50 protein-coding genes (2 of these 50 cut by a window edge) are annotated in these 57,330 nt (G+C 71.3%); 15 read left to right on the top strand and 35 right to left on the bottom strand.

What is annotated here, in order from left to right:
* On the top strand, positions 1-42 hold the final stretch of the coding sequence (locus ACZ7NC_RS14930; protein WP_471488268.1) for a hypothetical protein. 2,274 nt of this gene lie to the left of the window's left edge; the window shows 42 of its 2,316 coding nt (coding positions 2,275-2,316); the start codon falls outside the window, past its left edge; its stop codon occupies positions 40-42.
* A gap of 107 nt (positions 43-149) precedes the next feature.
* Positions 150-761: a flavin reductase family protein gene (locus tag ACZ7NC_RS14925; RefSeq protein ID WP_471488266.1), complete on the top strand. Its 612-nt coding sequence runs from the start codon at positions 150-152 to the stop codon at positions 759-761.
* Between the two features lie 50 nt (positions 762-811).
* On the opposite strand, the gene ACZ7NC_RS14920 is transcribed toward ACZ7NC_RS14925, so the two are convergent.
* A complete protein-coding gene (locus ACZ7NC_RS14920; RefSeq protein WP_471488264.1) occupies positions 812-2,119 on the bottom strand; it encodes an MFS transporter in 1,308 nt (435 codons plus the stop codon).
* Positions 2,120-2,250: 131 nt separating this feature from the next.
* Here ACZ7NC_RS14920 and ACZ7NC_RS14915 point away from each other — a divergent pair, with 131 nt between their 5' ends.
* A complete protein-coding gene (locus ACZ7NC_RS14915; RefSeq protein ID WP_471488304.1) occupies positions 2,251-3,264 on the top strand; it encodes a GlxA family transcriptional regulator in 1,014 nt (337 codons plus the stop codon).
* Between the two features lie 39 nt (positions 3,265-3,303).
* Here the strand turns inward: ACZ7NC_RS14915 and ACZ7NC_RS14910 are convergent, their stop codons facing one another.
* The 3 genes from ACZ7NC_RS14910 to ACZ7NC_RS14900 are packed head-to-tail and all read right to left on the bottom strand — an operon-like array spanning position 3,304 to position 6,430.
* Complete coding sequence (locus ACZ7NC_RS14910) at positions 3,304-4,353, bottom strand: Zn-dependent alcohol dehydrogenase (RefSeq protein WP_471488262.1); 1,050 nt, start codon at positions 4,351-4,353, stop codon at positions 3,304-3,306.
* Positions 4,353-5,504, bottom strand: a complete 1,152-nt coding sequence (locus ACZ7NC_RS14905; RefSeq protein ID WP_471488260.1) for an acyl-CoA dehydrogenase family protein — start codon at positions 5,502-5,504, stop codon at positions 4,353-4,355. The genes ACZ7NC_RS14910 and ACZ7NC_RS14905 overlap by 1 nt, the downstream gene beginning before the upstream one ends.
* Before the next feature lie 14 nt (positions 5,505-5,518).
* Positions 5,519-6,430 carry an SDR family oxidoreductase gene (locus ACZ7NC_RS14900; RefSeq protein ID WP_471488258.1) on the bottom strand — a complete coding sequence of 304 codons (912 nt, stop codon included), beginning with the start codon at positions 6,428-6,430 and terminating at the stop codon, positions 5,519-5,521.
* Between the two features lie 97 nt (positions 6,431-6,527).
* Here ACZ7NC_RS14900 and ACZ7NC_RS14895 point away from each other — a divergent pair, with 97 nt between their 5' ends.
* The gene (locus tag ACZ7NC_RS14895; protein ID WP_471488256.1) at positions 6,528-7,454 is read left to right on the top strand and encodes a cyclase family protein; all 927 of its coding nucleotides are present in this window, start codon (positions 6,528-6,530) and stop codon (positions 7,452-7,454) included.
* 448 nt (positions 7,455-7,902) lie between these two features.
* On the opposite strand, the gene ACZ7NC_RS14890 is transcribed toward ACZ7NC_RS14895, so the two are convergent.
* From ACZ7NC_RS14890 to ACZ7NC_RS14880, 3 genes are all read right to left on the bottom strand, one after another.
* Positions 7,903-8,364: an ATP-binding protein gene (locus tag ACZ7NC_RS14890; protein ID WP_471488303.1), complete on the bottom strand. Its 462-nt coding sequence runs from the start codon at positions 8,362-8,364 to the stop codon at positions 7,903-7,905.
* A 508-nt stretch (positions 8,365-8,872) separates the two neighbouring features.
* Positions 8,873-9,748, bottom strand: coding sequence for an acyl-CoA dehydrogenase family protein (locus ACZ7NC_RS14885; RefSeq protein ID WP_471488254.1), 876 nt, complete (start codon positions 9,746-9,748; stop codon positions 8,873-8,875).
* A gap of 3 nt (positions 9,749-9,751) precedes the next feature.
* Positions 9,752-10,885, bottom strand: a complete 1,134-nt coding sequence (locus tag ACZ7NC_RS14880; protein ID WP_471488252.1) for an acyl-CoA dehydrogenase — start codon at positions 10,883-10,885, stop codon at positions 9,752-9,754.
* 124 nt (positions 10,886-11,009) lie between these two features.
* Here ACZ7NC_RS14880 and ACZ7NC_RS14875 point away from each other — a divergent pair, with 124 nt between their 5' ends.
* Positions 11,010-12,515, top strand: coding sequence for a class I adenylate-forming enzyme family protein (locus ACZ7NC_RS14875; protein ID WP_471488250.1), 1,506 nt, complete (start codon positions 11,010-11,012; stop codon positions 12,513-12,515).
* A gap of 18 nt (positions 12,516-12,533) precedes the next feature.
* Here the strand turns inward: ACZ7NC_RS14875 and ACZ7NC_RS14870 are convergent, their stop codons facing one another.
* Positions 12,534-13,046, bottom strand: a complete 513-nt coding sequence (locus ACZ7NC_RS14870; RefSeq protein WP_471488248.1) for an EF-hand domain-containing protein — start codon at positions 13,044-13,046, stop codon at positions 12,534-12,536.
* Positions 13,047-13,214: 168 nt separating this feature from the next.
* Positions 13,215-13,595: an STAS domain-containing protein gene (locus ACZ7NC_RS14865; protein WP_471488247.1), complete on the bottom strand. Its 381-nt coding sequence runs from the start codon at positions 13,593-13,595 to the stop codon at positions 13,215-13,217.
* A 357-nt stretch (positions 13,596-13,952) separates the two neighbouring features.
* On the opposite strand from ACZ7NC_RS14865, the gene ACZ7NC_RS14860 reads away from it, so the two are divergent.
* Positions 13,953-14,537 (top strand): sigma-70 family RNA polymerase sigma factor, encoded by a 585-nt coding sequence (locus tag ACZ7NC_RS14860; protein ID WP_471488245.1) that lies wholly within the window; start codon positions 13,953-13,955, stop codon positions 14,535-14,537.
* Positions 14,534-15,925, top strand: coding sequence for a maleylpyruvate isomerase N-terminal domain-containing protein (locus tag ACZ7NC_RS14855; RefSeq protein WP_471488243.1), 1,392 nt, complete (start codon positions 14,534-14,536; stop codon positions 15,923-15,925). The genes ACZ7NC_RS14860 and ACZ7NC_RS14855 overlap by 4 nt, the downstream gene beginning before the upstream one ends.
* A gap of 166 nt (positions 15,926-16,091) precedes the next feature.
* Here ACZ7NC_RS14855 and purU read toward each other — a convergent pair whose 3' ends face one another.
* Positions 16,092-16,973 carry a formyltetrahydrofolate deformylase gene (purU, locus tag ACZ7NC_RS14850; protein ID WP_471488242.1) on the bottom strand — a complete coding sequence of 294 codons (882 nt, stop codon included), beginning with the start codon at positions 16,971-16,973 and terminating at the stop codon, positions 16,092-16,094.
* A gap of 81 nt (positions 16,974-17,054) precedes the next feature.
* Positions 17,055-17,555: an SCO4402 family protein gene (locus tag ACZ7NC_RS14845; RefSeq protein WP_471488241.1), complete on the bottom strand. Its 501-nt coding sequence runs from the start codon at positions 17,553-17,555 to the stop codon at positions 17,055-17,057.
* Positions 17,556-17,672: 117 nt separating this feature from the next.
* On the opposite strand from ACZ7NC_RS14845, the gene ACZ7NC_RS14840 reads away from it, so the two are divergent.
* Positions 17,673-18,980, top strand: coding sequence for an ABC transporter substrate-binding protein (locus ACZ7NC_RS14840; protein WP_471488240.1), 1,308 nt, complete (start codon positions 17,673-17,675; stop codon positions 18,978-18,980).
* Between the two features lie 27 nt (positions 18,981-19,007).
* On the opposite strand, the gene ACZ7NC_RS14835 is transcribed toward ACZ7NC_RS14840, so the two are convergent.
* The gene (locus ACZ7NC_RS14835; RefSeq protein ID WP_471488238.1) at positions 19,008-20,738 is read right to left on the bottom strand and encodes a hypothetical protein; all 1,731 of its coding nucleotides are present in this window, start codon (positions 20,736-20,738) and stop codon (positions 19,008-19,010) included.
* A gap of 202 nt (positions 20,739-20,940) precedes the next feature.
* A complete protein-coding gene (locus ACZ7NC_RS14830; protein WP_471488236.1) occupies positions 20,941-22,326 on the bottom strand; it encodes a transcriptional regulator in 1,386 nt (461 codons plus the stop codon).
* A 316-nt stretch (positions 22,327-22,642) separates the two neighbouring features.
* Between ACZ7NC_RS14830 and ACZ7NC_RS14825 the strand changes: the two genes are divergently transcribed.
* The 3 genes from ACZ7NC_RS14825 (at position 22,643) to ACZ7NC_RS14815 (ending at position 25,749) form a co-directional block, all read left to right on the top strand.
* Positions 22,643-23,305, top strand: coding sequence for a bifunctional DNA primase/polymerase (locus ACZ7NC_RS14825; protein WP_471488235.1), 663 nt, complete (start codon positions 22,643-22,645; stop codon positions 23,303-23,305).
* Between the two features lie 81 nt (positions 23,306-23,386).
* Complete coding sequence (locus ACZ7NC_RS14820; protein WP_471488234.1) at positions 23,387-24,160, top strand: ABC transporter ATP-binding protein; 774 nt, start codon at positions 23,387-23,389, stop codon at positions 24,158-24,160.
* On the top strand, positions 24,157-25,749 hold the full coding sequence (locus tag ACZ7NC_RS14815) for a transporter (RefSeq protein ID WP_471488232.1): 1,593 nt from the start codon (positions 24,157-24,159) through the stop codon (positions 25,747-25,749). The genes ACZ7NC_RS14820 and ACZ7NC_RS14815 overlap by 4 nt, the downstream gene beginning before the upstream one ends.
* Positions 25,750-25,805: 56 nt before the next feature.
* Here the strand turns inward: ACZ7NC_RS14815 and ACZ7NC_RS14810 are convergent, their stop codons facing one another.
* Positions 25,806-26,693: an alpha/beta fold hydrolase gene (locus tag ACZ7NC_RS14810; protein ID WP_471488230.1), complete on the bottom strand. Its 888-nt coding sequence runs from the start codon at positions 26,691-26,693 to the stop codon at positions 25,806-25,808.
* Positions 26,694-27,368: 675 nt separating this feature from the next.
* Positions 27,369-28,061: a metal-dependent transcriptional regulator gene (locus ACZ7NC_RS14805; RefSeq protein ID WP_062703554.1), complete on the bottom strand. Its 693-nt coding sequence runs from the start codon at positions 28,059-28,061 to the stop codon at positions 27,369-27,371.
* 239 nt (positions 28,062-28,300) lie between these two features.
* On the opposite strand from ACZ7NC_RS14805, the gene ACZ7NC_RS14800 reads away from it, so the two are divergent.
* Entirely contained in the window at positions 28,301-29,056 is a 756-nt protein-coding gene (locus ACZ7NC_RS14800; RefSeq protein ID WP_471488227.1) for an SIS domain-containing protein, read from the top strand.
* A 276-nt stretch (positions 29,057-29,332) separates the two neighbouring features.
* Here ACZ7NC_RS14800 and ACZ7NC_RS14795 read toward each other — a convergent pair whose 3' ends face one another.
* The 5 genes from ACZ7NC_RS14795 to ACZ7NC_RS14775 all read right to left on the bottom strand — a co-directional run bounded on the left by ACZ7NC_RS14795 (position 29,333) and on the right by ACZ7NC_RS14775 (position 34,613).
* Positions 29,333-30,778 carry a PAS domain-containing protein gene (locus ACZ7NC_RS14795; RefSeq protein WP_471488225.1) on the bottom strand — a complete coding sequence of 482 codons (1,446 nt, stop codon included), beginning with the start codon at positions 30,776-30,778 and terminating at the stop codon, positions 29,333-29,335.
* Positions 30,779-30,914: 136 nt separating this feature from the next.
* Positions 30,915-31,328, bottom strand: coding sequence for a GNAT family N-acetyltransferase (locus tag ACZ7NC_RS14790; RefSeq protein ID WP_471488302.1), 414 nt, complete (start codon positions 31,326-31,328; stop codon positions 30,915-30,917).
* A 31-nt stretch (positions 31,329-31,359) separates the two neighbouring features.
* Positions 31,360-31,701 (bottom strand): Rid family hydrolase, encoded by a 342-nt coding sequence (locus ACZ7NC_RS14785; protein WP_471488224.1) that lies wholly within the window; start codon positions 31,699-31,701, stop codon positions 31,360-31,362.
* Positions 31,702-32,046: 345 nt separating this feature from the next.
* Positions 32,047-33,255 (bottom strand): serine/threonine-protein kinase, encoded by a 1,209-nt coding sequence (locus ACZ7NC_RS14780; RefSeq protein WP_471488300.1) that lies wholly within the window; start codon positions 33,253-33,255, stop codon positions 32,047-32,049.
* A 257-nt stretch (positions 33,256-33,512) separates the two neighbouring features.
* Positions 33,513-34,613, bottom strand: a complete 1,101-nt coding sequence (locus tag ACZ7NC_RS14775; protein WP_471488222.1) for a citrate synthase 2 — start codon at positions 34,611-34,613, stop codon at positions 33,513-33,515.
* 314 nt (positions 34,614-34,927) lie between these two features.
* On the opposite strand from ACZ7NC_RS14775, the gene pdxH reads away from it, so the two are divergent.
* The gene (gene pdxH / locus ACZ7NC_RS14770) at positions 34,928-35,617 is read left to right on the top strand and encodes a pyridoxamine 5'-phosphate oxidase (RefSeq protein WP_471488220.1); all 690 of its coding nucleotides are present in this window, start codon (positions 34,928-34,930) and stop codon (positions 35,615-35,617) included.
* A 110-nt stretch (positions 35,618-35,727) separates the two neighbouring features.
* Here pdxH and ACZ7NC_RS14765 read toward each other — a convergent pair whose 3' ends face one another.
* Genes ACZ7NC_RS14765 through ACZ7NC_RS14730 form a run of 8 tightly spaced genes read right to left on the bottom strand, consistent with a single transcriptional unit; the run spans position 35,728 to position 45,763 of the window.
* On the bottom strand, positions 35,728-36,369 hold the full coding sequence (locus ACZ7NC_RS14765; protein WP_471488219.1) for a TetR/AcrR family transcriptional regulator: 642 nt from the start codon (positions 36,367-36,369) through the stop codon (positions 35,728-35,730).
* On the bottom strand, positions 36,357-37,091 hold the full coding sequence (locus tag ACZ7NC_RS14760; protein WP_471488217.1) for an enoyl-CoA hydratase family protein: 735 nt from the start codon (positions 37,089-37,091) through the stop codon (positions 36,357-36,359). The genes ACZ7NC_RS14765 and ACZ7NC_RS14760 overlap by 13 nt, the downstream gene beginning before the upstream one ends.
* Positions 37,088-38,665, bottom strand: coding sequence for a 4-coumarate--CoA ligase family protein (locus ACZ7NC_RS14755; protein WP_471488215.1), 1,578 nt, complete (start codon positions 38,663-38,665; stop codon positions 37,088-37,090). Before ACZ7NC_RS14755 ends, ACZ7NC_RS14760 begins: the two co-directional genes overlap by 4 nt.
* Before the next feature lie 17 nt (positions 38,666-38,682).
* Positions 38,683-39,816, bottom strand: coding sequence for an acyl-CoA dehydrogenase family protein (locus ACZ7NC_RS14750; RefSeq protein ID WP_471488214.1), 1,134 nt, complete (start codon positions 39,814-39,816; stop codon positions 38,683-38,685).
* Positions 39,765-41,669, bottom strand: coding sequence for an acetyl/propionyl/methylcrotonyl-CoA carboxylase subunit alpha (locus ACZ7NC_RS14745; protein ID WP_471488212.1), 1,905 nt, complete (start codon positions 41,667-41,669; stop codon positions 39,765-39,767). Before ACZ7NC_RS14745 ends, ACZ7NC_RS14750 begins: the two co-directional genes overlap by 52 nt.
* 4 nt (positions 41,670-41,673) lie before the next feature.
* Positions 41,674-43,272, bottom strand: coding sequence for an acyl-CoA carboxylase subunit beta (locus ACZ7NC_RS14740; RefSeq protein WP_471488211.1), 1,599 nt, complete (start codon positions 43,270-43,272; stop codon positions 41,674-41,676).
* Entirely contained in the window at positions 43,269-44,972 is a 1,704-nt protein-coding gene (locus ACZ7NC_RS14735) for an acyclic terpene utilization AtuA family protein (protein WP_471488209.1), read from the bottom strand. Before ACZ7NC_RS14735 ends, ACZ7NC_RS14740 begins: the two co-directional genes overlap by 4 nt.
* Complete coding sequence (locus tag ACZ7NC_RS14730) at positions 44,969-45,763, bottom strand: TIGR03084 family metal-binding protein (RefSeq protein WP_471488207.1); 795 nt, start codon at positions 45,761-45,763, stop codon at positions 44,969-44,971. Before ACZ7NC_RS14730 ends, ACZ7NC_RS14735 begins: the two co-directional genes overlap by 4 nt.
* 242 nt (positions 45,764-46,005) lie before the next feature.
* Here ACZ7NC_RS14730 and ACZ7NC_RS14725 point away from each other — a divergent pair, with 242 nt between their 5' ends.
* Entirely contained in the window at positions 46,006-46,947 is a 942-nt protein-coding gene (locus tag ACZ7NC_RS14725; protein WP_471488206.1) for a hypothetical protein, read from the top strand.
* Positions 46,948-46,966: 19 nt separating this feature from the next.
* On the opposite strand, the gene ACZ7NC_RS14720 is transcribed toward ACZ7NC_RS14725, so the two are convergent.
* The 3 genes from ACZ7NC_RS14720 to ACZ7NC_RS14710 all read right to left on the bottom strand — a co-directional run bounded on the left by ACZ7NC_RS14720 (position 46,967) and on the right by ACZ7NC_RS14710 (position 52,360).
* Positions 46,967-47,938, bottom strand: a complete 972-nt coding sequence (locus ACZ7NC_RS14720; protein ID WP_471488204.1) for an EamA family transporter — start codon at positions 47,936-47,938, stop codon at positions 46,967-46,969.
* Between the two features lie 127 nt (positions 47,939-48,065).
* Positions 48,066-49,199 carry a lipid II:glycine glycyltransferase FemX gene (locus tag ACZ7NC_RS14715; protein WP_471488202.1) on the bottom strand — a complete coding sequence of 378 codons (1,134 nt, stop codon included), beginning with the start codon at positions 49,197-49,199 and terminating at the stop codon, positions 48,066-48,068.
* A gap of 191 nt (positions 49,200-49,390) precedes the next feature.
* Entirely contained in the window at positions 49,391-52,360 is a 2,970-nt protein-coding gene (locus ACZ7NC_RS14710) for an FAD-binding and (Fe-S)-binding domain-containing protein (RefSeq protein WP_471488200.1), read from the bottom strand.
* Between the two features lie 103 nt (positions 52,361-52,463).
* Between ACZ7NC_RS14710 and serC the strand changes: the two genes are divergently transcribed.
* A complete protein-coding gene (gene serC, locus ACZ7NC_RS14705) occupies positions 52,464-53,582 on the top strand; it encodes a phosphoserine transaminase (protein ID WP_471488198.1) in 1,119 nt (372 codons plus the stop codon).
* A 63-nt stretch (positions 53,583-53,645) separates the two neighbouring features.
* Here the strand turns inward: serC and ACZ7NC_RS14700 are convergent, their stop codons facing one another.
* From ACZ7NC_RS14700 to ACZ7NC_RS14685, 4 genes are all read right to left on the bottom strand, one after another.
* Complete coding sequence (locus ACZ7NC_RS14700) at positions 53,646-54,578, bottom strand: RpnC/YadD family protein (RefSeq protein WP_471488196.1); 933 nt, start codon at positions 54,576-54,578, stop codon at positions 53,646-53,648.
* Between the two features lie 126 nt (positions 54,579-54,704).
* Positions 54,705-56,228, bottom strand: a complete 1,524-nt coding sequence (locus ACZ7NC_RS14695) for a cellulase family glycosylhydrolase (RefSeq protein WP_471488194.1) — start codon at positions 56,226-56,228, stop codon at positions 54,705-54,707.
* 107 nt (positions 56,229-56,335) lie between these two features.
* The gene (locus ACZ7NC_RS14690; protein ID WP_471488192.1) at positions 56,336-57,157 is read right to left on the bottom strand and encodes an ABC transporter permease; all 822 of its coding nucleotides are present in this window, start codon (positions 57,155-57,157) and stop codon (positions 56,336-56,338) included.
* Positions 57,154-57,330, bottom strand: the 3' end of a protein-coding gene (locus ACZ7NC_RS14685) for an ATP-binding cassette domain-containing protein (protein ID WP_471488190.1). It continues 930 nt past the right edge of the window; only the last 177 of its 1,107 coding nucleotides appear in the window; the start codon falls outside the window, past its right edge; the stop codon is at positions 57,154-57,156. Before ACZ7NC_RS14685 ends, ACZ7NC_RS14690 begins: the two co-directional genes overlap by 4 nt.

Below are 57,330 nucleotides of genomic sequence, written 5' to 3'. Positions count from 1 at the left end.
CTCCTTGTGAGGAGCCGCGGCAGAAGGGCACGGCGGCGGTGACGGTCGCGGGGCGATGACGGTCGCGGGGGCGGCCGGTGCGCGGGTACCGGTATCGGCCGTCCCGGGTCTTCACTTCTGACGATGCGTCAGTTTCAATGGTTTTCGTGATGGGACACGCAGGAATGGCGGCCGCCGCCGTCCGCTACCTCAGGTCGGCCGACGCGCCGCCCGTAGCAGCCCTCCCGCGCCCACGACTGCGGTGTGTCGGCGAGGACGAGCGGGCGCCGATCCCGCCGGCCGAATTCCGGCGGGTGCTGGGGAACTTCGCCACGGGCGTGGTCGTTGTCACGGCACCGGCAACCCCCGACGCCCCCTCCACCCCCTCCACCCCCTCCCCCGCCGGCTTCGCCTGCCAGTCCTTCTCCTCCCTCTCCCTCGACCCGCCCCTGGTCGCCTTCATGGTCGGCCGCACATCGACGACATGGCCGCGCATCGCCCGCGCGGGCGTCTTCTGTGTGAACGTCCTGAGCGCCGGCCAGGGCGAGCTGTGCCGCGGTTTCGCGGTGAGCGGCGCGGACAAGTTCGCGGGGGTGACGTACGACAGGGCACCCGTGTCGGGCTCCCCGCGCCTCGCCGGCACGCTCGCGTGGATCGACTGCACGATCCACGCCGTGCACACGGGGGGCGACCACCTCATCGTCGTAGGACGCGTGGACGCGCTGGGGGCGGCCGACGGGGACGCGGCGCCGCTGCTGTTCCACAAGGGGCGGTTCCTGTAGGGCCACGGCCGCCACGGGGCCGTCAGGGCCGCCCACCCAGCAGTAGGGGTTCAGGCCGCCATCGCCGTCACCGGCGCGGTCCGCCGCCGGATCACCAGCGCCATCAGCGCCGCGGCCGCGCACAGCGCCCCGGAGGCGTACCAGACCATGTCGTACGTCCCGAAGACGTCCCGCGCGACTCCGCCGAGGAAGGCCACCAGCGCCGCGCCCACCTGGTGGGAGGCGAGGACCCAGCCGAAGACGATCGCGCTGTCGTCGCCGTACTGCTCACGGCACAGGGCGACGGTGGGCGGGACGGTGGCGACCCAGTCGAGGCCGTAGAAGACGATGAAGAAGATCATCGGCGGGTGGACCGAAGGGGCCAGCAGCATCGGCAGGAAGAGGAGCGAGATGCCGCGCAGGGCGTAGTAGACAGCGAGGAGGCGGCGCGGCTCGAAGCGGTCGGTGAGCCAGCCGGACGCGATCGTGCCGACGACGTCGAAGACGCCGATGACCGCGAGCAGCGAGGCGGCGGCCGGGACGGCCATGCCGTGGTCGTGGGCGGCGGGCACGAAGTGGGTCTGGATGAGGCCGTTGGTGGAGGCCCCGCAGATCGCGAAGGTGCCGGCCAGCAGCCAGAAGGGACCGGTGCGGGCCGCCGAGAAGAGCACCGTCACGGCCCGGCGGGCGGCGCCCCGGGCGGGGGGCGGCTTGGGCACGAACTCCTTCGCGCCGTACGGCTTCTGGTTCACGTCGGCCGGGTGGTCGCGCAGCAGCAGCCAGACGAAGGGGACGACCGCGAGGGCGGCGAGGGCGACCGTGACGGCGGCCGGGCGCCAGTGGCCGGCCTCGACCATCAGGGACAGCACGGGCAGGAAGATCAACTGGCCGGAGGCCGAGGCGGCGGTGAGGATGCCGGTGACCAGACCGCGCCGCTCGGTGAACCAGCGGTTGGTGACCGTCGCCGCGAAGGCCAGCGCCATCGAACCCGTGCCGAGGCCCACCAACAGGCCCCAGCACAGCAGCAGCTGCCAGGCAGCCGTCATCCACACCGTCAGACCCGAGCCGAGCGCGATCACGATCAGGGCGATCGCGACGACCCGCCGGATGCCGAAGCGGTCCATCAGGGCGGCGGCGAAGGGGGCGGTCAGACCGTACAGCGCGAGGTTGATGGATACGGCGGCCGCGATCGTGCCGCGCGACCAGCCGAACTTCTGGTGCAGCGGGTCGATGAGCAGCCCCGGCAGGGAGCGGAAGGCGGCCGCGCCGAGGATCGTCACGAAGGCGACGGCGGCGACGAACCAGGCACGGTGGATACGAGTACGGCGTGGCCCCGGCGAGGACTGGTCGACGGCGGCGGCTTCGGTTGTCTGCGTCACGACAACGAGCTTCGGGCCTCCGGTGCCACAGATCCACTGGCCCGGAAGACAGCATTCGCTAGGATCGGGCCATGAGCGATGAACCGGAGCGCCCTATGTCCAGTGAGCCGGAGCGCCATGAATCCGAGCCCATGCCGATGCCCGAGCCCGAGCCCGGGTTCCGACCGCACCGCGTGGTCGTCCTCGCCCTCGACGGCCTCCTCCCCTTCGAGCTCGGCATCCCGCACCGGATCTTCGGCCGCCCCAAGGACGCGCTGGGGCGGCATCTGTACGAGGTCGTCACCTGCTCGGTGCGGCCGCCGGGCCCCGTCCAGACCGACGCCGACTTCGCCATCCAGGTCGAGCACGGCCCGCGGACCCTGGCCACCGCCGACACCGTGATCATCCCGGCGTCGTACGAGCTCGGCCCGGTCTACGAGGAGGGCGTGCTGACCGAGGAGCTGGCCGCCGCGCTCGCCCACATCCGCCCCGGCACCCGCGTGGCCTCCATCTGCACCGGTGTCTACGTCCTCGCCGCGGCCGGCCGGCTCGACGGGCGCCCGGCGACCACGCACTGGGCCGACGCCGAGCGCTTTCAGCGGCTGTTCCCGCGGATCGAGGTCGACGCGGACGTGCTGTTCATCGACGACGGGGACGTGCTGACCTCGGCCGGGGTCGCGGCCGGCATCGACCTGTGCCTGCACATGGTGCGCCGCGACCACGGCACGGCGATCGCCAACGAGGTGGCCCGCCGCACCGTCGTACCGCCGCACCGGGACGGCGGCCAGGCCCAGTACATCCATCGCCCGGTCCCCGACCCGCAGCAGTCGTCCACGACATCGGCCCGCGCGTGGGCCCTGGGCCGCCTCCACGAGCCGATCCAGCTGCGGGACATGGCCGACCAGGAGGCCATGTCGGTGCGCACCTTCACCCGCCGCTTCCGCGAGGAGGTCGGCATCAGCCCCGGCCAGTGGCTCACCCAGCAACGCGTCGAACGCGCCCGCCACCTCCTGGAGTCCACCGACCTCTCGGTCGACCAGGTGGCCGGCGAAGCGGGCTTCGGCACGGCCCAGTCGATGCGCCAGCACCTCCAGGCGGCCCTGGGGGTGACGCCTACGGCGTACCGGCGCGCGTTCCGCCGGACGGCGAGCGTGCGCGTGTCCTGACCCGGGAGCCCGCCGCCGGGCACCCCCGTCGCGCCGCCCTCAGAACGTCAGAACGCCCCGCGCCACCCGCCCCGCCTCCGCGTCAGCCCGCGCCTTCTCGAAGTCCTCCACCGGATACGTCGCCGTCACCAACTCGTCCAGCAGCAACCGTCCGGCCCGATACAGCTCGGCATACAGCGCGATGTCCCGCTGCGGCCTCGACGACCCGTACCGGCAGCCCAGGATCGACTTGTCCAGGTACATCGAGGAGACCAGGAAGGACGCCTCGGCCGTGGCGGCGGGGACCCCGAGGAGTACGGCCTGACCGTGGCGGTCGAGCAGATCGACGGCCGCCCGGATCAGCTCGACACGCCCCACGCACTCGAAGGCGTGGTCGGCCCCCGTCGGCAGCAGTTCGCGCACCTCCTCCACCGAGGTCAGGAAGTCCGTCGCACCGAACTGCCGCGCCACCGCCTCCTTCGCCGGGTTGGCGTCCACCGCCACGATCCGCAGCGCCCCCGCGATCCGGGCCCCCTGGATGACATTGAGCCCGATCCCTCCGGCCCCGATCACGACCACCCGGTCCCCGCGGTCGACCCGCGCCCGGTTCAGCACGGCGCCCACACCCGTCAGCACCCCGCACCCGATCAGCGCGGCGGACGGCAGGGGAATGTCCTTCGGGATCCGGACCGCCTGCACCGCCTTCACCACGGTCCGCTCCGCGAAGGCGGAGTTGGACGCGAACTGGAACACCGCCTGCTCACCACGCCGGAACGGCCGCCCCGGCCGCCCTATGGCCGACCGGCACATGGTCGGCCGCCCCCGGTCGCATTCGGGGCACACACCACAGTTGGCGAGCGTGGACAGGGCCACATGGTCCCCGGGCTCCACATGGGTGACGCCCACACCGACCGCTTCCACGACCCCGGCCCCCTCATGGCCCAGCACCACAGGAACCGGGAAGGGTATGGTCCCGTCCACCACAGACAGATCGCTGTGGCACAACCCCGCGGCAGAGATGGCCACCAGCACCTCACCCGGCCCCGGTTCCCGCACCTCCAGATCGTCCACGACCTCGACCCGCTTGCCGTCGTACATCACACCGCGCATCAGACGACCCCCTTGGGCTCCCTGGGCAGACCGAGCACCCGCTCGGCGATGATCGTGCGCTGAACCTGGTCCGAGCCCCCGTAGATCGTGTCGGCGCGGGAAAACAGGAACAGCTGCTGCGCGGCGTCGAGTTCGTACGGCGAAGAGGGCGCCCACTCCCGCGGCCCCACGCTCGCCTCGGCACCCCGCACCTGCATCGCCAGCTCCCCCAGCCGCTGATGCCAGCCACCCCACAGCAGCTTGGCCGCACTCGGCGCCCCCGCGTCCCCCGAACCTCCCAGCGTCCGCAGGGCGTTCCACCGCATCACCCGCAACTCGGCCCACTGCCGCACCAACCGCTCCCGTACCACGGGATCCACCACGGCCCCGGACCGCACGGCCGCCCGCACGACCTGCCCCAACTCCCCCGCGAACCCGATCTGCTGGGCGAGCGTGGAGACCCCCCGTTCGAACCCGAGCAGACTCATCGCGACCTTCCAGCCCGCGCCCTCACCCCCGACGAGATGCTCCACGCGCGCGTGCGCGCCGTCGAAGAAGACCTCGTTGAAGTCGCTGGTGCCGGTCATCTGCCGGATCGGCCGGACCTCGATACGGCCCGGCTGGTCCATCGGGACGAGCAGAAAGCTCAGGCCGTGATGACGCCGGGACTGCGGCTCGGTACGGGCCAGCACGAAGCACCAGTCCGCCTCATGGGCGAGGGAGGTCCAGATCTTCTGTCCGGTGACGCGGTACGTCCCGTGCGAGGCCCGCTCGGCCCTCGCACGCACCCCCGCGAGGTCCGACCCCGCCCCGGGCTCGCTGTACCCCTGGCACCACAGCTCCTCGCCGACGGCGATCGGCGGAAGAAAGCGGGCCTTCTGCTCATCACTCCCATGCGCGAGCAGGGTCGGAGCCAACAGCTTCTCCCCGATGTGCCCGGACCGCGGCGGCGCCCCCGACCGCGCGTACTCCTCCGCCCACACGACCTGTTGGGTGAGCGTGGCGGTGCGGTTCCCGAACCCCGCCTCGCCCCACTCGAGCCCGATCCACCCGGCTTTGCCGAGGGTCCGTTCCCAGGTACGACGGTCCTGAGCACCGTCGACATGCTCGGAGAGCCACGCCCTGGCCTCCACCCGGAACGCGTCATCTGCGGCGCTGAACCCAAAGTCCACTGACGTCTCCTCTCTCAGGCGTTGGGCCGCGTACCGTCCCGCGCCGCCCTCTCCATCGCCTCCACCCGAGCCAGCATCGGCATCGGATCCACGCCCACGGACCCCGGCAGCACCTCCGCGATCCGCTCAGGCGTCCAGGACCCGTCGGCATAGGCGGAGCGCAGCTCCCGCGGCTGAGCCCACACCGCGATCTTCGGCCCCGCGACGGTGTACACCTGCCCCGTCACCCCGTGCTCCCGAGCCGCGTCCGACAGCAGATACACCACCAGGGCGGCCACGTCCTCCGGCTCCCCGATCTCCGCCAGCTCCATGGGCACGTTGGCCGACATCCGGGTACGGGCGACCGGCGCGACGGCGTTCGCGGTCACCCCGTACTTGTTCAGGCCGAGCGCGGCGCTCCGCACCAGCGAGATGATCCCGCCCTTCGCCGCGCTGTAGTTGGCCTGCGAGACCGACCCCTGGTGGTTGCCGCTGGTGAACCCGATCAAGGTCCCCGCCCGCTGCTTGCGCATCACCGCCGACGCGGCCCGGAACACGGTGAACGTCCCCTTCAGATGAGTGGCGACCACCGGGTCCCACTCCTCCTCGGACATGTTGAACAGCATCCGCTCGCGCAGGATCCCGGCGACGCACACGACCCCGTCGATCCGCCCGTAGGAGGACAGCGCCGTGTCGACGATCCGCTGTCCGCCCGCCATCGTGGACACGTCGTCGGCCACCGCGACCGCTTCCCCGCCCGCCGCCTCGATCTCCTTGACGACGGCCTCGGCGATCTCGCTGGTGGGCGAGACCCCGTCCACGGACACCCCGTAGTCGTTGACGACGACCCGCGCCCCCTCGGCCGCGGCGGCCAACGCCACCGCCCGTCCGATGCCCCGCCCCGCGCCCGTCACGGCGACGACCTTGCCTGCCAAGAAGTTCCCCACGCCCCGGCCCCTTCCCGCAGTTTCTGACGGTCCGTTAGATTCGACTCAGATTCTACGACCCGTCAGATACGCGGGGACAAGCCCCCGGGGAGGACCGATGTCATTGCCGGCCGCGTTCCACGAGATCGCCAAGCGCGTGAACAACTGGGGCCGTTGGGGCGCCGACGACGAGAGGGGCACCCTGAACCTGATCACCGACGAGGTCGTCCGCGAGGCGGCCGGCTGTGTGCGCACCGGACGCCGCGTCCCGCTCGCCCTGCCGTTGAAGCAGGACGGCGTGCAGACCGGGATGATCCCCGGGCGGGTCAACCCCCTGCACGTCATGGTGCAGATCAACCAGGAGCTCTTCGGCCCGGGAACCGTCGCGTGCAGCGACGACGCCGTGACGATGGGCCTTCAGACGGCCACCCACTGGGACGCGCTCACCCATGTCTCGCACTCGGGCCGGCTCTACAACGGCCGTCCCGCCGACACCATCACCCCGCACGGCGGCGCCGAGTTCAGCGGTATCGACAAGGCGCGGCACATCGTCTCGCGCGGGGTGCTCCTGGACGTGGCACGCGCGCGGGGCGTCGCTCGGCTGGACGGCGGCCACGCGGTCACGCCGGAGGACCTGGAGGCGGCCGAGGAACTCGCGGGCACGCGGGTGCGCGCCGGCGACATCGTGCTCGTACGGACAGGGCAGATCCAGGTCTATCTCGCCGGAGACAAGCACGGGTACGGCTATCCCTCGCCCGGTCTGTCGATCCGCACACCGGAGTGGTTCCACGCGCGCGATGTGGCGGCCGTGGCGAACGACACCCTCACGTTTGAGATATTTCCGCCCGAGACAGAGGATTTGTGGCTGCCGGTGCATGCGCTCGACCTGGTGGAAATGGGGATGCTCCAGGGCCAGAACTGGAATCTCGAAGAGTTGTCCACAGCCTGTGGACAAGAGGGGCGCTATGCGTTCCTGCTGTCGGCGATGCCCGAGCCGTTCGTCGGCGGCACGGGGACTCCCGTCGCACCCGTGGCCGTGCTCTGACCTCCCGACTCTCCGACGGGCGGCGGCACTCGCCGCACTCGTCGAGGCCGGGCGGCGGCGCGGCTCCCCCAGCTCTCGGCCGCGCCCGAACGGGGCGTCGCCCCATCCGCCCCGAGCACGTCACCGCGCGCCGCCACCCGACTCCGGCGTACCCGCCCCGGTCTCTCCTGGCCCGGGGAGAGACCGGCGCCGATCACGACCCACACTCGGCAAGGGCTCCCGTCACCGAAGTCCTCGTCGTCCCCTCACGGCGAATCGCTGACCACAAGCGTGATCAGCCGACCACGCGGCGTCAACACCCACTCGGGGATTTGTTACTTACGCCCTATTTATAGGAACCGCGCACAGAAGCATGCCCGGGCGCACCGATGCTCACCCGAGCTGAAGGGGACAGCGCTTTCTGCAACCGTGCACCGAAGCCCGGCGCACCAACCGCGCCGTGCGCCCGTCACACCGCCTCGTACGCAAGCCCTTCGTAGGCAGACGACCCGCTCCCGTAGGCGGCAGCGGCACCCTGCGACTGTGCGCCCCGGTCCAGTTCGCACCAGATCCGCTTGCCGGCGCCCTCGGTGCACCAGCCCCAGCGGTCCGCGAGTCCGTCGACGAGGGCGAGTCCGCGGCCGCCCGTCGCATCACCGTCGGCACATCGGGGCACGGGCGCGCGGCCACTGCGGTCGGCCACCTCGAGGCGCACGGTGGCGGAGTCCTGAGCGGCTCCGGGCAGGGAGAGCCGCAGCACGGCCGGACAGCCGGTGTGCACCACGGCGTTGGTGACGAGTTCGGAGACGAGCAGGATCAGCGTCTCGGCGAGCGGCTCATCGGCACCTATCCCGGATCCGGCGAGCCGCGAGCGGGCCCATCGCCGGGCTCGCCCCACTTCAGCGGGGTCGGGCCGGATCTCCAGCTGCACTTGAAGCACCTGCACCGCTCACACCATCCGAACCGGCGGACTCATAGCCCCGCGCCTCACGAGGGCCACGATCCTAGCCATTCTTTTCATGGCCAGATCAATGGCCAGAGCCAGGGTCACGGAACGTGAATCCCTTAGCTGACAGCATGGTTGACGTACAGTCACCCCAACAAGCGCTTCGGGCATATTCCAGCGTGAAGGAGTACCCGTGCGGCATACTGTGCGACGCTTGTCGCGGGGAGTCGAACAGGCGGGGACAGACCGCCCTCCCGCCTTGCGAGCAGCGGCGCGCACCGCCGGATCCGGAGCCGCCTCAAAGGCAACTCCGGCATGGCTCGTGCTCGGAACCACTCGCATCTCACACAAGGTACCGGAGCGAACCGCCGACTCCAGGCCGTGACGAGTCACGCGTAGGACACAACCCGATATCAACGCTCCGTAATTCCGGTATGCCACAATCCGCGACATCCGGGCGGGCATAGACGGCGGGACCGCAGACCAGGGCGCTTTAGGTCGGGTGTGCGAGAAGTTCAGCGGCCAGAGACTCCTCACTGTCCGTAATCTCACCGGCACGGTGCGTTCGGACCCAGGCGCGCTTCAGATGCAGATGGAGCTCGAACTCCCAGGTGAATCCCATGCCGCCGTGCACCTGCAGACAGTCGCGCGCACCGCGCACGGCGGCCTCGTCGGCGAGCAGCCGCGCTGTGTGGATGTCGGCCGGGTCGGCCGTGACGGCCGCCGCGTAGACCGCGGCACGGGCCGTCTCCGTGCGCACCAGCATCTCCGCGCACAGATGCTTCACCGCCTGGAAGGCCCCGATCGGCCGCCCGAACTGCTCACGCGTCCGGGCGTGTTGCGCGGCCATTTCGCACACGCGCGTGGCGCTGCCCAGTTGTTCGGACGCGGTGAGCAGGACGGCCACGGGGTCGACGGCGAGGGCCGTGGGGACCTGGTGCAGGGGTGTCAGCGGGTCGACCGATCTCAGCGGTACGGCCCCTGCCGCGTCCCCCTGTACGACGTCCGCCTGCGCCAGCCACTCCACGAGCCCGTTGGCGACGGCCGTCACGACCGTCTCCCCCGTCGCCGCTCCGGGCACCGTCCCCGCCGCGAGATGGGTGGCCACCAGCGGTCCGGGCACCAGCGCCCGCCCCGCCTCCTCGAAGGCCAACACCGCCTCGGGCAGGCCGAGTCCGACCCCGTCCCGCGCCTCGGGCAGCCGTAGCGCGAAGAACCCGGCCGCGCCGAGCTCCCGCCACAGCGCCCGGTCCAGGTGACCGGGCTTGTCGACGGCCGCCCTCAGCGCCTCCGCCCCGAAGCGCCGGCCCAGCAGCTCGCGCACACCGTCGCGCAATGCCCTTTGGTCCTCAGTGAGTTGGAATCGCATCCGTCATCGCTCCTTCGGCAGACCGAGGATCCGCTCCCCGACGATGTTCCGCTGGATCTGCGAGGTGCCGGCGGCGATGGTGTACGACAGGGACGACAGCCGGTCCAGCATCCACGGACGGTCGAGATCCAGCGAGGCGGGACCGAGTACGTCGGCCGCCGCGTCGTAGAGCTCCTGACGGGCGTGCGAGTACCTCAGTTTGAAAACCGAACCCCCAGCGCCGGGCACCCCGCCGGTGGCCTCGGCCTCGCTCACGTTCCACTGCGTCAGCCGCCACAGCGCCCGGAACTCGGCGTTCAGCCGCCCCAGCCTCCGCCGCAGCGCCGGATCGTCCCAGCGCCCGTTCTCACGCGCCTCACCGGCGAGTTCGCGCAGCACGCGCCGGCAGGCGACCACCTCGCCCACGAAGGCCGTGCCGCGCTCGAAGGACAGGGTCACCATCGTCACGCGCCAGCCGTCGTTCTCGTCCCCGACCCGGTTGGCGACCGGCACCCGCACCTCGTCGAGGAACACCTCCGCGAACTCTGCCGACCCGGCGAGGGTCTTCAGGGGCCGCACGGTGATGCCCGGCGCGTCCATGGGCAGGGCGAGCCAGCTGATTCCGCGATGCTTCGGCGCCTCGGGGTCGGTGCGCACCAACAGCTCGCACCAGTCGGCCACTTCGGCGTGGGAGGTCCAGATCTTGGATCCGCTCACCACATAGTCGTCGCCGTCCCTGCGCGCGCGCGTGCGCAGTGCCGCGAGGTCGGATCCGGCGTCCGGTTCGCTGAAGCCCTGGCACCAGACCTCCTCGCCCCGCAGGATCGGCGGCAGCCAGCGCGCCCGCTGTGCGGGGGTGCCCTCGGCCGCGATGGTCGGCCCCGCGTGCAGCAGCCCGACGAAGTTCGCGCCCACATAGGGGGCGCCCGCCTTCTCGGTCTCCTCCAGGAAGATCAGCCGTACGGTCGGAGAGGCGTCCCACCCCACATCGGCGTACCCGGCGTCGTGGAGCATCCGCTGCCAGCCGAGGTCGTAGGCCCGACGGCCCGGCCAGTCGTCCGGGGACGGCTTCGGCGGCAGCGCGGGCAGCGCCTCGGCCAGCCACTCCCGCAGCCGCGCCCGGAACTCCTCCTCCTCGGGCGTGTACGTGAGATTCATCCACCACCTGCCTGACGGTCCGTCAGATTCATTCGCAGGCTAACCCCGCACCCCTGGACCGACAAGGCGCCGAGTCCTACGCTCTCCGCACGATCTGACACGCCGTCAGCAAAAGGGGGATGTCGTGAACGACACCGCGCACGCCCTGAGTTCCTCCCGCACCCTCTGGGACCTGCTCGCCCGCCGCGCCGACCTCACCCCCGACCGTCCGGTCCTCCTCCAGGACCGGCGCTCCCTGTCCTTCGGCGAGCTACGCGCGCGTGCCGAGCGTGTCGCGGCCGGGCTGTACGACATGGGCGTACGCCCCGGCACGGTCGTCGCCTGGCAGCTGCCCACCCGTATCGAGACGGCCCTGCTGTCGTTCGCGCTGGCCCGCCTCGGCGCCGTGCAGTCGCCGGTCATCCCGTTCTACCGGGACCGCGAAGTCGGCTTCGCGCTGCGGGAGTCGAAGGCGGAGTTCTTCGCGGTGCCGGGCGAGTGGCGGGGCTTCGACCACACCGAGATGGCGCGGCGCCTGGGCGCGAAGGGGATCTTCGAGGCGTACGACACCCTGCCCGACGGCGATCCCCCGGTGCTGCCCCCGCCGCCGGCCGAGGGCACCTCCGTGCGCTGGATCTACTGGACCTCGGGGACCACGTCCGACCCCAAGGGCGTCCTGCACACGGACCGCTCACTGATCGCGGGCGGCTCCTGCCTGGGGCACGCCCTGCGCCCCACGTCCGCCGACGTCGGCTCGATCGCCTTCCCCTACGCCCACATAGGCGGCCCGGACTACATGGTCATGGTGCTGCTGTACGGCTTCCCCGCGGTGCTGTTCGAGCAGTTCGCGCTGCCGGAGGCGCTGGCGGGGTACCGCGGGCACGGCGTGACGATCGCGGGCGGGTCGACGGCGTTCTACTCGATGTTCCTGGCCGAGCAGCGCAGGTATCCGGGCGGCGGGAAGGTGCTCCCCTCGCTGCGGCTGCTGGCGGGCGGCGGGGCGCCGAAGCCGCCGGAGGTGTATCACGCGGTGGTGCGCGAGATGGGGGTGCAGCTGACCCACGGATACGGCATGACCGAGGTGCCGATGATCACGATGGGGGCGCCGGACGACACGGCGGAGAACCTGGCGACGACGGAGGGGCGGCCGCCGGAGGGGATGGAGATACGGATCGTGGACGGCGAGGTACGGCTGCGCGGGGAGGCGGTGTGCCGGGGCTATCTGGATCCGGCGCAGACGGCGGCGGCCTTCGACGAGGAGGGCTTTCTGCGCACCGGCGACCTCGGGCATCTCACCGACAGCGGCCATCTGGTGCTGACCGGCCGTCTGAAGGACGTGATCATCCGCAAGGGCGAGAACATCTCGGCGAAGGAGATCGAGGATCTGCTGCACCGGCACCCCGCGGTCGGGGACGTGGCGGTGATCGGGCTGCCGGATCCGGAGCGCGGGGAGCGGGTCTGCGCGGTCGTGGAACAGCCGGCCGACGCTCGGCGGCTGACGCTGGAGGCGCTGACGTCGTATCTGCGCGGGGAAGGGCTGTCGACGCACAAGCTGCCGGAGCAGCTGGAGGTGGTGGACGCCCTTCCGCGCAACGAGACCCTGCGGAAGGTGCTCAAGTACAAGCTCAGGGAGCGCTTTTCGGGAGCGTAGGAGTCCGGGCCGCGCGGATCATTCGGGGACGGTGAAGTAGCGGGCGAACCCGGTCACGATCTCGCTCTCCGCCACCTTGCCGTCGCCGTCCGTGTCGAGTGTGGCGGCCGCCGCCTGGGCGATGTCCTGCCGCACACCGAGGCAGCCGAGCACCCGCGCGGTGTCGGTGACGGTGGCGGCTCCGTCGCCGTCGAGGTCGGCCACGGCGAGGGCGGCGTGCAGGAAGGGACGGGCGATCTCGGCGAACCGGTCGGGGTTGTCACGCAGCCGCTTGACGGCGCCGTTCACGAACTCGTCGCGGGTGATGCGCTGGTCGCCGTCACGGTCCGCGATCCCGGCCATGCCCTGCCAGAACGCCTCGGCGCCGATGTAGAGGGCCTGCCCCTTGTCGGAGCGGGCGGGGGTGCCGAACTCCGCGAGCAGCGCCTTGGCCGCCGCGTTGAAGTCCTCCCGGTCGATGTAGCCGTTGCCGTCCTGGTCGAAGGTGGCGAACCGGGCGGCGATCCTGCGCTCGTACTCGCTGCTGACCATGTCTTATCGGGCCGCCTTACGTCATCTGGGGTGCATCTGCCACGGAGCGTACGACGCCGGGGGCCGTGCGGGCGCGGGAAAGCGGCGGTTGTGCCAAGACCGGGGGAATTTTGGGACAACGATGTGGCAGAGCGGCGTCTCTTCACGCCTGCGCCGGGGCGGCGGCTCTCACGCCGACAGCGGACCGGCCTCGTCCTTGACCGCCGACGCCAGATCGGGGTGGACGTCGAACAGCCTGCGCACCCCCAGCGCCCCCAGGACCCGGTTGACGTGCGAGCCCTCCGCCGCGCCCTGCGCCGGGAGTATCAGCCGCAGGCTGCCCTGGCAGGAGCGGATCAGCCGGCGGGCGGCTATGAGGACGCCGACACCGCTGGAGTCGCAGAACATCACATCGGACAGATCGAGGACGAGGCTGTGCCGCCCCTCGGCCACCACGTCATGGATGTGCTGCCGCAGCCCCGGCGAGGTCACCAGATCCAGCTCGCCCGACACCTGGAGCACGGACCAGTCGCCCCGCTCGCCGCCGGTCACTTTGAACATCACCACCATGCCCCTCGCTCGCTGAAACGGAAGCGACTCCTACGCTTCCTTGCAGCGCGGCTGCCCAGCGGCTGTTCCCTGAAACACCCGCCAAAAAACGGTCGCCGATCAGAAAAGGCTTGTTTCAATCGCATTCGATCCTGTTCGATCGTGTCTGATCGGACGATGGCCGGGTAGCCAAGCGACTGCGCGGCCCCGTCCGAAGCGCCGCGGGCCCTCTACCACGAGTGCGAGGTGCGTCACCAGCCATGGCTCTGCAAGGGGCGCACATTGCGACAAAGGGGCGTGCGCTGTCGGGCGTGCCGACTACATTCGTGGAGACGGCAGACGCACGCTGGACCGGGACGGACCGGTGAGGGGGGCCTGATGGCGAAGAAGGACGCACCGCCCCGCTGGGACCGCAAGATGCAGCAGCGGCTCGCGCGCGGCGAGGCGGCCGCCCTCGGCGAGCTCTACGACAGGTTCGCCTCCCTCGTGCACGGCCTGGCCCACACCGTGCTGGCCGACGAGCGGGCCGCCGACCACATCACACGCGACGTCTTCACGCACATCTGGGAACACCCGGACAGCTACGACCCCAAGCAGGGCCCGCTGCGCTCCTGGGTCGCCACCCTGACCCACCGCCTCGCCGTGCAGCGGCTGCGCGCCACCGAGACCGCCGCCCTCGCCCAGGCCGGCCAGAGCCCCACGGAGGAGCTGGAGCGCAAGGTGCGGCACGCCTCGGTCGCCGCCCGCGCCGACTACATCGTCCAGGCCATGCCCGTACCGCTGCGCGCCGCCCTGGAGCTGGCCTACTTCCAGCGCCGCGACTACCGCCAGACCGCCGCCGACCTCGGCGTCACCGAGGACGAGGCCCGCCGCCGCCTGCGCCTGGGCCTCCAGTTGCTGGCCACGGCCCACGACGCCGGCGCCTCCCCGGGGGCACCGCCGGGATACGGAGGTGCGGCGTGAACGAGGCCGGGCGTTTCGAGGCGTACGACGAACACGAGGGGCCGACACCGTACGACGGCTCCTCCCAAGGTGATGAGCACTCCGGGAACGAGGAGGAGCACGCTCCCTCCGACACCGCCCGAGGCGCCGACGGCATGAACGACGGCAACGGCGACGACCGGCACCCCGCTCCGAAGCAGCGCCCGGACGAGCCGCCCCGCATACCCCTGCCGCGCGCCTCCGTCGAGGACACCGGACGCCCCCTGCCGGACCCGCCCGCGCCGCGCCCGGCGCCGCTCGCCCTGGAGCACCGCGTCCTGAAGTCCCTCCTCGGCGCATGGGCGCTGGCCGCCTGCTCACCGGAGGAGACGGCGGCCGTGGAGGAACACCTCGGCGACTGCGGCTCCTGCGCGGACGAGGCACGGCGGCTGCGCGAGGCCGTCGGGCTGCTGCATCCCGCCGAGAGCCTCGACCTGGACCCGTCCCTGCGCGCCCGCGTCCTCCAGGGCTGCCTGGAACGGCGCCCGCCGCGCATCCCGGTGCCCGCCTGGGCTTCGCCCTACGACGCCGAGACGGCCCGCCTCGACGCCCTGCTCCAGGACTTCGGGGACGCCGAGTGGCACGCGCCCGTGCGGCTGCGGTGGTTCCGCAAGGACGAGCCGACGAGCCGTCGTACGACGGTCGCCGGGGTCATCGCGCATCTGCTGACGGTCGACGGGCTGGTGGCGGTCGCGCTGGGCCTCACGGACCCGATGGGCGACGTGGCCGCGGACCGGGCGACCCCGTCCGGGCGCACGGAGGCGTACTGGCGGGCCTCGCACTACCCGCCCACCCGCGCCGTCCGCGCCCCCTGGCGGGAGCAGACCCACGACCTGGTCCGCACGGTGTCCTTCACGGGCGGCGGCACGGGCAGACTGTCCGTCCCCTACGGCGAATTCGAGCTGCCGCTGCGCGACGCGATGCTGGACCGCGCCTTCGAGTGCTGGGTGCACGCCGAGGACATCGCGGAGGCGGTGGACTACCCGTACGAGGCGCCGTCCGGCAGCGATCTGCACCACATGGTCGACCTGGCGGCCCGTCTGCTCCCCACGGTGCTGTCGGCTCGCCGCCGATCGGGACTGGCGGCGCCGCCGCCGCGCCGGCACCTCGTCCCCGCGGGAGAGCCCGGCCGTAGCCTGCGCCTGGAGATCGAGGGTTCGGGCGGCGGTGAGTGGCTGATCCCGCTGGATTCCCCGGCGGCCGTCGGCTCCGCGGAGCACGAGGTGGCGCATGTGGCGCTGGACGGTGCGGAGTTCTGCCGGCTGGCGGCCGGACATGTGTCGCCGGAGGAGGCCGCGGCGGGGCAGGTGGGTGATCGGGAGGCGATCAAGGATGTGCTGTTCGCGGCGGCGAGCTTGAGCCGGATGTAAGGGGACAGTTGCTGATTCGTCGGCGGCTGCGGGTGGTTCGTGGTTGCTCGCGCAGTTCCCCGCGCCCCTATAGGCCGTCCAGTGCACGTACCTTCAGGGGCGCGGGGAACTGCGCGACCAGCCCACCACCACCCGCAGCCGCCCCGAAGCAGTCGGACCCGAGCTCCTAGGCGAAGACGACCGTCCGCCGCCCGTTCAGCAGAATCCGGCGCTCGGCATGCCACTTCACGGCCCGCGCCAGCGCCTGGCACTCCACATCGCGCCCGATCGCCACCAGCTGATCCGGCGTGACGTCATGCCCGACCCGCTCGACCTCCTGCTCGATGATCGGCCCTTCATCGAGGTCGGCGGTCACGTAGTGCGCCGTCGCCCCGATCAGCTTCACACCTCGCACATGCGCCTGGTGATACGGCTTGGCACCCTTGAAGCTCGGCAGGAACGAGTGGTGGATGTTGATGATCCGCCCGCTCAGCTGCTTGCACAGGTCGTCCGAGAGGACCTGCATGTAGCGGGCCAGCACGACGAGCTCCACACCCTCCTCGCGCACGATCTCCAGCAGCTGCGCCTCGGCCTCGGACTTGTTGTCCCTGGTCACCGGGATGTGGTGGAAGGGGATGTCGTACGACCCCACGAGCTCGGCGAAGTCGGTGTGGTTGGACACCACGGCGGCGATCTCCACCGGAAGCGCCCCGATCCTGGCGCGGAACAACAGGTCGTTCAGGCAGTGCCCGAACTTGCTGACCATCAGCAGGACCCGCATCTTCTCCTCGGCCCGATGGATCTGCCAGTCCATCTGGAAGGAGTCCCCGATCGCCGCGAAGCTCGCCCGCAGCTTGTCCACCGTCACCGGCGCCTCCGCCGAGAAGTGGACGCGCATGAAGAACAGTCCCGTGTCGTGGTCACCGAACTGCTGGCTGTCCTCGATGTTGCAGCCGGTCATGAAGAGGTAGCTCGACACGGCGTGCACGATGCCCTGCTTGTCGGGGCACGACAGGATGAGGACGTACTGGTCGGCGGGGACCGCGGCTCGCGTGGACTGCTCATTCATGCAGCACAGGGTCCCATATCCGGGCCCCTGTGCGGACAGCCGTCCCGTCACCCGGACCGCCGGCCCGGCCCGCCGGGATCCCTACGCGGACCGCGTCATGATCCGCAGCACCTCCAGCGTGCGCGGCGGGGCGTCCGGGTCATCGCCGTCGGCCATGGCCATCCGCACATGCGCGTCCCGGGCCGCCCGGACCGCCTCCGGCCACGCCTGGTGCTCGACGTACGCGGAGACCGGGGCGTCCGGGCCCACCTGGTGCATGATCCGCAGCACCCGCAGCACGGCGGTGTCGACGAGCGCCGCCTCCTGCGAGTCCCGGAATATCGTGCCGACGTACTTCTCGGCGGACCAGTTGTCCAGCCAGGTGTCCTCGACCAGGCGATACACGGCGTCGGTGACGTCGCCGTACCCGTCGACGCCGGCCAGCCAGACGTCCCGCTGGAACACCTGGTCGGAGAGCATGTGCAGCGCGGAGCGCACATTGCTGCGCCAGCGCCACCACGGCATGTCGTTGAGTGGCATGCCGCCCATGGTGGATGAGCGACGGCCGCGACGGGAAGAGCTATCCGAACCTTGCACGGTCATCGATCGTACGTTCCTCTTCACACGCGCATCACCGGCCCCCGTAATTCACCTTCAAGTCACCTTCGGGTAACCGAGGGTCACGCCCAGGTTTGTTGTGTGGCGGAATCGTGCGTGTCCATGACCGGCAGGCCACGCACGCACCGCACCCTCCTCCCCATGATCACCAACCGGCCCGTCAGAGCAACCGCCAGAGCGGCGGGGGCGCTGGTGGCATGTGCGTCGCTGGCCGTGGGATGCGGTGTCATCCCTGGCACCACGGGGGGTTCCGGGGATGACACCATCACGGTCATGACCTGGGCGCCGCAGGACACCAAGGCGACCAACAAGCCCGGCATGCCGGCCTTCGCGCAGGCGTACGCCCGCTGGATCAACTCCCACGGCGGCCTGGGCGGCCGCAAGCTGAAGGTCCTCACCTGCAACGACCACAACGACAGCGTGGCCGCGGCGAAGTGCGCCGACCGCGCGGTCGAGGAGAACGTCGTCGCGGTCATCGGCTCCTACAGCCAGTACGGCGAGACCTTCCTGCCCTCCCTGGAGGGCGCCGGAATCCCGTACATAGGCGGCTACGGCGTCACCAACGCCGAGTTCACCAGCCCGCTCTCCTACCCCGTCAACGGCGGCCAGCCCACCCTCCTGGCGGGCCTGGGCAAGGAGCTGGCCCGCACCTGCGGCCCTGTCGCGCTGGTACGGCCCGACAGCATCGCGGGCGACGAGCTGCCGCAGCTGCTCAATTCCGGCCTCAAGGCGGGCAGGCACTCGGCCTCGGCCGACCAGCTGGCCGACGAGGACGCCACCGAGTACGGCAGCCAGTCGGTGCGGGCGCTGGACTACTCCACCTCCGACGCGTCGGAGGCCGGCTGTGTGGTGCCCGCCCTCGGTGACCGCACCAGCACCTTCATGGACTCCTTCCGGCGCTCCCGCGCGGAGTACCCCGCCGTGCGCACCGCCACCGTCCTCGGCAGCGTCGACCAGACCGTGATCAACTCGACCGGCGGGGCGTCGACGTACGACGGGTCGTACATCACCGGCTGGTACCCGGTCGCGAGCGACCCGCGCTGGGACGCGATGAAGAAGGTGATCAGCGAGCAGGCCTTCGGCGACAACCGCATCGACTCCGCGGACGCCGGCGTGCAGACCACGTGGATCGCCTACACGGTGTTCAAGAAGGTCGTCGAGTCGCTGGGCGACGGCGAGGTGAGCGCCGACTCGGTGCGCGAGGCCCTGAACAAGGGCCTGAAGGTCTCCACGGGCGGCCTCACGCCGACCCTCCGGTGGAAGTTCCAGGACGTCCTGGCCTCCGTCGGCTACCCCCGGCTGGTCAACCGCGCGGTGACCCTGCAGGTCGTGCGGGACGGCCGGCTGGTGGCGGCCCGCAAGAGCTTCATCGACGTGACGAAGACGCTCGAGAACGCCGTCCTGAACTGACCGCCCGGCCCGCGCGGGCGGTCCGCACTACAGCTGGGTCGGCTGGCGCTCCGTCAGGCCGTACTTCTTGGCGATGGTGTTCCACAGCTGCGCGGCCGTCTTCTTCTGCTCGCTGGCGGTGCCGCTGTCGCGGTTGCCGGCCTGGGTCTGCCCGGTGGAGCGGGCCTGGCCCTTCCTGCACAGCTTCTTGTTTCCGGCGACCTGGTCGGCCCAGCCCGCGTAGTGGTTGTCGGCGGACGCCGACGCCTGCCAGGCCTTGGTCAGCGCGGTGGTCAGCGCGGCGTGGTTCGGGAGCTGGTCGACGCTGAGCTTGGACAGGTCGGTGACCAGCTGGCTGCGCTGCTTGGCCGCGCCGCGCAGGTCCTGGGCGGCCTGGCCGAGGTTGTCGCAGGACCTCACGTCGGCCACCGCGTTGATCACCGCGGTTCGGCTGTCGCCGCTGTCGGCCAGCAGCTTGTCCAGGGCGATCGCCTGCTGCTCGGCCGGGTCGGCGGACGGCGAGGAGGAGCCCTCCGTCGCCGGGGCCGTGGCGGAGACGGGGCTGTTGTCGTCGCTCTTCTTGTCGTCCTCGCCCCCGCCGGCGAGCAGCGCGCCCGCGCCGATACCGAGGACGGCGATACCGACGCCGACGGCGGCGATGAGCGGCAGCCTGGAGCCCGTACGGCCACCGCGGCCGCCCCGGCCGCCGTCATGACCGCCGTGGCCGTGTCCGCCGTGCGAGCCGGGCGGGAAGTACCCCTGCTCGTGCGGGTGTTGCGGCTGGGGCTGGGGCTGCTGGAACTGCGGCAGCTGCTGGGTCGCCGCGGCCGGGTGCTCGCCGCCCGGCTCGCTGCGGAAGAGGTTGTCGAAGTCGGAGAGCGGCTGCCGCTGCCCGCCGTGCGGGGCCGGGCCCGGCTGTCCGGTCACGGGCGGGATGTACTGCGTGGCGTCCGCGTCGCCCCCGGAGGCCGGCGGCATCGGTCCTGCGCCGCCCGCCTGCCGGGCCCGTCCCAGCACCTGGGTGCTCTCGTGGGCCACCTCCGGCGGCAGGGCCCCCGGGCCGACCGGCGGTATGTACTGCGTCGCCCCTTCGTCGGCGGCGGGCGCGGCGACGGGCGGTATGTAACGGGTGGCCTGGCCGTCCACGCCCGCGGGGGCGCCGACGACCGGCGGCAGGTACTGGGTGGCGCCTTCGTCGGCGGGCGGCAGCGGGGCCCCGAAGCCACCGGCACCGGCGGGCGCGGCAGGCGGCAGCGCCCCGCCCTGCCCGTACGTCGGCTGCTGCGCGGGCATCGGTGAGCCACCGGCCGGAGCGCCATGGCCGTAGGACGGCGCACCGGCAGGACCCTGCGCGCCCCCACCGGCGTCCGGCGCCGCGCCCCACGGGGCCGGCGGCTGGTACGACTGCTCCTGCTGGGGCGCCGCTTGGTACTGCTGCTCCTGCTGGGGCGGCTGATACTGCTGCTCCTGCTGCTGCGGCGCCTGGTACGACTGCTCCTGCCCGCCCCACGCCTGTCCGGGCTGCGCGCCCCAGGCCTGGCCCGGTGCGGCGGGCTGTGCCGGCGGGTTCTGCTCAGGTCCCCAAGGAGTGCCCCAGGCCTGGCCGCCCGGCGGTGCCGAGGGCGGGGGTGGGGTCGGTGCGGCCGGTACCGATGCCGGCTGGCCGCCCTGCCCGCCCGTCATTCCCGGCAGCAGCGGCTCACCACCGTCGGAGGGCAGCACGATGCCTTCGCGCGCGGGGCGCGCCGAGGGCTCCTCGCCCCGTCCACTCTGCGTCACCGGGACTCCTACTAATGGGGGACCTTGTGAATCGTCGGGTCACGCTACCGGCTCCGCCGATCCGGGTGCTACGCAGCCCAGGACGTGACGTCCGTCCATGTGACCGCGCTAACACTCCGGTCCCCCAACCCGATGGACAGGCCCTCCTTTCCGCCTCGGCGCCTTCATTTCCCTGCCGTTCACGCCCCGGTACCCCGTGGTTTCACGCCGCGGCCTGAAGATCCAGCCGTGCCCCGAACTCCCTGACCACCGGCTCCTCCCGGAACGGCTCCAACCGCTGCTGGAAGTCCTCCAGGTACTCGGCGCCCCGGTTGGAGCGCAGGCTCTCCAGAAGCTCGACGGCCTTCAGCCCGGTGTGGCAGGCCTGTTCGATCTCGCGCTGCTGCACCTGTGCTGTGGCGAGCAACACATAACCGATCGCCCGGCGCCGCGCCTTCGTCTCCGGAAGCCCGGCCAACGACTCCTCCGCGCGCCGCGCCGCCGCCTCGGCCTGACCGAGGTCGCGGTGGCAGTGCGCCAACTCGTCGGCGAGATAGGCCTCGTCGAAGTGCTTGATCCACGCCGGGTCGTCCCCGGACTCCGGGTCCGCCGACTCCAGCGCGCTCACCGCACGCCCGGACGCCACCTGGGCGGCCCGCGCGTCGCCCATCAACGCATGCCCGCGTGCCTCGGCCGCATGGAACATGGCCTCCGCGCGCGGCGTCACGCGCCCCCGCGCCCCTTCCTGCGCCGCCCGCGCCAACTGCGCGATCTCACGCGGGTTCCCGAGCTGCGCGGCGAGGTGACTCATGGAGGCGGCCAGCACATACCCGCCGTAGCCCCGGTCTCCCGCGGCCTGCGCGAGACGCAGCGCCTGGATGTAGTACCGCTGGGCGAGCCCCGGTTGCCCGGTGTCGATGGCCATGTACCCGGCGAGCTCGGTCAACCGCGCGACGGCGGCGAAGAGTTCCCGACCGATCGCCTCCCGGTACGAGCCGGCCAGCAGCCCGGAGACGACACTGTTGAGGTAGTGCACGACGACCGGGCGCACATGCCCGCTGCCGTACTGGTGATCAAGGTCCACGAGCGCCTGCGTCATCGCCCGCACGGCCTCCACGTCGGACGGCCCCACCCGCGGCCCCGCCGAGCGGGCCACCTGCGAGTCCGGGGACGAGATCAGCCAGTCGCGGCTCGGCTCGACCAGCGCGGACGCGGCGACGGACGAGCCGGACAGGAAGTCCCGCCGGCCGACGTCGCTGCGCCACAGCTCGCAGACCTGCTCGATGGCTCCCAGTACCGTCGGCGAGAACTGGAGGCCGACGCCGGACGCGAGATTCTTGCCGTTGGCCATCCCGATCTCGTCGATCGTGACCGTACGGCCCAGCTTGCGGCCGAGCGCCTCGGCGATGATCGCCGGCGCCCGTCCCCGCGGCTGCTGTCCGCGCAGCCAACGGGCCACGGACGTCTTGTCGTAGCGCAGATCGAGCCCGTGCTCGGCACCGCACATGTTGACCCGGCGGGCCAGCCCGGCGTTCGAGCAACCCGCTTCCTGAATGAGCGCCTGAAGCCGTTCGTTCGGCTGGCGCGCGACGAGAGGCCTTGCGGCCATGGCGTACCCCCTGTGGCTGCGGTGCCTGCCCACGCACCGAGTTGACGTTCTTCCACCGCCGAATCCGGCTCGGGGCACTGGCTGTGCACCGCAAAGTTCCGGCCGTGAAGATCAATGCCCCGTCGACATACCGAAAATGCGAGGCTTGCGAGGATTGCCGGGGTAACGGCGGTAGCCGACCCCACAGGTGGCTACCCAGCGCGGACCGCGGATCCTCCCACGCGCCCCCACACGTGCACCCATGCGCCCCAAATGAGAAAACAATGCTCCTCCCCCGCGCGCGCGACGCCCGTAACCGGAGGTGGGTGCGGGAGTTGTGTTCAGCGTGGAAGAGACGATCCCGGCCACCGAAGCCGCACAGATTCCCAAGCAGCGCGGCGAAACGCTGCTGGAGACCGCCGTTCGCTACGCCGAGGAACGCCACTGGGACGTGTTCCCCGGGACCTGGCTGGAGGCCGTCGACGGCGTGCAGTACTGCTCCTGTGGCGATGCCGCCTGCCCCGCGCCCGGCGCGCACCCCGCACGCCCCGACTGGGCGACGCAGGCGACGGGCAGCGCGACCGTCGCGCGCCGGATGTGGCAGAAGCAGCCCACCGCGTCGATCCTGCTGCCCACGGGGCGGACCTTCGACGCGATCTCCGTCCCGGAGACGGCCGGGTTTCTGGCGCTGGCCCGGATGGAGCGGATGGAGTTGTCGCTGGGGCCGGTGACGTTGACGCCGGATCGCCGGATGAACTTCTTCGTGCTGCCGGGTGCGTCGGTGAAGATTCCCGAACTGGTGCGCAAGCTGGGATGGTCGGTCGGGTCGCTGGACCTGGTGGCGCTCGGGGAGGGGGCCTGGGTCGCCGGGCCGCCCACCCGGTTCGGGTCCCGGGGGGCCGTGCAGTGGGCCTGCCGGCCCACGCCGGCGAACCGGTGGCTGCCGGACGCGGAGGAGTTGATCTCGCCGCTGGCCTATGCGTGCGGGCGGGACCGGTAATTGGGCGGCCGCAGGTTGTATGTGGTTGCTCGCGCAGTTCCCCGCGCCCCTCAGGTACTCACCTGACCGTAGGGTTCATGCATGACGTCAGCCGCCGTACGCGTTCGTGGGCTCTGGAAGCGATTCGGGCAGCAAGTTGCCGTTGCGGGGATCGATCTGGACCTGCCCGCCGGGAAGTTCATCGGGCTGGTCGGGCCCAACGGTGCCGGGAAGACGACCACCCTCTCCATGGTGACCGGGCTGCTGCGGCCCGATCAGGGGTCCGTCGAGGTCGTCGGGCATGACGTCTGGCAGGACCCCGTCGCGGTCAAGGCGCGGATCGGGGTGCTGCCTGAAGGGCTTCGGCTCTTCGAGCGGCTCTCCGGGCGTGAACTGCTCGCGTACACAGGGCGGTTGCGCGGGCTCCCCGGTGCCGAGGTCGACAAGCGGGCCACCCAGCTGCTCGACGTGCTCGATCTGGCAGGGGCCCAGCACAAGCTGGTCGTCGACTACTCGACCGGTATGCGCAAGAAGATCGGGCTCGCGGCGGCGCTGCTGCACAATCCGGAAGTGCTGTTCCTGGACGAGCCGTTCGAGGGCGTCGATCCCGTCTCCGCCCAGACCATCCGGGGCGTCCTGGAGCGCTACACCGCCTCCGGCGCGACCGTCCTCTTCTCCTCCCATGTCATGGAACTCGTCGAGTCGCTGTGCGACTGGGTCGCCGTCATGGCCGCCGGACGCATCCGGGCCCACGGCCCCCTCACCGAAGTACGCGGCGAGGCGGCCTCGCTGCAGCAGGCGTTCCTCGAACTCGTCGGCGCGAACGGCCGCGACACCGCCCTGGACCTCGACTGGCTGGGCGGCGGGGCACGATGAGCACCGACGTGACCGGAGTCGTCGTACGACTGAAACTTTCACTGCTCAGAAACGGCCTGCGACAGTCCGCCGGCCGACGCGCCGCCTACGTCACGTCGGCGGTCGTGGTCCTCCTCTTCGCCGCGCTGCAGTTCCTCGGGCTGATCATGCTGCGCGGTCACGCGCACGCCGACTCCGTGGCCGTCATCCTGGTCGCGGTGCTCGCGCTCGGCTGGGCCGTGATGCCGCTGTTCTTCCCCGGCGGGGACGAGACCCTCGACCCGACGCGGCTGGTGATGCTGCCGCTGCGCCCACGCCCCCTGGTCCGGGCACTGCTCGTGGCCTCCCTGGTCGGCATCGGCCCCCTGTTCACGCTCTGCCTGTTCACCGGTTCGGTGATCGCCCTGGCGCACGGCGGCGCGGCCTACGTCGTCGGCGTCATCGCCGTCGTCCTGGCCCTGTTGGTGTGCGTGGCGCTCGCGCGGGCCGTCGCCACCGCCAACATCCGGCTGCTGACCAGCCGCAGGGGCCGCGACCTCGCCGTGCTGAGCGGACTGGTCATCGCGATCGGCGCGCAGGTCGTCAACTTCGGGGCGCAGCGGCTCGGTTCCTCCGGCCTGGCCCAGCTCGACCCGGCGGCGGACGTGCTGCGCTGGGTGCCGCCGGCGTCCGCGATCGGGGCGGTGCGGTCGGTGAGCGAGGGGTCGTACGGGGTCGGGGCGCTCCAACTCGCTCTGTGCGCCGGTGCGTTGGTGGCGCTGATCGCCGTGTGGTCCCGTCATCTGACCGCGCTGATGACGTCCCCCGACGGCTCCACGCTCCAGGCGGTCACCGAGTCCGCCGTACGGGAACGCGCCCCGAGCGGGCCGGCCCGCCTTCTGCCGGCCGGCCGCACCGGCACCGTCATGGGGCGCAGCCTGCGCTACGTCTGGCGCGACCCGAAGACCAAGGCGGCCTGGGTGACCTCGCTGGCGATCGGACTGATCGTGCCGCTGTTCAACGCGCTTCAGGGCACCGGCTCGATCTACTTCGCCTGTTTCGCCGCGGGGATGCTCGGTATCCAGATGTACAACCAGTTCGGGCAGGACACGTCCGCGTTCTGGATGGTCGCGCTGACGATCTCCTCGCCCAGGGACGCCTACGTCGAGCTGCGCGGCCGGGCGCTGGCACTGCTGCTGATCACCCTGCCGTACGCCGTCCTCGTCACCGTCCTGACGACCGCGCTCCTCGGCGACTGGCCCAAGCTCCCCGAGGTGCTGGGCCTGTCCTTCGCCCTCCTCGGCGCGATGCTGGCGACCGGCGCCTGGACGTCGGCCCGCTTCCCGTACTCCATCCCGCAGGAGGGCTACAAGAACGTCGCCCCCGGCCAGGCGGGCCTGGCCTGGATCTCGATCTTCGGCGGCATGATCGCGGCGGCCCTGCTGTGCGCCCCCGTCATCGCGGTGACGATCTGGCTGAACGTCAGCGAGGACGGGGACGCCTGGACCTGGCTGCTGCTGCCGGGCGGGGCGGCGTACGGCGCGGCGGTCACACTGCTGGGGCTGCGGCTGGCGGCTCCGCGAACGGCGGCCCGGCTGCCGGAGATCCTGACGGCGGTCAGCAAGGGATGACAGTGCCTCGTGGCTCACGGTTGTACTGAGCCGCCGTCAGACAGAAGGCACCCAGCTCACAGGCGCCCGGCTTCACCCGCAGCCCCCACCGCCTCGAGAAAGGGCTCGATAGCGGCGCGCCAGCCGTCAGGCTGGTCGTAGTGCACCAGATGCCCGGCATCGGCCACCTCCGCGTACTCCCCGCGCGGCAGCACCCGCACCATCTCCTGAGCCTCGGCCCGCCCGAGCTCCCCGTCGAGGCCGCGGACCACGAGCGCAGGGCACCGCACCTGCGCCAGCTCCTCCCAGTGCGCGTCGTACACCCATGTCTCCCTGGATCGCAGCATCTGGTCCGGCACGAAGACCGGCCGCCACCCGTCCTCGCACTCGTGCATCACCTCGGCGTAGAACTCGCCCCGCGCGGGATTCGGCCGCTCCACCCACGGGTCGTCCTCGCCGAACCACTTCCGTACATCGGCGAGCGTGGCGAAGGGCACCGGCCAGGCCTCGAACCAGTCCGACCACTCCCGCTGCGAGGCCGTACCGAGCGCCGACGCCCGCATGTCGCAGATGATCACGCCGCGCACCAGATCGGGCCGCCTGGCGGCGAGCTGCCAGGCGGTCAGCGCGCCCATGGCGTGGCCGATGAGGACGGCCGGGGCGAGGCCGAGCTGTTCGAGAGCGGCCTCGGCGTCGTCGACGTAGGCCTCGCGTGTGAAGGCGGCCTCCGTGGGCTTCTCGCTGCGGCCGTGGCCACGCTGGTCCAGGGCAACAGCGCGGTGCCGCTCGGAGAGCCAGCGGGCGGTGGAGGCCCAGTGCGAGGCGCGGCCCATCAGGCCGTGCAGTAACAGGACACCGAGCGTGCCGTCGTGCTCGGTAGCCGGGTCGGTCTTGGGAGGGTCGCCGAATTCCCAGGCGGCGAGACGTACGCCGCCGGTCCCGGTCACGTCGATGCGCCGCGCCATTGGTCTGGCCCCCCTAGCTCCGCTCGGACCGCTCGTACCGGCCGGTCCTGTCAGCCGCGTCCTGCTTGCCGTGCCTGCCGTATCTACCGCCGCTCACGCGAGCACCGTGCGCCATCTGCGCCGCCTGCGTCGCCGATGCCCTCGCACGCGATGTGCATGTCCTGTGTGTCTGACGTGATCTTATGCGCACATCCTTGAAGCGCACGTTCCGCATGACCTGTCACCCGCACGCTATCGAACCCCCATTCGAAAGAACCGGCTCTGCGGGCAACACCCCTCATTCGAGTGACCCCCAGCAAGGATTGATCGCCACCGCCGAGGGGAGACCTTCAGCGGGAGGCGGACCGCTCGGGGAAATCGGTCCGAAGGGGATGACCCTGAGAGCTCGGGGCTCCGGGTCAACAGGGGAGGACAGGCCCCGGCGCCACACAGCGCCGGGGCCCTCTCCACGTTCACGGCACATCCTCGCGCCCCCTCCCCGGCCGGACACATCACTGTCGGTCACGGCCAAGAGCCCTCAGGTCATGTGCCTCACGCGACAGCCTCGCACGCGAATCCGCCGGGCGCTGTGATTCCGGGCACTGAATCTTGGAATGCGAAAAATCGGCGGATCACCACAACTCCCGCTCCTTTATCAGGAATTACGCGGGAGCGAACCAAAGATGGACAACGCGCTCAGCGCTTGGCGACGAACACATGCGAGGCCACGTCCGCCTCCAGCTCGGCCGCCTCACCACCACTGCCCACCAGCACGCCACCCGCCGACTCGGTCACACTCACCACCGAGCCGGGCTGCACACCGGCCCGACGCAGCGTGTACATCAGCTGCGCGTCGGTCTGAATCGGCTCGCCGATCCGCCGCACCACGACCGTCTTGCCCTCGACCCCGGGATCCAGATCGGCCAGCGAGACCATGCCCTCGTCGAGGAACGGGTCCGCGCCGTCCTTCTCGCCGAGCTCCTCAAGGCCCGGGATCGGGTTGCCGTACGGCGACTCGGTCGGGTGCCGCAGCAGCTCCAGCACCCGCCGCTCCACCGCCTCGCTCATCACGTGCTCCCAGCGACAGGCCTCGGCGTGCACCTGCTCCCACTCCAGCCCGATCACATCGACGAGCAGACACTCGGCGAGGCGGTGCTTACGCATGACACGGGTGGCCAGCCGCCGCCCCTCGTCCGTGAGCTCCAGATGCCGGTCGGTCGCCACGGACACCAGCCCGTCACGCTCCATCCGCGCCACCGTCTGGCTCACGGTCGGCCCGCTCTGGTCCAGCCGCTCGGCGATCCGGGCGCGCATGGGGACCACACCTTCCTCCTCCAGCTCGAGGATGGTGCGGAGATACATCTCCGTGGTGTCGATCAGTCCGGACATACGTGCCCCTCGATTAGCTCTGCGATTAGCTCAGCCGGAAGCGAGACAGCTCCACGGCGCGTGCGCTGGCCCTGCACCCAATTCTGCCGGATACCACTGACAACCGTGCCGAGCCGTTGAAACGAGGGGGTTTCATGCCCGCGGCCCCACGGCGTCGCAGCCGTATTGACACCACACTGGTCCAGACCGCACGGTGATCCGCGACACACCCCCACACCCGCCACCCCGGAGGGCCCCGCATGAGCGACAGCAAGCCGGCCGACCAGTTCTTCGACGCCGCCATCGGCCTGCTCCATCGGGTCCGAGCCGAGGAGGCCGAGAACATCGAGGCAGCCGGCACCCTGCTCGCCGACACGGTCGCCGCCGGCGGCCGGCTCTTCGCCTTCGGCGCCGGCCACTCCTCCCTCGCCGCCCAGGACATCGTCTACCGCGCCGGCGGCCTCGCCCTGATGAACCTGCTCGCCGTCCCGGGCGTCGTCGGCGTGGACGTCATGCCCGCCACCCTCGGCTCCGCCCTCGAACGCGTCGACGGCCTCGCGAGCGTGGTCCTGGACAGCTCCCCCCTGCGCGCCGACGACGCCCTCGTCATCATCTCCCTCTCGGGCCGCAACGCCCTCCCCGTCGAAATGGCCATGAACGCCCGCGCCCTGGGCGTCAGAGTCATCGGCGTGACGTCAGTGGCGTACGCCTCGGAGACGAAGTCCCGCCACACCTCCGGCACCTACCTCAAGGACCACTGCGACATCGTCCTCGACTCGAAGATCGCGATCGGCGACGCGGAACTGACCCTCGACACGATCCCGGCGCCCTTCGCCCCCGCGTCCACGGTCGTGACGACGGCCCTCCTCCAGGCCGTCATGGCCACGGCAGCGGCCTCCCTGGCCACCCGCGGCATCGAGCCCCCGCTCCTGCGCTCGGGCAACGTCGACGGCGGCCACGACTGGAACGGCAAGGTGTTCGAGAAGTACGGCGACCGGATCTTCTACCGGCACTGACCCGGCACCACGCCGGGCCGGCACCCATCCCGGGTCGGCACCACCCCGGGCGCCGCACTACTCCTGGCGCCGCACTACCCCTGACCCGGCACCACCCCGGGCCCGGCACCACCCCTGACCCGACACCACCCCGGGCCCGGCACTACTCCTGGCCCGGCGTCACTCCGGGCCCGGCATCACTCCTGCCCGGCATCACTCCTGGCCCGGCATCACTCCGGGCCCGGCATCACTCCTGCCCGGCATCACTCCGGGCCCGGCATCACTCCGGGCCCGGCATCACTCCGAGCCCAACGCCCCCGCCAGATCCAGCGCCGAAGCGATCCGCACCGCCACATCCTCCGCGTACACCGCGTCCCCACGCCCGAACGCACTGCGCCCAGCACCCCGCAGAAACGTCACGACCCCCAGCGTCCGCCCCCGGCTTCGCAACACCGCACACAGCGCATGCACGGCATCCGCCGGCCACTGCCGCCCCACCGCCCACTCCCGCGCCCGCTCCGCCGGCACATCCCCCGCATCGGCCCGCACCGACCCGGCCCGCGCCACGCACTGCAACGCCGGATGCCCCTCCGCGTACCGCACGGGCAACCCGGCCTCCCCACCCAGCCGACTCGGCCCCGGCGCCCCGGAGGGCGTCACGGCGAGCCGGACGAGCCGCACCGGATCCGCGACCTCGCTACCCGTCGCCGCCTCGTCGGCCACCGCCCCACCCGCGACCCGGTCGATCAACGCGTGATCGGCGAACCCGGCCAGCGCGAAATCCAGATGGACGGTCGCCGCCTCCGCGGGGTCCTCGCACTCCGCGGCGGCCCGCGCGGCACGGTGCAGCTGGTTGGTCCGGAACCGCAGCAGCGACGCCTCCTGCTCCGCCTGCTTGGCCTCCGTCGCGTCCTGGAAGAGCCAGCCCACCCCCAACGGCACAGGCTCCTCCGCGAGCGGCGAAGCCAGCCGTACGAAGCCACACCGCCAGCAGCGACGCCGCTCACCCTCCGGCGTCCGCACGCTCACCCAGATCTCGGCCGGCGCGGGCGGCGCGCCCTCCGCCAGCACATGCGTCAGCGCGCTCTCCAGCTCCTCGACCCCTTGGGCCAGCAGCTCACCCAGCGGCCGCCCCAGCACGGACGTACGCCCGATACCCAGGGCCCGAGCCGCGTGAGCGTTCACAACGGCCGGCCGCAGATCCGCGTCGACCAGCACCACACCCCACGACGCGTCCTCGAACAACGCCTCGCTCAACGCGATCGACCGCTCCAGATCGATCTGCGCGTGCACCTCACTGAAGGCGCAGTACACCCCCGCGGGCTTCCCGTCGGGCCCCCGCACGGCCGCCGACTGAGTCCGTACGAGCACCCGCCCGCCGTCCTTGGTCAGCAACGCGAACTCATGCACCTGCCGTCCGGGAGCGTCCATGGCGGACATCAGCCGCCCCTCGACCTCCTCGGCGTCGGCCTCACGCACCGCCCACCCGGCGAACCCGTGCCGCCCCACGGCCTCGGCCGCGGTCCAACCCAGGATCCGCTCCGCCTCACGGTTCCAATGGGTGACGACCCCGTCCCCGTCGAAGGCGCACAAGGCCGCGTCCATCCCGTCCAGCAGCGCGGCCAACAAATCCGATCCGCCTGCCGAACCCTCCGAACCACCCGACGAACCGGCCGGACCATCCCGCTCGGGTTCGTCCGGCCCCAGCTCGTCGGTGGTCCCACTACGCCGGGAAGCACTCACATGGACCCCCTGCAAAGCTGCGTCCGCACGTACGACACGTCGGTTCGCTCACTCGCAATCATCTAACTGGAACGTGACCCAGCACACACCGAGTTCCCCAAGATTGAAGGAATCGTTGTACGAGCCGCTGATGCGACTACTCGGTCCCGCCCTCCAACCGAAGGTCCACCCACACGTCGGACCCGCCATCCACCACATACCGATCGATCTCGACGAACCCACGCGCCTTTGCGAACCGCAGGCCGTCCTCGTTGACGGCCAGCACACAGGTCTCGACCGCCTTCGCCCCCAGCACGCGCGCGTGAGCAAGCCCGTCCTCGTACAACCCCATGCCGTACCCACGCCGCCGGTACCCGGGCAGCACCCGCGCGATGACCGTCGCCACCGCACCCTCGCCCGTCGGCGGCCGCACGGTCGAACAGCCGACGAGGACTTCTCCGACGTACGCGTTCCGCAGCCGGTACCGCCCGCTGCGCTCCCGCACCTCGTCGAGACCAAGGGCAGCGGGCGGAACGATCACGTTGTGGACGTGACGCCACTCCCGAAGCATGGCCTCACCGTCCACCGAAGCAATCCGCAGATCAGACACCAGTTCTACTTCCCCTGCGCACGTACACCTCAATCTCGATCTTCATACGAGGATCCGCGAGCCCGTCCTCCCGCTCGGGCAGCAGATACCGCACCCGCACCACATCGGCGAACGAACACCCCGCCTCCGCCAACGCGGCCCCCACATTCCGCAGACACCGCTCGGCCTGCTCCACGACGTCGTCGGAGATCGTCATCGCCGCGTAGTCGAACCCGGTCGTCCCCGACACATGCACCCAGTCCCCGTCGACCACGGCACGCGCGTACCCGATCCACTCCTCGAAAACCGAACCACTGCGCTCGCACGCCGCCCCGCCTGCTGTTTTGTCATGCACGGAACGCTAGGTGACCAGCGCGGACAGATCCAAGAAAAAAAGTGGTTGATCGGGGGCGGCCCGCTTCCTAATGTGTGGTGCACACGAGAAGGGAGGTGGTTCGGCAGATGTATGAATACCGGACGCGTGAGGTGGCTGCGGGCTAGCGGCCCGTCACCACACCCAGTGCGGTGCCGGACCAGCGCGTGACAGAAGCGTGCAGCCGGCCCAATCCCAGGCAGTCACCCGACCCGCGAGCTCGCCGGTACGTCCGGCCGGCTTCTCCGCCACCGGCGGAGGGACCCGAGCTCGCGGGTCGTCTGCGTTTGGTGGGACCGCGGGCCGAAGGGCGGAAGGCCAGCCACCTCAGTCGTCGTCGTCGCTCGGGTCCCCGTCGTCGTCCTGCTGCGTCTGGCTCGCGGAGGCGCTCGGGCTGGGGGCCGTGTCGGGCTTCGTGCCGTCCGCCGCGGTGTTGTCCGGGGAGAACCACAGCATGCCGAGGAGCATCGCGGCCACGAAGAGCGCCGCAGCGGCGATCGTGACCACCACGCGTCGCGGCCCGCCCCCGGACCGGGCCCGAGGTCTGGGCTGGGAGCGGGAACGGGGTCTGGAGTGGGACCGGGATCGGGGCCGGGATCGGGCTGCGGCGGCGGGGTGGGCTTGTGCCGACGGCAGCATGTAGGTGGTTGGGGTGCTGATTTCCCCCAGCTGCTGTGACCTGGCCGGGGATGGCGGGGTCGGGGCCGGCAGTGGTTCGGGGCGGCCCTGCCATGCGCCCTCGGCGAACCAGTCGGCTGCCTGCTGGGCGGCGGGGCGGTGTTCGGGTTCCTTGGCGAGCAGGCCGAGGAGGTAGTTCTCGAAGGCGGGCGGCAGGCCGGTCACGCCCAGTTCGCGTGGTGGTACAGGGACGGCGTCGAGGTGCTGGTGCAGGATGGCGACGGCGGTCTTGGCGTGGAACGGCGGGCGTCCGGTGAGCAGTTGGTAGAGCACACAGCCGAGCGCGTAGACGTCCGAGGCCGGGCCCGCGGGCCGGCCCAGGGCGCGCTCGGGGGCGAGGTAGAGGCTTGTGCCGACGATCTGCCCGGTCGCGGTCAGCGCGGCGCCGGGGTCGTCCATGAAGCGGGCGATCCCGAAGTCACCGATCTTGAGGGTGCCGTCGGCGTCCAGCAGCAGGTTGCCCGGTTTGATGTCGCGGTGGACGATGCCCTGCCGGTGCGCGGCGGCCAGCCCGGCGGCGGCCTGGGCGGCGATACGGGCCACGCGCTCGGGGGACTGGGCGCCGGACCGCGTCAGCAGCCGGGCGAGGCTGTCGCCCTCGACGAGTTCCATCACCAGGTAGAGCCGGTTGTCGTGCTCGCCGAAGTCCCGTACGCCGACCACGTTCGGGTGGTCGATGCGGGCGGCGGTCTGCGCCTCCAGCCGGAACCGGGAGGTGGCGGTGGGGTCGGAGTCCTGGGGCAGCAGGAGCTTGACGGCGACGTGCCGGGCGAGTGTCTCGTCGTAGGCCCGCCAGACCTCCCCCATGCCGCCGCGCCCGATCGGCTCGCCCAGCCGGTAGCGGCCCGCTATCCGCACCAAGTCCCCATCCCCCATGCCGTAAGACGTCTTGATCGCCGCAGGCCGTAACTCACCACGCAGGGACGGGTGATGGCGGGATGCCGCAGCCGCCCCAGCATACTGGCGGAGCGGATCAGTCACGTTCCGTTTGCGATCTTCGCGGGCATGGTTCGCGGGGGCCGGTGGGCCGGTGGGCGCGGGTCGCCGGGCGGCGTCACGCGGGGCTGGGCCGGCCCGCGTGAGCCGCTCGGCGGACTCTACGAACTCAACGAACCTCAGTGGGCGATGTCGGCGTAGCCCTCGACCTCGCGGGGGTTGCGCGGGCCGGGGCCCACATAGCGCGCGGAGGGGCGCACGAGGCGGCCGGTGCGCTTCTGTTCCAGGATGTGCGCCGACCAGCCCGCCGTGCGGGCGCACGTGAACATCGAGGTGAACATGTGGGCCGGGACCTCCGCGAAGTCCAGCATGATGGCGGCCCAGAATTCCACGTTGGTGGCCAGGACCCGGTCCGGACGGCGGTTGTGCAGTTCCTCCAGGGCCGCCTTCTCCAGGGCCTCGGCGACTTCGAAGCGGGGCGCGCCGAGTTCGCGGGCGGTGCGGCGCAGGACGCGGGCGCGGGGGTCCTCGGCGCGGTAGACGCGGTGGCCGAAGCCCATGAGGCGTTCGCCGTTGTCGAGGGTCTGCTTCACATAGGCCTCGGCGTCGCCGGTGCGCTCGATCTCCTCGATCATGTGCAGGACGCGGGAGGGCGCGCCGCCGTGCAGCGGGCCGGACATGGCTCCTACGGCGCCGGAGAGGGCCGCTGCCACATCGGCGCCGGTGGAGGCGATGACGCGGGCCGTGAAGGTGGAGGCGTTCATGCCGTGCTCGGCGGCGGACGTCCAGTAGGCGTCGACGGCGGCGACGTGCTTGGGGTCGGGCTCGCCGCGCCAGCGGATCATGAAGCGCTCGACGACGGACTGGGCCTTGTCGATCTCGCGCTGCGGGACCATGGGCAGGCCTTGGCCGCGTGCGGACTGGGCGACGTAGGACAGAGCCATGACGGCGGCTCGCGCCAGGTCGTCCCGTGCCTCCTGCTCGTCGATGTCCAGGAGGGGTTTCAGGCCCCACACGGGGGCCAGCATGGCGAGCGCGGACTGGACGTCGACGCGGATGTCGCCGGAGTGCACGGGAATCGGGAAGGGCTCGGCGGCCGGCAGTCCGGGCCGGAAGGCGCCGTCGACGAGCAGCCCCCAGACATTGCCGAACGAGACGTGGCCGACCAGGTCCTCGATGTCGACGCCTCGGTACCGGAGAGCGCCGCCCTCCTTGTCCGGTTCGGCGATCTCCGTCTCGAACGCGACGACTCCTTCGAGTCCGGGTACGAAGTCGGACATCAGGCGGCTCCTCGTGATGTGTGCGACGGATGGGGTTGTGGGTGGGACGACCACAGGTCAGTCGGCGGAGATGGACGTATGCCGGTGGATCCACGGTCACGGGCTCGGATTCCGGAAATCCGGGCCTCGGCGGACTCGCGGTCCGGGGCGTACCCCTGTGATGCCCCGTGCGGTCGGCGGTCATCCAACCTCAACGACATCAGCACGATATCCCTGAGTGCCACCCTTGGGGAGCCTTTGCGGCACTGAGTGCCATGCAGTGACGAAGGACACCGTGCCGGACGGCGCGTGTTCGGATACGGCAAGATGATCGCGTGACCGACCGAGACGCCGTCGCCTTCGATCCCGCCGAGCCCGCGCCCGACCCGGCCGCGATGCGCAAGCACTACCGGGCGGAGGGCCTCGCGGAGACCGATCTGGCAGCCTCTCCGGTGGCGCAGTTCGCGCGCTGGTTCAGACAGGCCGCGGCGGAGGCCCATCTCTTCGAGCCGAACGCGATGATCGTCTCCACCGCGGACGCCGAGGGGCGGCCCAGCTCGCGCACGGTGCTGCTGAAGCAGTTCGACGAGCACGGCTTCGTCTTCTTCACCAACTACGACTCCCGCAAGGCCCGTGATCTCGCCGAGAACCCCTACGTCTGTCTGCTCTTCCCCTGGCACCCGATGGCCCGCCAGGTCATCGTCACGGGCGTGGCGCGACGCACCGGGCGCGACGAGACGGCCGCCTACTTCCGCACCCGTCCGCACGGCTCCCAGCTCGGTGCCTGGGCCAGCGCCCAGTCCTCGGTCATCGCCACCCGCGCTGACCTCGACGCCTCGTACGCCGATCTGACCGCGCGCTATCCCGAGGGCGAGCAGGTGCCGGTGCCGCCGAACTGGGGCGGCTTCCGGGTGGCCCCGCAGACCGTGGAGTTCTGGCAGGGGCGGGAGAACCGGCTGCACGACCGGCTGCGGTATGTGACGGAGCAGGACGGGCGATGGCGGGTGGAGCGGCTCAGTCCGTGAGCGGCGGCCTCGTCAGAGCTTGCCCCGCACATGGGGCGGCGGCTTCCGCGCATGCGGGGCAGTCGACCTCGGCCGCGTCCGTCTTGTGCCGGGCGTCCATGGCCTCGCCCTCAGTCCAACGCCTCGTCCAGCAGCGTCGCCCACTGCGTCACCACCCGTTGCCGACGCCCCGTGTCGTCGGTGAGGAGGTTTGCCAGCCCCAGGCCGCGGGCCATGTCCAGCAGGCCCTGGACCGTCTCCCGCACGCCCGGGCCTGACTCGTCGGCGCCCAGCAGGTCCACCGCGATCCGGTGGGTCTCGCGGCCCACGCGGGCCTCCAGTTCGGTGACCCTCGGCCGTAGCTGTTCCTCGTTGGACGCGGCCACCCACAGGTGCAGGGCCGCGCGGAACAGCGGGCCGGTGTAGAGGTCGACCAGCGCCGACACCACCGCCCGGCGGTCTCCCGCCGCGCCCTCGGGGAACAGGGCCCGCAGTGCGGTCGAGCGTTCCTCGGCGACGTACTCGACCGCCGCCGTGAAGAGGTCCTCGCGGGTCGGGAAGTGGTGCTGGGCGGCGCCTCGGGAGACGCCGGCGCGTTCGGCTACGACGGAGACCGTGGAGCCGGCCCAGCCGTGTTCGGCGAGGCAGGCCACGGCGGCTTCCAGGAGCCGTTGCCGGGTGGCGCGGCTGCGGTCCTGCTTGGGCACGCGGTCCACGCGGTCCGCCCGGTCCGCCCGGTCCGCTCGGTCGCCGACTGTGCTCACACCACCCATTCCGGATCCCGTCGTTCGAGGAAGGCCGTCATCCCCTCGCGGGCTTGCGCGGAGGAGAACAGCCGGGCCGAGAGCGCGGTCAAGCCGGCCGCGTCCCGGTCGAAGGTTTCCAGCACCTTAGCCGTGAGCAGCGCCTTCGTCTCGGCCAGGGCCTGCGGGGAGGAGCGGCGCAGACCGTCGAGGAGGGGGGCGAGGGTCTCGTCGACGTCTTCGCCCTCGGCCGTGAGCAGGCCGATGCGGGCGGCCTCCGGCGCGGTGAAGCGTTCGCCGGTGAGGTAGTAGCGGGCGAGGGCGCGGGGGTCGGTTCGGGGCAGGAGGGGCAACGAGATCACCGCGGGGGCGACTCCGATGCGGACCTCCGTGAAGGCGAAGGTGGCTTCCCTCGACGCTGCCGATATGTCGCAGGCCGCGAGCAGGCCCAGGCCGCCCGCGCGTACGTGGCCGGTGACGCGGGCCACCACCGGTTTGGGCAGTTCCACGATCTGCCGGAGCAGCGCCACCAGTCCGTCCGCGGGCGGCGGGTCGCGCAGGTCGGCGCCCGCGCTGAAGGTGTTGCCGGTGTGGGTGAGGACGATCGCGCGTACGTCGGTGTCCTTGGCGCAGTCCGTCAGCGCGTCGGTCAGCTCGCCCACCAGGGCCGCCGAGAGCGCGTTGCGGTTGTGCGGGGAGTTCAAGGTGAGGGTTTCCACGCCGCGCGCGCGTGCGCGGTCGATCAGCGTCATGTGCTCTCCTTGGGCGCCCGCAGTTCGCGGCGCAGGATCTTGCCCGAGGCGGCGCGTGGGACGCCGTCGATGAAGGTGACCTGGCGGACGCGTTTGTACGGGGCGACGCGTTCGGCGACGTACATCATGACCTCGCCTTCGGAGAGGTCGGTCGCGGTGGGCTGGCGGACCACGTACGCGTGCGGGACCTCGTTGCCGTCGTCGTTGTAGACGCCGATCACCGCGGCGTCGGCGATGGCGGGGTGGGTGAGCAGGAGTGCCTCCAGTTCGGCGGGGGCCACCTGGAAGCCCTTGTACTTGATGAGCTCCTTGACGCGGTCCACGACGAACAGCCAGCCGGCGGCGTCGACATGGCCGACGTCGCCGGTGTGCAGCCACCCGTCGGTGTCGATCATCGCGGCGGTGGCGTCGGGGCGGCCGAGGTAGCCCTTCATGACCTGCGGGCCGCGGATGAGGATCTCGCCGGACTCGTCGACGCCGAGGTCCTTGTCGGGGTCGTCGAGGGAGACGACGCGCATCTCGGTGCCGGCGATGAGTTTGCCGACGGTGCCGGCGGGGGCGTCGTGCATGTCGGCGAGCGGGACGACATGGGTGCCGGGGGACAGTTCCGTCATGCCGTACGCCTGGCCGACCGGCGGCAGTCCGAGGCGCTGCGAGCAGGCGGCCGCGAGCTTCGCGTCCAGGGGGGCGGCGGCGCTGATGATGTACTTCAGCGACGACAGGTCGTACTGCGCGACCAGCGGGTGCTTGGCGAGGGCCAGGACGATCGGCGGGGCCACGTACAGGCCGGTGATGCGGTGGTTCTGGATGGCGGCGAGGAACGTCTCCAGGTCGAAGCGGGGCAGGACGACGACGGTGGCGCCCACTCGCAGCGGGGCGTTCATCAGGGCCGTGAGGCCGTAGATGTGGAAGAAGGGCAGTACGGCGAGGATGCGGTCGCCGGGGCCTGCCGAGATCGCGGGTTCGAGCTGGGCGAGGTTGGTGGCGATCTGGCGGTGGGTGAGCATGACGCCCTTGGGGACGCCCGTGGTGCCGGAGGAGTACGGCAGGGCCGCGACGTCCGCAACGGGGTCGATGCCGATCTGCGGTTCGGGCGCGGCGGACGCCAGCATGTCGATGAGCGAGCGGTGTCCCGGTGCGCTGTCGCACACGAAGATCTCCTGGACGCCGCCGGCGAGTTCGGCGGCCCGGCGTGCGGACTCCAGCAGCGGTGAGACGGTGACGATCCAGCGGGCCGCCGAGTCCCCCAGCTGCTTGGCGAACTCCTCGGGCGTGGCGAGCGGGTGCACGGTCGTGACCGAGGCACCCGCGCGCGTGGCGGCGTAGAACGCCGTGGGGAAGGCGACCGTGTTCGGGCTGTGCAGGGCAAGCACGTCGCCCTTGCGCACGCCGGCCTCGGTCAGGGCGGCGGCGATACGCCGGTGGAAGCGGTCGAGTTGCTCGTAGGTGAGGGTGGTGCCGTCCGTGCCGTCCACGAGCGCGGGTGTGTCCCCGAACTCGGCTGCCCGGCCCAGTACGGCCTCGTGGATGGGGAGTTCTACGGCCGGGACGTCTGCGTACTCGCTGCGGAACACGGTTCCTCCAAGACGGCCTAGTACGACTTGGGCAGGCCCAGGGTCTGGTGGGAGACGTAGTTGAGAATCATCTCCCGGCTCACCGGAGCAATACGAGACACGCGCGCGGCGGTTATCAACGAGGCGAGCCCGAATTCGCGGGTGAGGCCGTTGCCGCCGAGGGTGTGCACGGCCTGGTCGACCGCCTTCACACAGGCCTCCCCGGCCGCGTACTTGGCCATGTTGGCGGCCTCACCGGCGCCGACGTCGTCTCCGGCGTCGTACAGGTGGGCTGCCTTCTGCATCATCAGGCGGGCCAGTTCGAGGTCGATGTGCGCCTGGGCGAGGGGGTGCGCGATGGCCTGGTGGGCGCCGATGGGGGCCTTCCAGACGGTGCGGTCACGGGCGTACTCGACGGCGCGCGCGAGGGCGTAGCGGCCCATGCCGATCGCGAAGGCGGCGGTCATGACGCGTTCGGGGTTGAGGCCGGCGAAGAGCTGGAGCAGGCCCGCGTCCTCGTCGCCGACGAGGGCGTCCGCGGGGAGTCGTACGTCGTCGAGGGTCAGCTCGAACTGCTTCTCCGCGGCGTCGAGTTCCATGTCGATCTGGCGGCGCGAGAAGCCTTCGGCGTCGCGCGGGACTATGAAGAGGCAGGGCTTGAGGTTGCCTGTGCGGGCGTCCTGGGTGCGGCCGACTATGAGGGTGGCGTCGGCTATGTCCACGCCGGAGATGAAGACCTTGCGGCCGGTCAGCAGCCAGTCGGCGCCGTCGCGGTGAGCCGTGGTGGTGATGCGGTGGCTGTTGGAGCCCGCGTCCGGCTCTGTGATGCCGAAGGCCATGGTGAGGGTGCCGTCGGCGAGGCCGGGGAGCCAGTGCTGTTTCTGTTCTTCCGTGCCGAAGCGGGCGATCACTGTGCCGCAGATCGCCGGGGAGACGACCATCATGAGCAGGGGGCAGCCCGCGGCGCCCAGCTCTTCGAGGACGATGGAGAGTTCGGCGATTCCGCCGCCTCCGCCGCCGTATGCCTCCGGCAGGTTGACGCCGAGGTAGCCGAGCTTGGCTGCCTCGGACCAGAGTTGTTCTCGGTCGTAGGTGCGGCCGTGGCGCTTGCCGAGGGCGGCTACTGCGGCTCGTAGGGCCTTGTGCTCTTCGGATTCGACAGTGGGGGGCATGGGACTCCTTGAGAGGTCGGCTGCACTACCGCCAGCAGGGCGTCGACCGTGACCTGTTGTCCGGGGGTGGCGTGCAGGGCTGTGAGCGTGCCTGTGTGCGGCGCCGTGATCTTGTGCTCCATCTTCATCGCCTCCAGCCAGAGCAGGGGCTCTCCGGCCCGTACGGCGGCTCCTACGGCCAGGCCGGCCGCGACGCGTACGACCGTCCCCGGCATCGGCGCCAGCAGGGAACCCGGGGCGTGCTGTGCCGTCGGGTCCGGGAAGCGGGGCAGGGCGGTGAGGCGTGTGGCGTTGACGTGGACCTCGTCGCCGTATCGCGCCACCTCGAAGTTCCGTCGTACGCCGTCCACTTCGAGTACGACCAGCGCGGCATCGGCGTGTACGACGCGCACCCCGTCGGCCTCCAGTCCCGCGCGCGTGTGGCGGTAGCGGGCCTCGATCTCCTCGCCCGCTATCTCGTAGCGCTTCGTCCGGGGCTGGGAGGGCACGTTGCGGAAGCCGCCGAAGCGGGAGCGGCCGTGGGCGTCGGCGAGGGCCGCGGCCAGGGGGGCGTGCGGGTCCGGGGTGGGCTCGGTGAGGTCGGTGAGGTGGCGGTCGTAGAAGCCGGTGTCCATGCGGGCGGACGTGAACTCCGCGTGCCGCAGGGAGCGGACGAGGAGGTCGCGGTTGGTGAGCGGGCCGTGGATCGTCGCACGCTCCAGGGCGCCCGCGAGCTTGCGGATCGCGGCCGCGCGCGTGGGCGCGTATGCGACGACCTTGGCGAGCATGGGGTCGTAGTGGACGCCGATCTCGTCGCCGTCGGTGAAGCCGGTGTCCAGCCGGACCCCCTCGGGTACGGCGAGGCGGTGCAGGGTGCCGGTCTGCGGGGCCCAGTCTCGGGCCGGGTCCTCGGCGTAGAGGCGGGCCTCGACGGCGTGGCCACGCGCGTGTGTCGGCTCGTCGGCGAGGGCGTGGCCTTCGGCGACGCGGAGCTGTTCCGCCACCAGATCGACGCCGAACACGGCTTCCGTGACGGGGTGTTCGACCTGGAGGCGGGTGTTCATCTCCAGGAAGTGCGCCTTGTCGCCGGCCACCAGGAACTCGACGGTCCCGGCGCCGACGTAGTCGACCGCGCGTGCGGCGCGTACGGCCAGCGCGTGCAGTTCGTCCGTGAGCCGCTCGGAGAGTCCGGGCGCCGGGGCCTCCTCGATCACCTTCTGGTGGCGGCGCTGCAGGGAGCAGTCGCGGGTGCCGAGGGGCCAGACCGTGCCGTGGGTGTCGGCGAGGATCTGCACCTCGACGTGGCGGCCGTTCTCGACGTACGGCTCGACGAAGACCTCACCGTCGCCGAAGGCGCTGACCGCTTCGGCGCGTGCGCTCTCCAGGGCGGCGTCCAGCTCCTCCAGGCGCCGCACGATCCGCATCCCGCGCCCTCCGCCGCCCGCGGCCGCCTTCACCAGGACGGGCAGATCGGCCTCGGTGACCTCGCCCAGGGGCGCGAGACCCATCAGCTCTTTCGCGCGCGTCTTGGACGCCATCGCCTCGATCGCCTCCGGGGGCGGGCCGATCCAGACGAGCCCCGCGTCGAGGACGGCACGTGCGAAGTCGGCGTTCTCGGAGAGGAAGCCGTAGCCGGGGTGCACCGCGTCCGCGCCTGCCGCGAGCGCCGCCTTCACGATCAGGTCGCCGCGCAGATACGTGTCGGAGGGCGCCGCCCCCGGCAGCCGTACCGCCGCGTCGGCCACGCGCGCGTGCAGGGCGCTCGCGTCGGCGTCCGAGTACACGGCGACCGTCCGGATTCCCAACTCACGGCAGGTGCGGAAGACCCGGCAGGCGATCTCGCCCCGGTTCGCCACCAGAACAGAAGTAGTCATTGCCTCACATCCGGAAGACGCCGAAGCCACCGCGTGCGCCCTCGTAGGGGGCCGTGTGGATGGCGGACAGGCACATACCGAGGACGGTTCGGGTGTCGCGCGGATCAATGACGCCGTCGTCGTACAACCGTCCCGAAAGGAACATGGGCAGCGACTCCGACTCGATCTGCTGCTCCACCATGGCGCGCAGGGCGGCGTCCGCCTCCTCGTCGTACGGCTGTCCCTTCGCCGCCGCCGACTGCCGGGCGACGATCGAGAGCACACCGGCGAGCTGCTGGGGGCCCATGACGGCCGACTTGGCGCTGGGCCAGGCGAACAGGAAGCGGGGGTCGTAGGCGCGGCCGCACATGCCGTAGTGGCCGGCGCCGTACGACGCGCCCATGAGGACGGAGAGGTGGGGTACGCGGCTGTTGCTGACCGCGTTGATCATCATCGCGCCGTGCTTGATGATGCCGCCCTGCTCGTACTGGCTGCCCACCATGTAGCCGGTGGTGTTGTGCAGGAACAGCAGCGGAATGTCACGCTGGTTGGCGAGCTGGATGAACTGGGCGGCCTTCTGGGACTCCTCGCTGAACAGGACCCCTTGGGCGTTCGCCAGCACACCGACCGGATAGCCGTGCAGGGCCGCCCAGCCGGTGGTCAGGCTCGTCCCGTACATCGGCTTGAACTCGTCGAAGTCGGAGGCGTCGACGATCCTGGCGATGACCTCGCGCGGGTCGAAGGGGGTGCGCAGATCGCCCGGCACGATCCCCAGCAGCTCGTCCGCGTCGTACTTGGGGGCCTCGGCGGGGCCCGGGTCGCCGTATGCCTTGCGGTGGTTGAGGCGCGCGACCACACGGCGTGCCTGGCGCAGCGCGTCCGGTTCGTCGACCGCGAAGTAGTCCGCGAGACCCGACACGCGCGCGTGCATCTCGGCGCCGCCCAGCGACTCGTCGTCGCTCTCCTCGCCGGTCGCCATCTTCACCAGGGGCGGGCCGCCGAGGAACACCTTGGCGCGCTCCTTGACCATGATCACGTGGTCGGACATGCCGGGCACGTAGGCGCCGCCGGCCGTCGAGTTGCCGAAGACGACCGCGACGGCGGGAATCCCGGCCGCCGACAGCCGTGTCAGGTCCCGGAAGATGGCGCCTCCGGGGATGAAGATCTCCTTCTGGGACGGCAGGTCGGCGCCGCCCGACTCGACGAGGTTGATGACGGGCAGCCGGTTGGCCAGGGCGATGTCGTTCGCGCGCAGGGCCTTCTTCAGCGACCAGGGATTGCTCGCTCCGCCGCGCACGGTCGGGTCGTTGGCGGTGATCAGGCACTCCACGCCCTCGACGACCCCGATGCCGGTGACGAGGGACGCCCCGACCGTGTAGTCGCTGCCCCAGGCGGCCAGCGGGGACAGCTCGAGGAAGGGCGTGTCGGGGTCGAGGAGCAGCTCGATGCGCTCGCGGGCGAGCAGTTTGCCGCGCTTTCGGTGCCGCTCGACGTACTTCTCCCCGCCGCCCGCGAGGGCCTTGGCGTGCTCGGCGTCGAGTTCGGCGAGCTTGGCGAGCATGGCCTCGCGGTTGGCGGTGTGTTCGGGGCTCTTCGGGTCCAGCGAAGAGGCGAGGACGGTCACAGGAGGATCTCCGGGATGTCGAGGTGGCGGCTGCGCAGCCATTCGCCGAGGGCCTTGGCCTGCGGGTCGAAGCGGTGCTGGGCGGCGACGCCCTCGCCGAGGATGCCCTCGACGACGAAGTTCAGGGCGCGGAGGCCCGGCAGCGGGTGCCGGGTGACCTTCAGCCGGCCGCTCTCGGGGATCAGCTCCCGGAAACGATCGGCCGTGAGCTCGTGCGCGAGCCAGCGCCAAGCGTCGTCCGTGCGCACCCAGACGCCGACATTGGCGTTCCCTCCCTTGTCACCGCTGCGGGCACCCGCGACAAGACCGAGGGGAGCGCGCCTGGTGGGCCCGGATGGCAGTGACGGGGGCAGGGGTGGTGCGGGCACATCGTCGAGTACGGCGGTGTCGTGGGCCGGCGGCACAGGGATCCGGCGTCCGTCGTGGAGGACGGCCATGTGGTCGACGGCACTATGGGGGACGTACACATCCTCGAAGACCCCATAGGGCGAGCCTTTTCCGGGTGGCGCCAGCACATGGAAGCCGGGGTAACTGGCGAGTGCCAGCTCCACGGCCGCCCCGCTCAGCGCTCGCCCGACGGCCTCCTGATCCCGGTCGCGCACGACGAGCCGCAGCAGCGCGCTCGCCGTCTCCTCGGTCGGGGCGTCGGGCCGGTCGGTGCGGACGAGGTCCCAGCGGATCTCGGCGGGCGGTGACTTGGCGAGCGCGCCCGTCATCTGCTCGCGCACCAGAGCGGCCTTGGCCTCGATGTCGAGGCCGGTGAGCACGAAGGCGACCTCGCCCCGGAAGCCACCGAGACGGTTGACGCCGACCTTGAGGGTCGGGGGCGGGGCCTCACCTTGTACGCCCTCGACGCGGACGCGATCGGGGCCGTCCTGGGTGAGCCGTACGGTGTCCAGGCGGGCGGTGACGTCCGGCCCCGCGTACCGGGCGCCGGCCGTCTCGTACAGCAGCTGGGCCGTGACCGTGCCGACGTCGACGAAGCCGCCGGTGCCGGGATGCTTGGTGATGACGCAGGTGCCGTCCTCGTGGAGCTCGGCGAGCGGGAAGCCGGGACGGCGCAGGTCGCCGCCGCTCTTGTGGAACTCGTGGAAGAAGGCGTAGTTGCCGCCGGTCGCCTGTGCCCCGCACTCCAGCACATGTCCGGCGACCACAGCGCCGGCGAGCCGGTCGTGGTCGCCGGGCCCCCACCCGAAGTGGGCGGCGGCGGGCCCGGTGACCAGGGCCGCGTCCGTCACCCGCCCGGTGACGACGATGTCCGCGCCCTCCCGCAGACAGGCGGCGATGCCGAACCCGCCGAGGTAGGCGTGCGCGGCGAGGCTGCCGGGGTGGGCGGCGGTGAGGTCGTCGCCCTCGACGTGGGCGACACGGACGGGGACGCCGAGCCGGTCCGCCAACCGCCTTACGGCGTCCGCCAGTCCGGCCGGGTTGAGGCCGCCGGCGTTGGTGACGATCCGGACGCCCCGCTCGTGCGCCAGCCCGAGGCATTCCTCCAGCTGGCGCAGGAAGGTGCGGGCGTATCCGGCGCCGGGGTCCTTCAGTCGGTCACGGCCGAGGATCAGCATGGTCAGCTCGGCGAGATAGTCGCCGGTGAGGACGTCGAGGTCGCCGCCGGTGAGCATCTCGCGCATGGCGTCGAAGCGGTCGCCGTAGAAGCCGGAGGCGTTGCCGATCCGCAGCGGAGGGGGAGCGGACGTCACCGCGCGGCCCCCTTCGGCCCGCGGCCCTCGCCCGGCGGACCGGCGAAGACCTGGGCGATGTCGAACCAGCGGTCGGCGTCGGGGCCGTCGGCGCCGAGGGCGAGGTCGGAACGGTGGGCGCGCTGGGTGACCAGGAGGCAGAAGTCGAGTGCGGGGCCGGTGACGCGCTGGGGGGCGTCTTCGGGGCCGAATGCCCACAACTCACCGGAGGGCGAGACGAGTTCGATGCGGAAGTCATCGAGCGGTGCCGGGAGTCCGTGCACACCGAAGGCGAAGTCCCTCGTCCGCACCCCGATCCAGACCACATGCCGGAGCCGGTCGGTGGGTGTGCGCACCACACCCAGCGCATCGGCTATGTCCAGGCCGTGGGCCCAGGTCTCCATAAGTCGGGCCGTGGCCATAGAGGCGGCGGACATGGGTGGGCCGTACCAGGGGAACTTCGCGTCGCGCGGCGCCTCACGCAGCGCGGTGTCGAGCGCGGCCCTCCCTGCGCGCCACTCCGCCAGCAGTTCGGCGGGCGGCCGCCGGGCCCCCTCCTCCGCCCCCTCGTCGACGAAGGACCCCGGCGTCGTCAGCGCCTTCTCCACCAGCGTGTGGAACGCCGCCACGTCGCTCACCGCCAGCAGCGACGAGTGGTCCGTCCAGGCGAGGTGCGCGATCTGGTGGGCGACGCTCCAGCCGGGCGCCGGGGTGGCGAGCGCCCACTGCTCGGGGCTCAACTCGGCGACAAGCCGGTCGAGTTCCTCGCTCTCCTCGCGCAGATCGTCGAACACGGGCGTCGGATCGGACACGGTTCGCTCCCCTCGGGGCACGGCGGTGTGCGGGGTGGTGCGGCGTGACGTGGTGCGGGGTGGTGCGGCGTGGTGAGGAGCATGGCAGCGCGGGCGAAAACAAGCAAGCGTGCTTGCATTAATTGAGAACTCTTCACCGGGAGCCACCAGGGGAAGGGTGTCGGTGCGGCGGGCGATCAATACACTCATCGTCGCGCCTGTCGCATCGGCAACGCATTGCTCACACATCGGGGGAGACAAGGATGAGCAACTGGAGCCCGGGCGGGCAGCCGCCGTACGACCCACACGGCCGGCAGCCGTATCCGCCGTCGCCCGCCCCGCCCGGCCCGGCCGGCGCGGGCCATCCGCCTCATCCGCCCCAGGTCCCGCACCCTTACACACCGCAGCCCTACCCGCCCCACCCCCAGCCGCCGTACCCGGTCCCGCAACCCGCACCCGGGCCGTTCGCGCGGCTGCGGCGAAGGCTCGGTCCCATCCACACCGCGCGCAGGGTGTTCAAGCCGTCCCGGCCGGGCATCGTCGAGGACCCCGTGGTGGTCCGTATGCAGAAGATCCGCACCTTGACGGGTCTGGCCGCGGTGGTGTGGATGTCGATCACCTACAAGATCGCGAACTCCATCGGGGACGTCGCGGATGAGCGCGTCGACCAGTCCTGGCTGAGCGTTCTGGTGCTGTGCGTGACCTTCCCGGTCGCCGTGGGCGTCCTGCTCGCCCTGGTCCCGGCCACGGCACGGCGGGAGTTGCTGCGCCGGGCCGCCAAGTGCTTCGGCGCGATGGTCGCCCTGCTCGCCGCGGTCTTCGTGTTCCCGGCCTCCGTGCTCACCGGCTTCGTCGAGGGCCGTTTCGCGACCAGCCCGGTGATGACCGTCCTCACCTACACCGGCATCGCGTTCACCTTCGTGTGGGTGCTGCCCTTCGTGGTCTACGGCGTCGGCCTGGCCCTGGTCCACGTCTTCCGCACCGCCGACATCCACGAGACGATGCCGCCGCTGCTGGCCATGACGCTGGTGTGGGAGATGGCCCTGATCGACCTGTTCACGGGCGCCCACGCGGGCGTACCGGCACCGGTCCGGATGCTGTTCGTGCTCGGCGGCCCGGTCTCCGTGACCGCGGTGGGCCTGTGGGAGCTGCGCCGGCTGCGCCTCCAGCACGGTTTGGTTCCCAGGGATCTGTTGATGCGCTGATTGCGGCGCCGGCGGTCGGCTAGCCGTTCCCGGGCCGTACGTTCTCGCGCTGTACGGCCTTCGCCCTCCCCCGCCCCACCTGGGTCCGCACCGCCCCCATGCTCGCCGCGACGACCAGGGCGATGGCCAGAGCCTGTACGGCGGAGAGGGCCTGGTCGAGGACGAGGAAGCCGGCGGTGGCCGCGACGGCCGGCTCCAGGCTCATCAGGACCGCGAAGGTCGCCGCGGGCAGGCGGCGCAGGGCGAGGAGTTCGAGGGTGTAGGGCAGGACCGAGGAGAGGATCGCCACGGCCGCGCCCAGCGCGAGGGTCACCGGGTCGGTGAGCTTCGTACCCGACTCGACGAGGCCCAGGGGCAGGAACAGTACGGCCCCCACCGCCATCGCGAGCGCGAGCCCGTCGGCCTGAGGGAAGCGTCGGCCCGTACGGGCGCTGAAGATTATGTAGGCCGCCCACATGGCTCCGGCACCCAGGGCAAAGGCGACACCTACGGGGTCGAGGCTGTCGAAGCCTCCGCCGCCGAGGAGGAAGACACCGGCGAGCGCGAGTCCGGCCCAGATGAAGTTGACGGCGCGGCGGGACGACAGCACGGAGAGGGCGAGCGGGCCGAGGACTTCCAGGGTGACCGCGGCGCCCAGCGGGATGCGGGCGACCGACTGGTAGAAGAGGCCGTTCATCGCGGCCATGGTGATCCCGAAGACGATCACCGTCCTCCAGTCGGTACGGGAGTGGCCGCGCAGCCGGGGACGGCAGACCACCAGCAGGACGACCGCCGCCACCAGCAGCCGCAGCGCCACCACGCCGAGCGCACCGGCCCGTGGCATCAGGCTCACCGCCAGGGCGCCGCCGAACTGCACCGAGATCCCTCCGGCGAGCACCAGGCCCACGGGCCCGAGCGCGCCCCAGCTGCGCGGGGCACCGGCCGTCGGCTCGGCGACGGGCCGGGCGCCGTGGGTCGGTGCGGGCGTGGTGGCGGCGTCAGGGGTACTCACGGGCGTTCCAAGGGCTTGGCTCGGATGCGTGCATCATGCTGTACTTCCGAGTCCAGAGTAGTGGACTTCGTCAGGCGTGTGAACCTGTTATGCCACTGTCCCAGAGTGCGGACGCGACTATCCGTGCCTACCGCCGCGCCATGTACAGATCCAGCGCCTTGTGCAGCATCCGGTTGAGCGGGAAGTCCCACTCCCCCAGGTACTCGACGGCCTCACCGCCCGCGCCCACCTTGAACCGCAGCAGCCCCAGCAGGTGGTTGGACTCCTCCAGGGTGTCGGTGATGCCGCGGAAGTCGTAGACGGCGGCGCCGAGTTCGTGGGCGTCGGTCATCATGCGCCACTGCATGGCGTTGTTGGGCTGGACCTCGCGCTTGCGGCTGGTGGAGGCGCCGTAGGAGTACCAGACGTGGGTGCCGACGGTCAGCATCGTGGCGGCGGCGAGGGTGTCGCCGTCGTGATGGGCGAGGTAGAGCCGCATGCGGTCGGGGTGCTCGGCGGTGAGGGCGTTCCACATGCGCTGGAAGTAGGGCAGCGGACGCGGGATGAAACGGTCCCGCTCGGCGGTCTCGGCGTAGAGGTCGTAGAAGACCGGCAGATCGTCGTAGCCGCCCCGCGCGACCTTCACGCCCGCCTTCTCGGCCTTCTTGATGTTGCGCCGCCACTGCTGGTTGAGGCCGCTCTGGATGTCGTCCAGCGACCGCCCGGCGAACGGCACCTGACAGACGTACCGCGGCTGACCTGCGGCGAAGCCGTCCTCGCCGCCCGGCTCGGTCTGCCGCCAGCCGGACCGCCGCAGCCGCTCGGCGATGTCCCGCGCTCCCGGTTCGTACGACGTCGGCTCCGCGTCACCCAGTCGCCGGGCGGCCGGGTCGGCGATGGCCGCCTTCACCGCATCGGGGCTCCAGCGCCGCGCGACCACGGGCGGGCCCATCTTCACGGAGAAGGCGCCCTTGCCCTTGAGATAGGTGAGCATCGGCTCCAGCCACCGCTCGACGAGGTCGGGGGCGTGCCAGTCGAGCAGCGGCCCCTCGGGCAGATACGCCAGGTATCTCCTCAGCTTCGGCAGCGGGCGGTAGAGCACGAGTCCCGCCCCCACCAGCCGCCCCTCCCCGTCCAACCAGCCCAGGCTCTCCGCCGTCCAGTCCGGCTTCACATCGCCCCAGGAGGGGAGCTGGGTGTGGCTGGCGGAGGGGCGGGACGCGACGAAGGCGAGGTGCTCGTCGCGGGTGAGGGGCTGAAGGCGCAGGGTCGGCTGGGTCACGGGCTGGGCTCCTTGTGCGTTGCCGGATCGGGCCAGCCTACGAAGCGGCCCCGCGCCCGAAGCGGACCAGGATGCACTGGTCGCGGAGCCTCACCCCGGTGGCCGTGAGATCGGCCCGGATGACGGTGTACGTCGAGGGAAATTCAGGCACTCCCCGCTTCAAGCCACTCCCCGCTTCAAGCACTCCCCCTTCAAGCACTCCCAGCCAACCCGTCCCCCTCCGGTCCATCCGCCCCCTCGAACCCATCCGCCGGCCCCTCCACCATCCCGTCCGCCAACCCCTCCGCCAGAACCTCCGCCAGATGCCGCCCCCGCACCCCCGCCAGCTGCTCCAGCTGCGTCCGGCAGGAGTACCCGTCGGCCAGCACCACGGCACTCTCCCCCGCCTCCCGCACGGCCGGCAGCAACCGTTCCTCCGCACACGCCACCGACACCTCGAAGTGCCCCTTCTCGAAGCCGAAGTTGCCCGCGAGACCGCAACACCCGCCGCTGAGCTCCCCGGACAGCCCCGCGGCCTCGCGCAGCCGCCGGTCGGCCGCGTCGCCCAGTACCGCGTGCTGATGGCAGTGGGTCTGCCCGACCGCCGACCGGTCCACGCGGGGCGGCGTCCAGTCGGGGGCGAGCCGTTCCAGCGCCTCCGCGAAGGTCAGCACACGGTCGGCGAGACGGCGGGCCCGGGGATCGTCGTGCAGCAGCTCCGGCAGGTCCGAGCGCAGCGCCGCCGCACAGCTCGGCTCCAGGACGACGACCGGGGCGGCCGTCTGAAGCACCGGCTCCATCAGGTCGAGCGTGCGCCGCAGCACCGCGCGGGCGCGGTCGAGCTGGCCCGTGGAGACGTACGTCAGCCCGCAGCAGACGCGCTGCCGGCCCCGCAGGAGGGACACCGGATCCATCGCCACGGTCACCCCTTCACCCCCCGACGGCGTCCTCAGACGCAGCGTCGGCGGCAGCGCCACCCGCAGCCCGGCCGCCTCCAGCACGCGGACGGCCGCCCGCCCCACGGACGGCGAGAGATGCTCGGTGAAGGTGTCCGGCCACAGGATGACCAGGCCACCGCCACCACCGCCGCCATCACCAGCACCGCCGCCGACGGGGGCCTTCGCCCGGCCCTCCCACCACCGGCTGAACGTCCGCGTCGCCAGCCGCGGAATCTCCCGCTCCGGCGCGATCCCACCGGCCCTCTTCGCGGCCCACGCCAACGGCCGCACCCGGGCCAGGACGTTGACCAACGACGCGGTACGCGTGCGTGCCACGATCCGCAGCCACTCCGGCAACCGGCCCATGCTGTGGTGCGCGGCCGGGCGCCGTCGCCCCTCGTAGTGGTGGTGCAGGAACTCCGCCTTGTACGTGGCCATGTCGACCTCGACCGGACAGTCGGACCGGCAGCCCTTGCAGGCCAGGCAGAGGTCGAGCGCGTCGCGCACCTCGGTCGACCGCCACCCGTCGGTCACCACTTCCCCGGCGAGCATCTCGTGCAGCAGCCGGGCACGCCCGCGCGTGGAGTGTTCCTCCTCGCCGGTCGTGCGGAAGGACGGGCACATGACGGCGGGCCCGGTGGCCGATGCCGTACGGCACTTGGCGACCCCGACACAGCGCCGTACGGCGGCGGAGAAGTCACCGCCGTCGGCCGGGTAGCCGAAGACCACGTCCACCGGCTTACGGGGCAGGACGGAGAAACGGAGGCCGTCGTCGAGCGGGGCGGGGCGCACCAGCATCCCCGGATTGAGCAGATCGTCCGGGTCCCACACCCCCTTGGCCCGCTCGAAGAGACGGACCATCTCCTCGCCGTACATCTTCGGCAGCAGCTCGGCGCGCGCCTGCCCGTCCCCGTGCTCCCCGGACAGCGAGCCCCCGTGCGCCACGACGACCTCGGCGAGCTCCTCCGAGAAGCGCCGGAAGCGGCCGATGCCGGCCTCCGTCAGCAGGTCGAAGTCGATACGGACGTGGATGCAGCCGTCCCCGAAGTGCCCGTACGGCGTCCCGCGCAGCCCGTGCGCGGCCATCAGCGCCCGGAAGTCGCGCAGATACGCCCCGAGCCGCTGCGGCGGCACCGCGCAGTCCTCCCAGCCGGGCCAGGCCTCGCTTCCGTCGGGCATCCGGGTCGCCGTGCCGCTCGCGTCCTCGCGGATGCGCCACAGGGCCCGCTGCCCGGCCGGATCGGTGACGACGAGCGCGTCGACGACGTCGGCGGCCCGCACGATCACCTCCGCACGCGCGCGTGCCTCCCGCTCCGACTCCCCGCCCGTCTCCACGAACAGCCAGGCCCCGCCCCTCGGCAGCACGGCCGACGCCGACCGCGGCACCAGGTCCTCGGCCATGCCCTCCACGGTCAGCGGCCCGTACGGCAGCAGCCCGGCCGCCGCCTCCGCGGCCGCGCTCTCGTCGGCGTACGCCAGCACGGCGAGCGCACGCGCGCGTGGCGCCTGAACGAGGCGTACGGCGGCCTCGGTGAGGATGCCGAGGGTGCCCTCGCTGCCGCAGAAGGAACGGGCGACGTCGGCGCCCTTCTCGGGCAGCAGCGCGTCGAGCGCGTACCCGGAGATACGGCGGGGCAGTTCGGGGTAGCCGGTGCGCAGCCGGGCCAGCTCCCCGTCCACCACCTCCCGCAGCCCCTGCGGCGCGCCGGCCCACCCCGGTCCGAGCCGCAGCCGCTCCCCGCGTCCGCTGATCACGTCCAGTTCCCGCACGCTGTCCGCGGTCGTGCCCCAGGCCACCGAGTGCGAGCCGCAGGAGTTGTTGCCGATCATTCCGCCGAGGGTGCAGCGGCTGTGGGTGGAGGGGTCGGGTCCGAAGCGGAGCCCGTGCGGGGCGGCGGCCTCCTGGAGGCGGTCCAGGACGAGGCCGGGCTGGACGACGGCGGTGCGGGTGTCGGGGTTCAGGGACACGATCCGGTTCATGTGGCGGGTGAGGTCCAGCACGATGCCGGTGCCGGTGGCCTGTCCGGCGATGGAGGTGCCGCCGCCCCGGGCCACGACCGGCACCATATGGTCCCGGCACACCTCCAGCACCGCGGCGACGTCTTCGGCGTCATATGGTGCGACCACACCGAGTGGGACTCGCCGGTAGTTGGAGGCGTCCATGGTCGTCAACGCACGGGAGGTGACATCGAACCCGACCTCGCCCCGTACGACCCTTCGCAGCTCCGTCTCAAGTTCCGACATGTGTCCACTCAATCAGCCCGTCCGGCGTTTGAGGACGAGGCCCGTGTCTCACCCGACGGACGACGGTTCGCCCACTTTTCCTCCACCGGCTAACCTCCCTGTCGTGGCTGAGATCCAGATTCCCGCTGACATCAAGCCCGCCGACGGACGTTTCGGCGCGGGCCCCTCCAAGGTGCGGACGGAAGCGCTGGACGCGCTGGCCGCGACCGGTACCTCCCTCATGGGCACCTCCCACCGCCAGGCCCCGGTCAAGAACCTGGTCGGCCAGGTGCGCGAGGGCATCCGTGAGCTGTTCCAGCTGCCCGACGGCTACGAGGTCGTCCTCGGCAACGGCGGCTCGACGGCCTTCTGGGACATCGCGACGCACGGCCTGATCGAGAACAAGTCGCAGCACCTCACCTTCGGCGAGTTCAGCTCCAAGTTCGCCAAGGCCGCCAAGCTCGCCCCGTGGCTCGCCGAGCCGGACGTCATCACCAGCGACCCGGGCACCCACCCGGAGCCGGTCGCCCAGTCGGGCGTCGATGTCTACGCCTTCACCCACAACGAGACCTCCACCGGCGTCGCCATGCCGATCAAGCGCGTGGCCGGCGCCGACGAGGGCGCGCTGGTCCTGGTCGACGCCACCTCGGGCGCCGGCGGTCTCCCGGTGGACGTGTCGGAGACGGATGTCTACTACTTCGCCCCGCAGAAGTCCTTCGCCTCCGACGGCGGCCTGTGGATCGGCGTCTTCTCCCCGGCCGCGATCGAGCGCGCCGAGCGCGTCCACGCGTCCGGCCGCCATGTCCCGGAGTTCTTCTCGCTCCCCACGGCGATCGACAACTCCCGCAAGAACCAGACGTACAACACCCCGGCGCTGGCCACCCTCTTCCTGCTCAACCAGCAGCTGGAGTGGATCAACGGCCAGGGCGGCCTGGACTGGGCGGTCCGCCGCACGGCCACCTCCGCGCGCACCCTGTACGGCTGGGCCGAGGACACCAAGTACGCCAACCCGTTCGTCACCGACCCGGCCAAGCGCTCGGCGGTCATCGGCACGATCGACTTCACGGACGAGATCGACGCCGCCGCCGTCGCCAAGGTCCTGCGCGCCAACGGCATCGTCGACACCGAGCCCTACCGCAAGCTCGGCCGCAACCAGCTCCGCGTCGCGATGTTCCCGGCGATCGACCCGGCGGACATCGAGGCCCTGACGAAGTGCGTCGACTACGTGATCGAGAAGCTGTAACCGCCTCTGCTACGACGTGCGAAGGGCGCCCGGCGGACCACCGCGGGGCGCCCTTCGCGCGTCCTACTCCTCGACGAACAGCTCCTCGGCTTCCGCCGCACTCAGGGAGCGGTCGAGCCATACCCCCAGCACGTCGAGGTCGGTACAGGCGGTGACCCGCTCCCGGACGGAGTCGGAGACCTCGATGCCCCGCACACCGAGAATGTGCAGGATGTCCTCGGCCTTGCCCTCTGCTTGGCCCTTGGCACGGCCCTCGAGCCACGACTCTTCGACGATCGTGTTGCTGCCCGGAAAGTTCGGGGTGTAAGTGGCCATCAGATGCCTCCAGTAGTCACGGCCCGGGCCCTCACCCAGACCGATCTCGACGATTTCCGCCCAGTCCACACGGTCCACGTCCCCGCCCTCGTCAGTCTCGGCCCTGCCCTTGGACTTCTCGGCCTTGTCCGCCATCCCTGACGCCAGCGCGTCCAGTATCGCAGTCAGACCCGGATCCTTGGTGTATGCGAGCGCGGAGAAGGCGGCGACGCCGAGGTCCTGAGCCGCCTCCTCAGCCTCGGTGATCACAGGCAGGGTTCCGGGCCCCAGGACCAGCGGATAGACCACGATGCTCGTGTGGAAGCCACGGCCGACACGGATCGGTTCCGCCGCCCATGACGCGGTCGCCTTGTCCTTGCACACCACCAGAAGGAACGGCGGCAGCCGGTACTTGGCGTACATGTGGGCCAAGTAGTAGGTCCAACTGTTGTGCTTGTCCGGATCCGGCTTGCCCTGCGATTCGACGGCGAGCACGAAGCCGCCCTCGTCGTCGGCCACGTGTACCCGGAACAGGCTGTCCACCCGACGTTCGAGTGGTCTGATCTCGGTGAGATCGGTGTCCAGGGGCTCGATCGCGGTGTGCTCCGGAAAGTGAATGCCCGCCCGTGGCAGAAGCCGGGCGAACAGCCCCGGATCCGCCCGGAAGATCCGGTGCATCGCTTCATGCGGTGAACTGACCATGCGACGGAACGTAATCGTGCGGGCACACTACGCGTGGGCATTCGAGGCAGGCTCAATCATACGAGTGAACATGCCAGTGGCGTATGCCATTTGAAAGCGCCCGGCGTGAACACCGGGCGCCCTCCCTCACATCGCCGTACAACTCACACTCGGCACCCCACCACCCCCAGGCGCACCCCCGAACCCGAAGCTCACCGATCCGCCCACCGGTACCGCCCCGTTGTGCGCGGCGTTGGATGCGGTCACCGTGCCTCCGCTCTGGGTGTATGTCGCGTTCCACATGGACGTGATCCGTTGTGAGCCGGTCCAGGTCCAGGTCACCTTCCAGGAGTTGACCGGAGTCGTGCCCGTGTTGGTCACCTTCACCTCGGCGTTGAAGCCGCCGCCCCAGTCGCTGCTGACGGTGTAGGCGGCGGCGCAGGCCGCCGTGCCCCCGCCGGGGTCACCGCCTCCGCCGCCCGGGAATCCCGGCGCCTTGATGCTCGCCAGGTAGCCGTCCTTCACCGTGTCCACCGTCTGCCAGTCGTCCTTCAGGATGCCGCCGGTGTCACCGGAGTTGGGGTTCCAGGACCAGAAGGTCCAGTGGAAGGAGTCCGCGCCGTACGCCGACGTCGAGCGCAGGTACGTCACCAGTGCGGCCAGCCACTTCTGGTCCACCGTCGACTGCAGTGTCGTACCGAACTCGCCGATCCAGACCGGGGCGATGTTCTGCTTGAAGATGTAGCCCCAGTACCGGTCCCAGACGCCGGGCATGTTGTCGGGGAAGGACGGGTCGCCGAACCAGGGCTGCTGGGCCACGCTGGTCGCGTAGTCGTGGGCCGAGTAGACGAGGCGGCCGGGGACGTCGAGTCGTACGGGGTGGCGGGCCACGCCCATCAGGTTGCCGCCCCACCAGCCGGAGACTCCGTCGAAGGACTGCACGCCCTCGACGAAGACCAGCAGCTCAGGGTTGACGGACAGGACCGCGTTCCCGGCGCGCTCGGCCGCGAGGCGCCAGTCGCGGGTGGTGTCGCCGCAGCCCCAGCAGGCGGGATCGTGCGGCTCGTTGTGCAGATCGATGCCGACGACGGTCGGGTTGCCGGCGTAACGCGTCGCCAGCGCCTTCAGGTTGGCGATCCACGTCGATTCCGGTACCGACGCCGTGTACCAGAGCGCCGACTGCCCAGCCGCGTCCGGCCGGTGCCGGTCGAGGACGATCTTCAGGCCGGTCTGACCGGCGTACGCCACGATCCGGTCCAGGACCTGCAAGGACGTCAGCCCTTGTAGATCTGCGTTCTTGCCGTCGGCGAAGCTGATGCTGTCCGGCATGGTGCCGGGCTTGAGGATGTCGTCGCTGAAGGGGAGGCGGAGGGTGTTGTAGCCCAGCGATCTCATCTGGTCGAGCATGCTCTTGTAGTCGCGCGACCAGAGGCCGTGCGCGACGCGGTTGCCGGTCTCGAAGCCGAACCAGTTGATCCCGGCGACCCGGACCGGTTGCCCGGTCGCGTCCAGGATCCGCCGGCCGCTGGTGTGCCAGTAGCCGGCGCCGGCCTCGGCCGCCTGTACGGCGCCGGGCTCCGCCGCGTGGGCCGGCGGCGCGCCGACCCCGGCCAGCGGTAACACAAGCGCCGCCGCCACCGCGCACAGCACTCTTCGCAAGCTGCGGAACATGTCGCTGCTTCCTCTCGGGAGGCGCGGGCCCGGAACGAGTGGGAGCGCTCCCACACCCGCACCTCCCATGGAAGTCGGGTCGCATGGACACGTCAAGGACTACGACGTCACCGGCTGAGCTTCTGGAACCTCCGCACCGCCAGCGGCAGGAAGATCGCCGTAAGGATGACCGGCCACACCCCCGCCATCAGCAGCGCGTGCTGCTCGACCCAGGAGTCCCCGCCCCCGGCCGGCGTGCCGAACAGCTCGCGGCTGGCCGCGGCCGTGGACGAGATCGGGTTCCAGGCCGCAACCCAGCCCAGCCAGTCGGGCATCAGCTGAGGCGCGACGAAGATGCTGGAGATCATCGTGAGCGGGAAGGCGACGGCGAACAGACCTCCGGCGGCCTCCGGGTTGGGGACCAGCAGGCCCAGCCACACCCCGATCCAGATCAGCGCGAACCGCAGCCACAGCAGCAGCCCGAACGCGCCGAGGAAGCCGAGCCCGCCGTCCGGGCGCCAGCCCATCGCGAAGGCCGTCAGCATCATGATCGCCAACTCCGCGCAGGCGCCGATCAGATCGGTGATCCCGCGCCCGGCGACCACCGCGGACGAGGCCATCGGCATGGAACGGAACCGGTCGATGACGCCCTTGGTGGAGTCGTGGACGACGAGCGTGGCGGTGTTGATGAAGCCGAACGCCATCGTCATCACGAACATGCCCGGCATCAGGAAGTCCTTGTAGTCCCCGCCGCCGGGCACCTTCATCGCGCTGCCGAAGACATAGCCGTAGAGGAGGACGGACAGGATCGGGAAGCCCAGCTGCCAGGCGATGTTGACCGGTTGGCGCTGGTAGTGGGTCAGGCCGCGGCGGACGATGTTCCAGACGTCGGCGAGGGTCCAGTACAGGCGGCTGCGCGTGGCCGCGACGGTCAGGTCCACGGCGGTCATGCGGCGGCCTCCTTCTCGGTCTTCTCGGTGCGGTGTCCGGTCAGGCGCAGGAACACGTCGTCGAGGCTGGGCCTGCGCAGCCCGATGTCCTCGACCTGGACGCCCTCGTCCTGGAGGGTCCGCGCGACCTCGGTCAGGGCGGACACCCGGTCGGTGACCGGGGCGTGCACCCG

The sequence above is a fragment of the Streptomyces sp. NPDC111802 genome, assembly GCF_055634335.1.
This window is presented reverse-complemented; position numbering and strand designations above follow the sequence as displayed.

Coding starts and splice junctions, on each gene's coding strand:
- ACZ7NC_RS14925 (WP_471488266.1), top strand. CDS start 150: ATGGGACACGCAGGAATGGCGGCCGCCGCCGTCCGCTACCTCAGGTCG.
- ACZ7NC_RS14915 (WP_471488304.1), top strand. CDS start 2,251: ATGCCGATGCCCGAGCCCGAGCCCGGGTTCCGACCGCACCGCGTGGTC.
- ACZ7NC_RS14910 (WP_471488262.1), bottom strand. CDS start 4,353: ATGCGCGGTGTGATGTACGACGGCAAGCGGGTCGAGGTCGTGGACGAT.
- ACZ7NC_RS14895 (WP_471488256.1), top strand. CDS start 6,528: ATGTCATTGCCGGCCGCGTTCCACGAGATCGCCAAGCGCGTGAACAAC.
- ACZ7NC_RS14885 (WP_471488254.1), bottom strand. CDS start 9,748: ATGCGATTCCAACTCACTGAGGACCAAAGGGCATTGCGCGACGGTGTG.
- ACZ7NC_RS14880 (WP_471488252.1), bottom strand. CDS start 10,885: ATGAATCTCACGTACACGCCCGAGGAGGAGGAGTTCCGGGCGCGGCTG.
- ACZ7NC_RS14870 (WP_471488248.1), bottom strand. CDS start 13,046: ATGGTCAGCAGCGAGTACGAGCGCAGGATCGCCGCCCGGTTCGCCACC.
- ACZ7NC_RS14865 (WP_471488247.1), bottom strand. CDS start 13,595: ATGGTGGTGATGTTCAAAGTGACCGGCGGCGAGCGGGGCGACTGGTCC.
- ACZ7NC_RS14860 (WP_471488245.1), top strand. CDS start 13,953: ATGGCGAAGAAGGACGCACCGCCCCGCTGGGACCGCAAGATGCAGCAG.
- purU (WP_471488242.1), bottom strand. CDS start 16,973: ATGAATGAGCAGTCCACGCGAGCCGCGGTCCCCGCCGACCAGTACGTC.
- ACZ7NC_RS14845 (WP_471488241.1), bottom strand. CDS start 17,555: ATGACCGTGCAAGGTTCGGATAGCTCTTCCCGTCGCGGCCGTCGCTCA.
- ACZ7NC_RS14840 (WP_471488240.1), top strand. CDS start 17,673: ATGACCGGCAGGCCACGCACGCACCGCACCCTCCTCCCCATGATCACC.
- ACZ7NC_RS14830 (WP_471488236.1), bottom strand. CDS start 22,326: ATGGCCGCAAGGCCTCTCGTCGCGCGCCAGCCGAACGAACGGCTTCAG.
- ACZ7NC_RS14820 (WP_471488234.1), top strand. CDS start 23,387: ATGACGTCAGCCGCCGTACGCGTTCGTGGGCTCTGGAAGCGATTCGGG.
- ACZ7NC_RS14815 (WP_471488232.1), top strand. CDS start 24,157: ATGAGCACCGACGTGACCGGAGTCGTCGTACGACTGAAACTTTCACTG.
- ACZ7NC_RS14810 (WP_471488230.1), bottom strand. CDS start 26,693: ATGGCGCGGCGCATCGACGTGACCGGGACCGGCGGCGTACGTCTCGCC.
- ACZ7NC_RS14805 (WP_062703554.1), bottom strand. CDS start 28,061: ATGTCCGGACTGATCGACACCACGGAGATGTATCTCCGCACCATCCTC.
- ACZ7NC_RS14800 (WP_471488227.1), top strand. CDS start 28,301: ATGAGCGACAGCAAGCCGGCCGACCAGTTCTTCGACGCCGCCATCGGC.
- ACZ7NC_RS14790 (WP_471488302.1), bottom strand. CDS start 31,328: ATGCTTCGGGAGTGGCGTCACGTCCACAACGTGATCGTTCCGCCCGCT.
- ACZ7NC_RS14775 (WP_471488222.1), bottom strand. CDS start 34,613: ATGTCCGACTTCGTACCCGGACTCGAAGGAGTCGTCGCGTTCGAGACG.
- ACZ7NC_RS14765 (WP_471488219.1), bottom strand. CDS start 36,369: ATGGGTGGTGTGAGCACAGTCGGCGACCGAGCGGACCGGGCGGACCGG.
- ACZ7NC_RS14760 (WP_471488217.1), bottom strand. CDS start 37,091: ATGACGCTGATCGACCGCGCACGCGCGCGCGGCGTGGAAACCCTCACC.
- ACZ7NC_RS14750 (WP_471488214.1), bottom strand. CDS start 39,816: ATGCCCCCCACTGTCGAATCCGAAGAGCACAAGGCCCTACGAGCCGCA.
- ACZ7NC_RS14745 (WP_471488212.1), bottom strand. CDS start 41,669: ATGACTACTTCTGTTCTGGTGGCGAACCGGGGCGAGATCGCCTGCCGG.
- ACZ7NC_RS14725 (WP_471488206.1), top strand. CDS start 46,006: ATGAGCAACTGGAGCCCGGGCGGGCAGCCGCCGTACGACCCACACGGC.
- ACZ7NC_RS14710 (WP_471488200.1), bottom strand. CDS start 52,360: ATGTCGGAACTTGAGACGGAGCTGCGAAGGGTCGTACGGGGCGAGGTC.
- ACZ7NC_RS14700 (WP_471488196.1), bottom strand. CDS start 54,578: ATGGTCAGTTCACCGCATGAAGCGATGCACCGGATCTTCCGGGCGGAT.
- ACZ7NC_RS14695 (WP_471488194.1), bottom strand. CDS start 56,228: ATGTTCCGCAGCTTGCGAAGAGTGCTGTGCGCGGTGGCGGCGGCGCTT.
- ACZ7NC_RS14690 (WP_471488192.1), bottom strand. CDS start 57,157: ATGACCGCCGTGGACCTGACCGTCGCGGCCACGCGCAGCCGCCTGTAC.